The sequence below is a fragment of the Pseudomonas sp. Soil_N_39 genome, assembly GCF_057655955.1.
Genome location: NZ_JBDGLI010000018.1, coordinates 1 through 56066, shown reverse-complemented (window position 1 = coordinate 56066; position 56066 = coordinate 1). Strand labels below are relative to the sequence as shown.

57 protein-coding genes are annotated in these 56066 nt (G+C 61.9%); 9 read left to right on the top strand and 48 right to left on the bottom strand.

Going from position 1 to position 56066, the window contains the following annotated elements; translation table 11 throughout:
* The first annotated feature begins 116 nt into the window (after positions 1-116).
* On the top strand, positions 117-1169 hold the full coding sequence (locus AC3A5O_RS23035) for an NAD(P)-dependent alcohol dehydrogenase (protein WP_122566321.1): 1053 nt from the start codon (positions 117-119) through the stop codon (positions 1167-1169).
* Between the two features lie 6 nt (positions 1170-1175).
* Here the strand turns inward: AC3A5O_RS23035 and AC3A5O_RS23030 are convergent, their stop codons facing one another.
* The 5 genes from AC3A5O_RS23030 to AC3A5O_RS23010 form a co-directional block, all read right to left on the bottom strand.
* On the bottom strand, positions 1176-1979 hold the full coding sequence (locus tag AC3A5O_RS23030) for an IclR family transcriptional regulator (RefSeq protein ID WP_058544290.1): 804 nt from the start codon (positions 1977-1979) through the stop codon (positions 1176-1178).
* A gap of 59 nt (positions 1980-2038) precedes the next feature.
* On the bottom strand, positions 2039-3349 hold the full coding sequence (locus AC3A5O_RS23025; RefSeq protein ID WP_487753770.1) for an MFS transporter: 1311 nt from the start codon (positions 3347-3349) through the stop codon (positions 2039-2041).
* Positions 3350-3585: 236 nt separating this feature from the next.
* A complete protein-coding gene (dgoD, locus tag AC3A5O_RS23020; RefSeq protein ID WP_003179439.1) occupies positions 3586-4734 on the bottom strand; it encodes a galactonate dehydratase in 1149 nt (382 codons plus the stop codon).
* A gap of 49 nt (positions 4735-4783) precedes the next feature.
* On the bottom strand, positions 4784-5404 hold the full coding sequence (locus AC3A5O_RS23015) for a 2-dehydro-3-deoxy-6-phosphogalactonate aldolase (RefSeq protein WP_122566323.1): 621 nt from the start codon (positions 5402-5404) through the stop codon (positions 4784-4786).
* A gap of 19 nt (positions 5405-5423) precedes the next feature.
* Complete coding sequence (locus AC3A5O_RS23010; protein ID WP_305467862.1) at positions 5424-6404, bottom strand: 2-dehydro-3-deoxygalactonokinase; 981 nt, start codon at positions 6402-6404, stop codon at positions 5424-5426.
* Positions 6405-6592: 188 nt separating this feature from the next.
* Between AC3A5O_RS23010 and AC3A5O_RS23005 the strand changes: the two genes are divergently transcribed.
* A complete protein-coding gene (locus AC3A5O_RS23005) occupies positions 6593-7225 on the top strand; it encodes a glutathione S-transferase family protein (protein WP_487753769.1) in 633 nt (210 codons plus the stop codon).
* A 3-nt stretch (positions 7226-7228) separates the two neighbouring features.
* Here AC3A5O_RS23005 and AC3A5O_RS23000 read toward each other — a convergent pair whose 3' ends face one another.
* Positions 7229-7711 (bottom strand): GNAT family N-acetyltransferase, encoded by a 483-nt coding sequence (locus AC3A5O_RS23000; protein ID WP_014339485.1) that lies wholly within the window; start codon positions 7709-7711, stop codon positions 7229-7231.
* Between the two features lie 189 nt (positions 7712-7900).
* Here AC3A5O_RS23000 and AC3A5O_RS22995 point away from each other — a divergent pair, with 189 nt between their 5' ends.
* Positions 7901-8251, top strand: coding sequence for a hypothetical protein (locus AC3A5O_RS22995; protein ID WP_122566326.1), 351 nt, complete (start codon positions 7901-7903; stop codon positions 8249-8251).
* Positions 8252-8283: 32 nt separating this feature from the next.
* The gene (locus tag AC3A5O_RS22990; protein WP_487753768.1) at positions 8284-8664 is read left to right on the top strand and encodes a Rho termination factor N-terminal domain-containing protein; all 381 of its coding nucleotides are present in this window, start codon (positions 8284-8286) and stop codon (positions 8662-8664) included.
* A gap of 417 nt (positions 8665-9081) precedes the next feature.
* Here the strand turns inward: AC3A5O_RS22990 and araH are convergent, their stop codons facing one another.
* The 23 genes from araH to AC3A5O_RS22875 all read right to left on the bottom strand — a co-directional run bounded on the left by araH (position 9082) and on the right by AC3A5O_RS22875 (position 29457).
* Positions 9082-10050 (bottom strand): L-arabinose ABC transporter permease AraH, encoded by a 969-nt coding sequence (araH, locus tag AC3A5O_RS22985; RefSeq protein ID WP_025214842.1) that lies wholly within the window; start codon positions 10048-10050, stop codon positions 9082-9084.
* 10 nt (positions 10051-10060) lie between these two features.
* Complete coding sequence (gene araG, locus AC3A5O_RS22980; protein ID WP_122565876.1) at positions 10061-11605, bottom strand: L-arabinose ABC transporter ATP-binding protein AraG; 1545 nt, start codon at positions 11603-11605, stop codon at positions 10061-10063.
* 75 nt (positions 11606-11680) lie between these two features.
* Positions 11681-12685, bottom strand: coding sequence for a substrate-binding domain-containing protein (locus AC3A5O_RS22975; RefSeq protein WP_122565877.1), 1005 nt, complete (start codon positions 12683-12685; stop codon positions 11681-11683).
* 174 nt (positions 12686-12859) lie between these two features.
* The gene (locus AC3A5O_RS22970) at positions 12860-13678 is read right to left on the bottom strand and encodes an SDR family oxidoreductase (protein WP_053186253.1); all 819 of its coding nucleotides are present in this window, start codon (positions 13676-13678) and stop codon (positions 12860-12862) included.
* 236 nt (positions 13679-13914) lie between these two features.
* Entirely contained in the window at positions 13915-14790 is an 876-nt protein-coding gene (locus AC3A5O_RS22965; protein ID WP_305467868.1) for an SMP-30/gluconolactonase/LRE family protein, read from the bottom strand.
* Positions 14787-15533, bottom strand: coding sequence for a FadR/GntR family transcriptional regulator (locus AC3A5O_RS22960; RefSeq protein ID WP_003204233.1), 747 nt, complete (start codon positions 15531-15533; stop codon positions 14787-14789). The genes AC3A5O_RS22965 and AC3A5O_RS22960 overlap by 4 nt, the downstream gene beginning before the upstream one ends.
* Before the next feature lie 288 nt (positions 15534-15821).
* Positions 15822-16382, bottom strand: coding sequence for a DUF1285 domain-containing protein (locus tag AC3A5O_RS22955; protein ID WP_122565879.1), 561 nt, complete (start codon positions 16380-16382; stop codon positions 15822-15824).
* A 15-nt stretch (positions 16383-16397) separates the two neighbouring features.
* Entirely contained in the window at positions 16398-17003 is a 606-nt protein-coding gene (locus tag AC3A5O_RS22950; protein WP_122565880.1) for a DUF4823 domain-containing protein, read from the bottom strand.
* Positions 17004-17190: 187 nt separating this feature from the next.
* On the bottom strand, positions 17191-18159 hold the full coding sequence (locus AC3A5O_RS22945; RefSeq protein ID WP_122565881.1) for a GTP 3',8-cyclase MoaA: 969 nt from the start codon (positions 18157-18159) through the stop codon (positions 17191-17193).
* A gap of 157 nt (positions 18160-18316) precedes the next feature.
* Positions 18317-18955: a TetR/AcrR family transcriptional regulator gene (locus tag AC3A5O_RS22940; protein ID WP_122565882.1), complete on the bottom strand. Its 639-nt coding sequence runs from the start codon at positions 18953-18955 to the stop codon at positions 18317-18319.
* A 384-nt stretch (positions 18956-19339) separates the two neighbouring features.
* Complete coding sequence (locus AC3A5O_RS22935) at positions 19340-20134, bottom strand: TatD family hydrolase (protein ID WP_305467871.1); 795 nt, start codon at positions 20132-20134, stop codon at positions 19340-19342.
* A gap of 11 nt (positions 20135-20145) precedes the next feature.
* Complete coding sequence (locus AC3A5O_RS22930; RefSeq protein WP_122565884.1) at positions 20146-20502, bottom strand: PilZ domain-containing protein; 357 nt, start codon at positions 20500-20502, stop codon at positions 20146-20148.
* Positions 20503-20544: 42 nt separating this feature from the next.
* Positions 20545-21531, bottom strand: coding sequence for a DNA polymerase III subunit delta' (locus tag AC3A5O_RS22925; RefSeq protein ID WP_487753767.1), 987 nt, complete (start codon positions 21529-21531; stop codon positions 20545-20547).
* The gene (tmk, locus tag AC3A5O_RS22920) at positions 21524-22156 is read right to left on the bottom strand and encodes a dTMP kinase (RefSeq protein WP_060743157.1); all 633 of its coding nucleotides are present in this window, start codon (positions 22154-22156) and stop codon (positions 21524-21526) included. The genes AC3A5O_RS22925 and tmk overlap by 8 nt, the downstream gene beginning before the upstream one ends.
* Positions 22157-22176: 20 nt before the next feature.
* Complete coding sequence (mltG, locus tag AC3A5O_RS22915) at positions 22177-23298, bottom strand: endolytic transglycosylase MltG (protein ID WP_487753766.1); 1122 nt, start codon at positions 23296-23298, stop codon at positions 22177-22179.
* Positions 23299-23301: 3 nt separating this feature from the next.
* The gene (gene pabC / locus AC3A5O_RS22910; RefSeq protein ID WP_487753765.1) at positions 23302-24117 is read right to left on the bottom strand and encodes an aminodeoxychorismate lyase; all 816 of its coding nucleotides are present in this window, start codon (positions 24115-24117) and stop codon (positions 23302-23304) included.
* Positions 24117-25361, bottom strand: coding sequence for a beta-ketoacyl-ACP synthase II (fabF, locus tag AC3A5O_RS22905; protein ID WP_122565888.1), 1245 nt, complete (start codon positions 25359-25361; stop codon positions 24117-24119). The genes pabC and fabF overlap by 1 nt, the downstream gene beginning before the upstream one ends.
* Positions 25362-25469: 108 nt before the next feature.
* A complete protein-coding gene (gene acpP, locus AC3A5O_RS22900; protein WP_003175607.1) occupies positions 25470-25706 on the bottom strand; it encodes an acyl carrier protein in 237 nt (78 codons plus the stop codon).
* Positions 25707-25897: 191 nt separating this feature from the next.
* Positions 25898-26641 (bottom strand): 3-oxoacyl-ACP reductase FabG, encoded by a 744-nt coding sequence (gene fabG / locus AC3A5O_RS22895; RefSeq protein ID WP_092168510.1) that lies wholly within the window; start codon positions 26639-26641, stop codon positions 25898-25900.
* Positions 26642-26656: 15 nt separating this feature from the next.
* On the bottom strand, positions 26657-27595 hold the full coding sequence (gene fabD / locus AC3A5O_RS22890) for an ACP S-malonyltransferase (RefSeq protein ID WP_487753764.1): 939 nt from the start codon (positions 27593-27595) through the stop codon (positions 26657-26659).
* A gap of 123 nt (positions 27596-27718) precedes the next feature.
* The gene (gene plsX, locus AC3A5O_RS22885; RefSeq protein ID WP_122565890.1) at positions 27719-28729 is read right to left on the bottom strand and encodes a phosphate acyltransferase PlsX; all 1011 of its coding nucleotides are present in this window, start codon (positions 28727-28729) and stop codon (positions 27719-27721) included.
* A 4-nt stretch (positions 28730-28733) separates the two neighbouring features.
* The gene (gene rpmF / locus AC3A5O_RS22880) at positions 28734-28916 is read right to left on the bottom strand and encodes a 50S ribosomal protein L32 (RefSeq protein WP_003179396.1); all 183 of its coding nucleotides are present in this window, start codon (positions 28914-28916) and stop codon (positions 28734-28736) included.
* A 13-nt stretch (positions 28917-28929) separates the two neighbouring features.
* The gene (locus tag AC3A5O_RS22875; protein WP_003204262.1) at positions 28930-29457 is read right to left on the bottom strand and encodes a YceD family protein; all 528 of its coding nucleotides are present in this window, start codon (positions 29455-29457) and stop codon (positions 28930-28932) included.
* Between the two features lie 105 nt (positions 29458-29562).
* Between AC3A5O_RS22875 and AC3A5O_RS22870 the strand changes: the two genes are divergently transcribed.
* The gene (locus AC3A5O_RS22870; RefSeq protein ID WP_305482351.1) at positions 29563-30141 is read left to right on the top strand and encodes a Maf family protein; all 579 of its coding nucleotides are present in this window, start codon (positions 29563-29565) and stop codon (positions 30139-30141) included.
* Between the two features lie 161 nt (positions 30142-30302).
* Here the strand turns inward: AC3A5O_RS22870 and AC3A5O_RS22865 are convergent, their stop codons facing one another.
* Genes AC3A5O_RS22865 through rluC form a run of 3 tightly spaced genes read right to left on the bottom strand, consistent with a single transcriptional unit; the run spans position 30303 to position 32921 of the window.
* Positions 30303-31292: a S49 family peptidase gene (locus tag AC3A5O_RS22865; protein WP_305482350.1), complete on the bottom strand. Its 990-nt coding sequence runs from the start codon at positions 31290-31292 to the stop codon at positions 30303-30305.
* Positions 31293-31312: 20 nt separating this feature from the next.
* Positions 31313-31975, bottom strand: a complete 663-nt coding sequence (locus tag AC3A5O_RS22860; RefSeq protein WP_305482349.1) for an HAD-IIIA family hydrolase — start codon at positions 31973-31975, stop codon at positions 31313-31315.
* The gene (gene rluC, locus AC3A5O_RS22855) at positions 31965-32921 is read right to left on the bottom strand and encodes a 23S rRNA pseudouridine(955/2504/2580) synthase RluC (protein ID WP_060743156.1); all 957 of its coding nucleotides are present in this window, start codon (positions 32919-32921) and stop codon (positions 31965-31967) included. Before rluC ends, AC3A5O_RS22860 begins: the two co-directional genes overlap by 11 nt.
* 699 nt (positions 32922-33620) lie before the next feature.
* Here rluC and rne point away from each other — a divergent pair.
* Complete coding sequence (gene rne, locus AC3A5O_RS22850; protein ID WP_436278776.1) at positions 33621-36815, top strand: ribonuclease E; 3195 nt, start codon at positions 33621-33623, stop codon at positions 36813-36815.
* 226 nt (positions 36816-37041) lie between these two features.
* Here rne and AC3A5O_RS22845 read toward each other — a convergent pair whose 3' ends face one another.
* The 12 genes from AC3A5O_RS22845 to AC3A5O_RS22790 all read right to left on the bottom strand — a co-directional run bounded on the left by AC3A5O_RS22845 (position 37042) and on the right by AC3A5O_RS22790 (position 48534).
* On the bottom strand, positions 37042-37632 hold the full coding sequence (locus AC3A5O_RS22845; protein ID WP_487753763.1) for a nucleotidyltransferase family protein: 591 nt from the start codon (positions 37630-37632) through the stop codon (positions 37042-37044).
* A 20-nt stretch (positions 37633-37652) separates the two neighbouring features.
* Positions 37653-38624 carry an XdhC family protein gene (locus AC3A5O_RS22840; RefSeq protein WP_487753762.1) on the bottom strand — a complete coding sequence of 324 codons (972 nt, stop codon included), beginning with the start codon at positions 38622-38624 and terminating at the stop codon, positions 37653-37655.
* Positions 38624-40939, bottom strand: a complete 2316-nt coding sequence (locus AC3A5O_RS22835) for a xanthine dehydrogenase family protein molybdopterin-binding subunit (protein WP_487753761.1) — start codon at positions 40937-40939, stop codon at positions 38624-38626. The genes AC3A5O_RS22840 and AC3A5O_RS22835 overlap by 1 nt, the downstream gene beginning before the upstream one ends.
* Complete coding sequence (locus AC3A5O_RS22830; protein ID WP_122565898.1) at positions 40936-41406, bottom strand: (2Fe-2S)-binding protein; 471 nt, start codon at positions 41404-41406, stop codon at positions 40936-40938. The genes AC3A5O_RS22835 and AC3A5O_RS22830 overlap by 4 nt, the downstream gene beginning before the upstream one ends.
* A gap of 265 nt (positions 41407-41671) precedes the next feature.
* The gene (gene murB, locus AC3A5O_RS22825; protein WP_122565899.1) at positions 41672-42691 is read right to left on the bottom strand and encodes a UDP-N-acetylmuramate dehydrogenase; all 1020 of its coding nucleotides are present in this window, start codon (positions 42689-42691) and stop codon (positions 41672-41674) included.
* On the bottom strand, positions 42688-43152 hold the full coding sequence (locus AC3A5O_RS22820) for a low molecular weight protein-tyrosine-phosphatase (protein ID WP_122565900.1): 465 nt from the start codon (positions 43150-43152) through the stop codon (positions 42688-42690). The genes murB and AC3A5O_RS22820 overlap by 4 nt, the downstream gene beginning before the upstream one ends.
* On the bottom strand, positions 43152-43916 hold the full coding sequence (kdsB, locus tag AC3A5O_RS22815; RefSeq protein WP_122565901.1) for a 3-deoxy-manno-octulosonate cytidylyltransferase: 765 nt from the start codon (positions 43914-43916) through the stop codon (positions 43152-43154). Before kdsB ends, AC3A5O_RS22820 begins: the two co-directional genes overlap by 1 nt.
* Positions 43913-44098: a Trm112 family protein gene (locus AC3A5O_RS22810; protein ID WP_003179363.1), complete on the bottom strand. Its 186-nt coding sequence runs from the start codon at positions 44096-44098 to the stop codon at positions 43913-43915. The genes kdsB and AC3A5O_RS22810 overlap by 4 nt, the downstream gene beginning before the upstream one ends.
* A 23-nt stretch (positions 44099-44121) precedes the next feature.
* Positions 44122-45132, bottom strand: coding sequence for a tetraacyldisaccharide 4'-kinase (lpxK, locus tag AC3A5O_RS22805; protein WP_487753760.1), 1011 nt, complete (start codon positions 45130-45132; stop codon positions 44122-44124).
* Entirely contained in the window at positions 45132-45560 is a 429-nt protein-coding gene (locus AC3A5O_RS22800; RefSeq protein ID WP_053123850.1) for an ExbD/TolR family protein, read from the bottom strand. The genes lpxK and AC3A5O_RS22800 overlap by 1 nt, the downstream gene beginning before the upstream one ends.
* Entirely contained in the window at positions 45557-46192 is a 636-nt protein-coding gene (locus tag AC3A5O_RS22795) for a MotA/TolQ/ExbB proton channel family protein (RefSeq protein WP_025214875.1), read from the bottom strand. The genes AC3A5O_RS22800 and AC3A5O_RS22795 overlap by 4 nt, the downstream gene beginning before the upstream one ends.
* Positions 46193-46287: 95 nt before the next feature.
* The gene (locus tag AC3A5O_RS22790; protein ID WP_460082518.1) at positions 46288-48534 is read right to left on the bottom strand and encodes a DNA internalization-related competence protein ComEC/Rec2; all 2247 of its coding nucleotides are present in this window, start codon (positions 48532-48534) and stop codon (positions 46288-46290) included.
* Positions 48535-48678: 144 nt separating this feature from the next.
* Between AC3A5O_RS22790 and AC3A5O_RS22785 the strand changes: the two genes are divergently transcribed.
* Positions 48679-49194: a DUF2062 domain-containing protein gene (locus tag AC3A5O_RS22785; protein WP_122565904.1), complete on the top strand. Its 516-nt coding sequence runs from the start codon at positions 48679-48681 to the stop codon at positions 49192-49194.
* Between the two features lie 178 nt (positions 49195-49372).
* On the opposite strand, the gene AC3A5O_RS22780 is transcribed toward AC3A5O_RS22785, so the two are convergent.
* The 4 genes from AC3A5O_RS22780 to AC3A5O_RS22765 all read right to left on the bottom strand — a co-directional run bounded on the left by AC3A5O_RS22780 (position 49373) and on the right by AC3A5O_RS22765 (position 52550).
* A complete protein-coding gene (locus AC3A5O_RS22780) occupies positions 49373-50152 on the bottom strand; it encodes an ABC transporter permease (RefSeq protein ID WP_041476072.1) in 780 nt (259 codons plus the stop codon).
* Positions 50153-50154: 2 nt separating this feature from the next.
* Complete coding sequence (locus AC3A5O_RS22775; RefSeq protein ID WP_122565905.1) at positions 50155-51087, bottom strand: ABC transporter ATP-binding protein; 933 nt, start codon at positions 51085-51087, stop codon at positions 50155-50157.
* A 135-nt stretch (positions 51088-51222) separates the two neighbouring features.
* Positions 51223-51846 carry a glutathione S-transferase family protein gene (locus tag AC3A5O_RS22770; RefSeq protein ID WP_487753759.1) on the bottom strand — a complete coding sequence of 208 codons (624 nt, stop codon included), beginning with the start codon at positions 51844-51846 and terminating at the stop codon, positions 51223-51225.
* A gap of 44 nt (positions 51847-51890) precedes the next feature.
* Positions 51891-52550, bottom strand: a complete 660-nt coding sequence (locus AC3A5O_RS22765) for a transglutaminase-like domain-containing protein (protein ID WP_487753758.1) — start codon at positions 52548-52550, stop codon at positions 51891-51893.
* A gap of 436 nt (positions 52551-52986) precedes the next feature.
* Between AC3A5O_RS22765 and AC3A5O_RS22760 the strand changes: the two genes are divergently transcribed.
* Complete coding sequence (locus AC3A5O_RS22760; protein ID WP_487753757.1) at positions 52987-55434, top strand: acyl-CoA dehydrogenase; 2448 nt, start codon at positions 52987-52989, stop codon at positions 55432-55434.
* Positions 55435-55523: 89 nt separating this feature from the next.
* The gene (locus tag AC3A5O_RS22755) at positions 55524-55931 is read left to right on the top strand and encodes a PA2817 family protein (RefSeq protein ID WP_003179340.1); all 408 of its coding nucleotides are present in this window, start codon (positions 55524-55526) and stop codon (positions 55929-55931) included.
* Positions 55932-56066 lie beyond the last annotated feature (135 nt).

Here is a 56066-nt window from a genome sequence, read left to right as displayed (position 1 = left end):
AAATCCTGGCCAAGACCGGAGGATTAGGCATGACAGGCGGAGGAATCGCCATCGCCGCCTGTCGCCAGGACTCCCAGAATGGACGCCTCACCGTTCATTGTTTAGCGAGGTCCATCATGTACACAGCCATCGGATATGCCGCCCAGTCGGCCACCACTCCCCTCGCCCCCATGAAATTCGAGCGTCGCAGCCCGCGAGCCGACGATGTGGCGATCGATATTCTCTACTGCGGTGTCTGTCACTCCGACATCCATCAGGCCCGCAATGAATGGGGCATCGCCGTTTATCCGCTGATGCCCGGCCATGAGATCATCGGCAAAGTCACCGCCGTCGGCGCGGACGTCACCCGCTACAAGGTTGGCGACCTGGTGGGCGTAGGCTGCATGGTCGACTCCTGCCGCGAGTGCGAAGCGTGTCACGCTGACTTGGAGCAATACTGTTTCGAAGGCATGACCCAGACCTACGCCAGCCCGGACCGCGTGAGCGGCGGCCACACCATGGGCGGTTACTCCAACAGCATCGTGGTTAACGAGCACTTTGTGCTGCGCATCCCGGCCGCACTCGACCCGGCCAGCGCCGCGCCGCTTCTCTGCGCCGGCATCACCACCTACTCACCCCTCAAGCACTATGGCGTGAAGGCCGGTGACAAGGTCGGCGTGCTAGGCATGGGCGGTCTCGGCCACATGGGCATCAAGTTCGCCAAGGCCATGGGCGCAGAAGTGACGCTCTTCACCCGCTCAGCCAGCAAAGCTGACGAGGCTCGTCGCCAAGGCGCGGACCACGTGATCGTGTCCACCGACGCCGAACAGATGGCTGCCGCAGCCGGACGTTTCAACTTCCTGTTGGACACCATTCCGGTGCAGCACGACCTCAACCCCTACCTCGACACGCTGCGTTTCAACGGCGTGCACATCATCGTGGGCCTGGTCGAGCCGATCGATCCGCCGGTACACGCGGCAAAACTGATCATGGGTCGCCGTGTCCTGGCCGGCTCGTTGATCGGCGGTATCGCAGAAACCCAGGAAGTGCTGGATTTCTGCGCCGAACACAACATCAGCTGCGACATTGAAATGCTCGACATTCGCCAGATCAACGAAGCCTACAGCCGCATGATCGCAGGCGACGTGAAGTACCGCTTCGTCATCGACATGGCGACGCTCAAGGCCTGACGTTCGTCAGACCTTGGCACCCAGTTCCGCCGACAGCCGGGCTGTGACCCCTTTGACCAGGGGAATCAGCTCGGCCATCTTTTCCAGCGGCATGTATGGCACGGTGCTGGCGATACTGATGCCGGCGACGATACGCTTGCCGGCGTCACGGATCGGCGCCGCCACACAGCGAATCGACGGTTCGTTGTCTTCCAGGTCGAAGGCATAGCCCCCCGCCACGTACTCCACCATCCGTTGCTGGAACTGTTCCCAGGATTGCTCCTGATGCTGGGGCCAGAACTGATTCTTCCCACCCGCCGGGAGGCTGATTTCATACAGCCGCTTCCATTGTTCCTGAGTGTCATCGAGCATCAGCGCCTTGCCGATCCCGGTGCGCGCCAACGGCATGCGATGGCCTACGCGCGAGCGCATTTCCGGGCCGTTACGCCCCGGATTCTTCAGCAGGTACAAGACTTCGTCGCCCTCGCGAATCGCCAGGTGAACGGTGTCTCCGGTCAGCGCCGACAGCTCGTCCAGGTACGGCCCCGCCAGGCTCACCAGCGGCAACTCTTCCCGGGCCTGGAAGCCCAGCTCGATCAACTTTGGCCCCAACAGGTAACCCACTTGCGGCACCACGCGCAGGTAACGTTCGTCCACCAGGCAACTGGCCAGGCGATGGGTGGTGCTGCGGGTGGTGCCGATCAGCCGGGCGATTTCCTTCAAGTCACGAGCACCGCTGGCGACCGCCTGGACCACGCCCAGGCCACGCAGCAATGTTTGCGTGCCTGTGGGCGCGGCGTCCTTGGTGATTTTTGGATCGTCTTGCTGCATAGCCGGCCTTCAACAGTGAGCGGGAAACGGGCGGCATTATGGTCGCCCGCCCCGTAGGACTACAACTCGATGCGCTCGACCTTCCCGACCAGCAGGATGTAGGACAGCGCGCCAGCCAATGCCAGGACAGAGATATAGGTAATGGCCGGGGCGAATGAATCGCCGCTGGCGAGGAAGCCAATCACGATCGGCGTGGCGATGGCCGCCAGGTTGCCGATGAAGTTGAACACCCCGCCGGTCAGCCCGAGCAGTCGGGCCGGCGCCAAGGTCGAGACCAGCGACCAGGTGATCGACGCCAGGCCATTGCCGAAGAACGCCAGGGCCAGGAAAGCGATCACCAGCGGCGTCGACTCGACAAAGTTGGCGCCGATGATCGAGGTCGAGATCAGCAACCCGCCGATGATCGGCAGCTTGCGCGCGAACCCCACGGTGGCGCCGCGGCGAATCAACCAGTCGGAGAAAAACCCGGAGCACAGCACGCCGACAAACGCTGCGAGGAACGGCAACGACGCCAGCAGGCCAGACTTGATGAAGTCCATGCCGCGATATTTCACCAGGTAGGTCGGGAACCACGTCAGGAAAAACCACAACGTAGAGTTGAGACAGAACTGACCGAGGTAAATGCCCCACAGTTTGCGCTGGGTCAGGACGATCCCCAGGTCCGCCCAGCTGAATTTCGCCTTGGCCTTGGCGGTATCGGCCTGGATATCCACCAGCCCGCCGCCTTCGCGGATCAATTCGATTTCGGCAGCGTTGGCACCTTTGAAATCCCGGGGCTCGCGATACACCGCGTACCAGATCAGCGCCCAGAGAATGCCCACCGCGCCCGTGGCGACAAACACCATGTGCCAACCGAAGGCGTGTTGCAGCCAGGCTAATACCGGCGTCAGGAAGGCCAGGCCGACAAACTGTCCGGAGGTGTAGAAACCGATGGCCGTGGCCCGCTCGCGCTCGGGAAACCAGGTGGTCACCACGCGGCTGTTGATCGGATAAGCCGGCGCTTCCAGGGCACCCACCGCCATGCGCAGCACGAACAGCGCGATGAAACTGGCGGCGAACCCCAGCATCACCGTGGCCACCGACCACAACAGCAATGCCACGCTGTAGAGAATACGCGGTGGCACCCGGTCCACCAGCCAGCCACCGGGGATCTGCATGGCGGCGTAGGTCCAGCCGAACGCCGAGAAAATCAGCCCGACGTGGATCGGATCGATGCCCAGGTCGCTGGTCAGCGCAGGGGCGGCAATCGAGAGGTTGCTGCGGTCCAGGTAATTGATCACCACGGTGATGAACAGCAGGGCCATGATGAAAAAACGCTTGCGGCTGGGCGTCACCAACGACGCTTGCGCGCTCAGGGTGTGCGCTTGCATGTGAGGTGCCTCTTTTTATGTTTATTGAGGAAACGGGCGCATCGAAGAAGATCTCCCTGCTTGCGAAGATCAAACTGTGGGAGCGAGCTTGCTCGCGATGACGGTGTGTCAGTTGGTGCATGTGTGACTGATACATTGCCATCGCGAGCAAGCTCGCTCCCACAGGGGACCTGGGGTGCGCATGAGCTTTGCATTCACCACAGGACCACAGGGACTTTGGGTGGATCAGGCGTGACTCACCACTCGGCAAAACTACCATCGGCATGGCGCCAGATCGGGTTGCGCCAGCGGTGGCCGATGGCGGCGCGTTCGATGACGTATTCCTCGTTGATCTCGATACCCAGGCCCGGACCATTGGGGATCTTCACGAAACCCTTGTCGTAGTCGAACACCTGCGGGTCCTTGATGTAATCCAGCAGGTCGTTGCTCTCGTTGTAGTGGATGCCCAGGCTTTGCTCCTGGATAAACGCGTTGTAGCAGACCGCATCCAGTTGCAGGCACGCCGCCAGGGCGATCGGGCCCAGCGGGCAGTGCAGCGCCAGCGCTACATCGTAGGCTTCGGCCATGTTGGCGATCTTGCGGGTTTCGGTGATGCCGCCGGCGTGGGACGCATCCGGTTGGATGATGTCCACGTAGCCTTCGCTGAGCACCCGTTTGAAGTCCCAGCGCGAGAACAACCGCTCGCCCAGGGCAATCGGGGTGCTGGTCAGCGGCGCCAACTCCTTGAGGGCTTCGTAGTTTTCGCTGAGCACCGGCTCTTCGATGAACATCAGTTTGTACGGGTCGAGCTCCTTCATCAGCACCTTGGCCATCGGTTTGTGCACACGACCGTGGAAGTCCACGCCAATGCCGACGTTCGGCCCGACGGCATCGCGCACCGCCGCCACGTTGGCCAGGGCCAGGTCGACTTTTTCAAAGGTGTCGAGAAACTGCAGCTCTTCGGTGCCGTTCATCTTCACCGCCGTGAAGCCCCGCGCCACCGCCTCTTTCGCCGCCCGGGCGGTATCTGCCGGCCGGTCGCCGCCAATCCACGAATACACACGGATCTTGTCCCGCACCTGGCCACCCAGCAGGTCACTGACCGACACGCCCAGGGCCTTGCCCTTGATATCCCACAGCGCCTGGTCGATGCCGGCCAGGGCGCTCATGTGAATAGCACCACCGCGGTAGAAGCCGCCGCGATAGAGCACGGTCCAGATGTCTTCGATGTTGCGTGGGTCTTTGCCGATCAGGTAGTCGGACAATTCCTCAACGGCAGCCGCCACCGTGTGGGCACGGCCTTCGACCACGGGCTCGCCCCAACCGGTCACGCCCTCGTCGGTTTCGACCTTGAGGAAGCACCAGCGCGGCGGAACGATAAACGTGGTCAGCTTGGTGATTTTCATCTTGTTGTCTCTCTTGTCAGATGCAGCGCACGGAGCGCTGGAAAAGTCTTCAGTTCAAGGCATTCCATGCGGCCACGTAGGCCTTGGCGCGTACCGCCACTTCATCCGCTGTCAGGCCCGGCTTGAACAGCCCGGAGCCGAGGCCGAAACCCTTGACGCCAGCCTCGACGAACACCGCCATGTTGTCCGGTGTGATCCCGCCCACCGGCACCAGCACGGTCCCGGCCGGCAGCACCGCGAGCCAGGCCTTGACCACCGCCGGGCCCATTTGCTCGGCGGGAAACATCTTCAGCACATGGGCGCCTTCGGCCAATGCGGCAAAGGCTTCGGTGGGCGTGGCGACGCCTGGCGACAGGTACAAGCCCGCCGCTTTCGCCGCGCGCAGCACCTTCGGATCGCTGTGGGGCATGACGATCACTTGACCACCGGCGGCTCTCACCTGCTCGACCTGTTCCGGCGTGAGCACGGTGCCGGCACCGATCAGGCAATCAGCGGGCAAGGTATTGCGCAGGATGCGGATACTTTCGTACGGCTCGGGGGAATTGAGCGGTACTTCGATGACGCGAAATCCTGCGCTGTACAGGACTTCGCCGATGGCCGCCGCCTCTTCGGGACGCAGACCCCGCAGGATCGCGATCAGCCCGTTGTGCGCCAGTGCTTGTGTGAGCATGTCAGACCTCCAGTCAGGTTCAGGGGACGGTGGAATCGAGCAACCCGGCCGCCACGGCCAGTTGCCACAAACCGCGTTCGGTGGCCTGTTCGGCCAGGACCACCCGGGCGAAGCCGCAGGCGTCGAGGGCCCGTTGATAACGGACACAGAGTTGGGAGTTGCCGATCAGCACCACCGTCGGCAGGTGCAGGCTGTCGCGGCGCCGGCGCTGTACCTCGGCCAACGCCGTCAGTTCATGGCCGATCAACAGGCCCGAGAGGTAGTCCGCCTGGGCGCTGGCCGCCAGCTCGCCGGTCAAGCCCAGGCTGCGGGCGCTGAACACGGTGGACAACGGACCGATCTGGCCGTCTACCGATAACGCTACCTGCACGCCGCGATCAAAGGCCGCGCCATCGAACGTCACATTCCGTTGCTGGGTACGGCCGAGAATGCTGTGGTCGCTGAGCACGGCGAAGATCTCGCCGGTCATGAAGGTATCGAAATGCACGATGCAGCCATCGGCCACTTCTACCCATTTCGAATGACTGCCGGGCAGGCCGATCAGCACCGCTTCGTCCGGCAGGCTGTGCAAGGCACCGAGCACTTGGGTTTCTTCGCCGCGCATGACATTGGGCAAGCGTGAGCGCTGAATCACCCCCGGTACGATGTGCACATCGACACCGCGAAGGCTGCGAACGGTTTGTAGGGAATGTCCGAGATTGGCGACGTTGGCGGGTGTGTCGCAGTACGGCGCTTCACGCCAGCCCTGGGCACTGCCGACCATGCCGCAGGCAATCACAGGCAAGCCCGGCTGTGCGTCGAGCCAGTCGCCGCAGGCCTCGTCGAAGGCCAGTTCGAAACCGTCGATGCACACCCGACCGGCCACGCTTCGCGGCCCGGAGGGCAACTGCATGATCCCCGATGACAGCGAACGCTGCTCGAGCACCTCGCCACCGGCTGCGAGTTTGTAAGCCCGTAATGAGGTGGTCCCCCAATCGAGCGCGATCAATTGCGCCTGCATCCGCTTCACCTGTTCTGTTTTTTGGCAGTGAGTGAAACGGACTATAAACCCGGGCGCGACATAATCTCAATATATAAATATCACTCCCATATATTGGGATAAAATACGCGAACGACAAAGCCAATCGCCATCCGCCCAAGACCCTGCTACGTTTTCTGACCGGACGCCAAACAACTAGGGAAAAAGTGATGGGACAACTGCTGAAAATCCTCGGGCGCACTTCCTCGATCAACGTCAGAAAAGTGTTGTGGACCTGCCAGGAATTGGACATCGCCTACGAGCGCGAAGACTGGGGCATCGGCTTTGCCTCGACCCATGACCCGGCATTCCTGGCCTTGAATCCCAATGCCCAGGTGCCAGTGATCATTGATGAGAATGGCGTGCTCTGGGAGTCGAACACCATTTGCCGCTATTTGGTGGGCAAGCATGGGCGCAGCGATCTGCTGCCCGTCGAACCTGCCGCCCGCGCGCGTGTCGAGCAGTGGATGGACTGGCAAGCCACAGAACTCAACCCGTCATGGGGTGATGCATTCTACGGACTTGTGCGCAAACACCCGGATTTCCAGGACCCACAACTCATCGCTGCCGGCGTCAAAGGCTGGAACGAGAAGATGGGTTTGCTGGAGCAGCAGTTGAACCGCACCGGCGCCTACGTGGCCGGTACGGCATTTTCCCTCGCAGACGTGCTCATTGGCCTGTCCGCCCATCGCTGGCGCCAGACCCCCATGGAACGCCCGGTCTATCCAGCGGTGACCGCTTATTGCAAGCGGCTCGAACAGCGCCCCGGATTTGCCGAGTACGCATCCAACGCCTACTCGTGAATCTCAATTGCCGTTCGCGAAATCCCGTAGCACCTTGCCGTCCATTCGGTAGCGCACCCACTCTTCCTGTGGTTGCGCGCCGAGGGATTTGTAGAACTCGATGGCCGGCGTGTTCCAGTCCAACACGCTCCATTCGAAGCGACCGCAATCGTTGTCACAGGCGATCTTCGCCAGATGCCGCAACAGCGTCTTCCCTGCCCCGCCGCCGCGCTGTTCGGGTGTGATGTACAGGTCTTCCAGGTACAGGCAGTTACTGCCCAGCCAGGTGGAATAGCTGAAGAAGAACACCGCGAAACCGATCGGCACGCCATCACGCAGGCAGATCAGCCCGTGGGCAGTCGCGCCTTCACTGAACAGGCTGCGCTCGATGTCGGCCACACTGGCGATGACTTCGTGGCGGGCCTTTTCGTAATCGGCCAACTCGGTGATGAAGGCAAGGATTTGAGGCGCATCGCTGGGTTGCGCGGGACGGATCTCGATCGACATGAACAGGCCTTGTAGCCAATTGAAAGCGCCATACTAAGCCGCCAGGTGCCGCTCGTCACATCCCGATCCAACTATTTGATCGCAGACGCCAGCCTCTTTCCAAAATGCCATTCGTCGCGCCCCAGGCACCAACCCCAAACCGCCACGGCCCAAGACCAGGTAAGCATTCTAAAAAATGGAGGCGACACCATGATCACTTCAAGGCTGACTGCATTCACCTTCGCCGCGCTGCTGTCCTCGGTGGCTTTCGCGGCTTCTACCTCGGGCACCGGGCCGACCGACCCCGTGGAGCAGTCCAACTCCCCCGCCACGCAAGGCCTGCCCAAGTTGAACACCGACGGCAACGGCGGCGGAGGCCTGAACAATGGCCAGCCACCGGCCAGCACCGGCACCGATCCGCGCGTGCAGGGGAATGACACGGGGCGCCAGGGTGGCATGAATACGCCGGACTCGACCGCGCCTGATAACGCCGAGACCGGGGTGGGCTCGAAAACCACGACCGGTGGTTCGGGCTCTGAAGGTGGCGCCGCCAGCCAGTAGCCTCTGCCCGGACAGTTGAGGAGGAACATCCCATGCCTCGTGGAAGCAAAGACAAATACACCGCTGAGCAAAAGCGCAAGGCCGAACACATTGAAAAGAGTTACGAGAAAAAAGGTGTGTCCGAGAACGAAGCCGAGGCACGGGCCTGGGCGACGGTAAACAAGCAGTCCGGTGGCGGCGAACGTTCCGGTGGCTCAGGCCAGGAAAAGCCGGCGGCGGCCAAGAAAACCGACCGCAAGGAATCAGCCCGCCGCGCCGCCAAGACCCGCGAAGGTCACCCCCGCACCAGCAAAGCCTCCCATGGAACCCAGACCGTGGACAGCCTGATGAAGGAGGCCCGGGCGAAAAATATTCCCGGGCGTTCGAAGATGCGCAAACAGGAGTTGGTCGAAGCGTTGCGCAAGGCGGGGTGATGGTTGGCATCAGGGAGGACGCTATCGCGAGCAAGCTCGCTCCCACAGGGGGCTGTGCTGTGCCGAGGTTCAAAGCCCTGACACAAAAACCCTGTGGGAGCGGGCTTGCTCGCGATGGCGGTGGGTCAGGTTAGAAGATGTTGGATGTGCCGACGCCTTCGCGAGCAAGCTCGCTCCCACACTGGTTCTGCACTGTGCCGAGGTTCAGAGCCCTGACACAAAAACCCTGTGGGAGCGAGCTTGCTCGCGATGGCGGTGGGTCAGGTTAGAAGATGTTGGATGTGCCGACGCCTTCGCGAGCAGGCTCGCTCCCACACTGGTTCTGCACTGTGCCGAGGTTCTGAGCTCTGACACAAATACCTGTGGGAGCGAGCTTGCTCGCGATAGCAGTAGATCAGTCGCCAGCGATTTCTGGCTTCAGCGTTGCTTCAAGCGGTCAATCACCACCGCCAGCAACAGGATCGAGCCGCGGATGACGTATTGGTAGAAGGTGTCGATGTTCTTCAGGTTCATCGCGTTTTCGATGATCGCCAAAATCAGCACGCCGGCGATGACGTGACGAATCATGCCGATGCCGCCGCTCAACGACACCCCGCCCAGTACGCAGGCCGAGATCACGGTCAGCTCGAAGCCCTGGCCGATCATCGGTTGGCCTGAGGTCATGCGCGACGCCAGGATCACCCCGGCCAAGGCGCCGATCAAGCCATGCACGGCGAAGATGATGATCTTGGTACGATCGACGTTCACCCCTGCCAACAACGCCGCTTCCTGATTGCCACCGATGGCCATGGTGTTGCGCCCGTAGGTGGTGTAGTTCAGCAGCCAACCGAAAAACAGGAAGCAGACGATGGTGATCAGGATCGGCACCGGCACACCGAATAATTGGCCGTTGCCGAACACGAAGAACGATTCCTGCGACACACCCACCGCCTTGCCGTTGGCAAAGATGTAGGCCAGGCCCCGGACAATCTGCATCGTCGCCAGGGTGGTGATCAAGGCGTTGACCCGCAGCTTGGCGATGACGATGCCGTTGATCAGGCCGACGATCAGCCCCATCGCCAGCGCCGCGCTGACACCCAGGAATACGCTGTTGGTGTCGCGCATCACCACCGCCGCGACCACGCCCGCACAGGCGATCACCGAACCGACCGACAAGTCGAAGTGCCCGGACGCCAGGCAATACAACATGGTGCACGCGGCGATGCCGGTGGTGGAAATCGCCAGGCCCAGGCCGCGCATGTTCAGCGGCGACAGGAAGTTGTCGATCATCAAGGTGCAGAGCACGAAAATACCGATGGCCGCCAGCAGCATGACCCAGTCATCCAGGAAACGGCGCAGGTCCAGGGGTTTGCGTGCCGTTGGCAGTGCATTGTTTTGAATGGTCATGATTTACCTCTCAGTTCGCCGCGTCGGCAACGCGTTGGCGCGGCAGCGCCAGTTGCAGCAGGTTGGATTCATTGGCCTGGTCACGCGGCAGCTCGCCGCGCATGGCCCCTTCGCAGAGCACCAGGATTCGGTCGGAAATGCCCATCACTTCCATCAGGTCGCTGGACACCACAATCACCGCGATGCCATCGGCCGCCAGGTCGTGGATAATCTGGTAGATCTCCGCCTTGGCGCCGATGTCGATGCCACGGGTCGGTTCATCCAGCAGCAGGACTTTCATCGGCATCGACAGCCAGCGACCGAGAATCGCCTTCTGCTGATTGCCGCCGGACAGGTACATGATTTTCTGGCTGGCCGCCGGGGTCTTCACCTTCAGCGACTTGATCTGCTTGTCGGCATTGCCCCGCTCCCAATCACCGCGCAGCAGGCAGCCAAGGGTGGAATGAGCCGGGCGCGCACTGATGTTGATGTTCTCGCCCACGCTGCCCAACGGGATGATGCCTTCCTTCTTGCGATCTTCCGGGCAGAGCAGCACGCCAGCGGCGATGGCATCCCGGGGCGAACGCAATTTCAATTCCTTGCCGTGCAGCACGAGGCTTCCCTCGCTCTGGCGCTCCAGGCCACTGAGCAAGCGAAACAGCTCGGTACGACCGGCACCGACCAGCCCGAACAAGCCGAGGATCTCGCCCTTGTGCACCTGGAAGCTCACTGGTTCGCGCAAGCCCGGCCCCAGCAGGCCCTTCACCTGCAGCGCCACATCACCGCGCTCCCGAGGGCGGTAATCATAGATGTCCTGGATGTCGCGACCGACCATGCACGTGACCAACTGATCGTGGGTCAGCTCGCTCATGTCCTCGAAGGTCCGGACATAACGACCGTCCTTGAACACCGTCACCGCATTACAGATGCGGAACACTTCTTCCATGCGGTGGCTGACGTACAGCACCACTTTGCCCTCGTCTCGCAAGCGGGCGATGATCGCCATCAAACGGTCGATTTCCCGGGCCGACAGGCTACTGGTGGGTTCGTCGAAGGCAATGACGTGGGCGCCACGGGACAAGGCCTTGGCGATTTCCACCAATTGGCGCTGGCCGAGGGACAGGCGACCGACTTTTTCCTGCGGATCGATCTCGTCGGCCAGGCCTTTGAGCAGCGTCAACGCCTGCTGGCGCAGCACGCCACGATTGACCAAGCCGAAACGCGCCGGCAAATGGCCGAGAAACAGGTTTTCAGCAACGGTCATTTCCGGCACCAGGTGCAGTTCCTGGTGAATCACCGCCACCCCGCTGGCGATGCTGTCGGCGGTGCCTTTGAAGGCCATCGTCTGTTCGCCGATCTGCAGGTCACCGCTGCTCGGGATGTAGGCACCACCGAGGATCTTCAGCAACGTGGACTTGCCCGCGCCGTTCTCGCCCATCAAGGCATGCACCTGCCCCGGATGTGCGACGAAACTGATATTGGCCAGCGCCTGCACGCCGGGAAAGGATTTGCCGATCCCGTTGAACCGCAAGCTGCCGCCGATGTTGTGTTGCCGTGTCGCTGTTTGCGCTTGCATAACCACCTCGAACTTACAGAGATCAAGCGACCCCGCCACTCATGTGACCAGGGCCGCTTTTGAATCAACCGGCCGTCAGTTCCACAGGCCGATCTTTTCCAGCTCCTGCTTGAAGTTCTCCCGGGTGATCAGCGTCACCTCGTCCATGGCGGTGTACTTCGGCGGCTCCTTGCCGGTGGTGATCCACTCGTACATCATTTCGGCGGTCTTGTAGCCTTCGATGTGCGGGCTTGGCAGCATCGAACCGAAGAAGCCGCTGTTAGGCTTTTTCAATTCACCGATGGCATCGGTGCCATTGATACCGATACCGATCACATTGGCCGCCTTGAACCCGGCCGCTTCGGTGGCGCGTACGCCGCCCAGCACGGTGTTGTCGTTCATGCCGCCGATGATCAGGTTGGTCGCGCCGCTTGGCAGCTTCACCAACGCCGAGTTGACGGAGTCCATGCTGCCGGGTACGTCGAGGGTCTTGAGCGGCGAATAAAGGATGTGGTCTTCCGGCATCCCGGCCTTCTTCAGGGCATCGACCGAACCGTCGGTGCGCTTCTTGCCGGTGTCCAGCTCGTTGAAGGTGCTGATCACGGCGTAGGTGTTTTTCCAGTCCCAGTTGCGCTTTTTCGCTTCAGCGGCCATGGCCTGACCTTGCTTCTGACCCACTTCGAACGCGGCCATGCCCAGGTACGGCACGTCTTCCATGAACTTGCCGCTGGCGTCGACAAAGCGGTCGTCCACGGCAATCACCTTGAGATCGTTGAGCTTGGCCTTGGCCATGATGGCCGGGCCGAGGGATACGTCCGGCGGGCAGATCACAAAGCCCTTGGCCCCGTTGGCGGCCAAGCTGTCGATGGCCGAGAGGGTCTTCTCGCCATCAGGCACGGCGATCTTGATCAACTCAAAGCCTTTGTCCTTGCTCGCCTTCTCGGCGAACGCCCATTCGGTCTGGAACCAAGGCTCTTCAGCCTGTTTGACCAGGAAACCGATTTTTACGGGATCGGCCGCCAGCAAGCTGCTGCTGAGGCTGACTGCGGTAACCGCCAGGGCGGCGCGACACAGGGAACGGATCCCACGACGATGTTTCATAGTTGACTCCTTGTTTTTTTTATTGAAAGCCAAACGTCCAGGGTCTGCTCCACCGACGGTGGAAATGCGCAGGCTGGGCGGTTACATCAAGTTGCTACACAGCATAGGCCTAAATAGTCATATCGTATGATGATTGGATTACAGGCGAAGTTTCCCACTGCAACCCAGGAATATTCAGTCGTGGTACATGACCGAACGTCCTCCATCAATGGTGATGCATGAGGCATTGATAAACGGTGCTTCGTCACTGGCCAGGAACACGGCCGTCATTGCCACTTCGATCGGTTGCCCGACACGCCGTGGCGGGTGCAGATCCAGCGCACGCTGGCGTTCGGCATGGGGATCGGCAAAGCCGTTCCAGTAGTCGACGTTCAGTTGGGTTTCGATGTAACCCGGGGCGATGGCGTTGACGCGTACCCCTTTGGGTGCGTATTCGATGCCCAGGGCGCGGGTCAGGCCGAGCAGGCCGTGCTTGGCCACCGGGTAAGGGAAACAGCCGGGAATGATGTGGGACGAATGCACGGAGGCAATGTTGATGATGCTGCCCACGCCCTGCTCGATCATCTGTGGCAGCACCGCCTTGCAGCCGTACCAGGCGCCATCCAGGTCGATGGCGAAACAGCGACGCCAGTCCTCTTCGGTCATTTCCAGCGGGTCACGGAAGACATTGACGCCGGCGCAGTTGACCAACACATCGATGCGACCGTGCAGCTCGACGGCGCGACGGGCCATGGCCTGCAAGTCCTGCTGCTTCGACACATCGGCCTGCAATGCTTGCACATCAGCGCCGCGTTCACGCCAATGGGCGGCTACCGCCTCGACTTTCTGCGCCTGGATATCACTGATCACCAGCCGGGCTTGTTGCGAAGCGAACGCCGCGACGATGGCTTCGCCAATGCCTTGGGCGGCACCGGTCAACAGCACGACCTTGTCCTTCAGGCGTTCGCCCTTGGGTGGCTCCGGCACGGGTGGCAAGACCAAGGGCTCAGCCATGGCTCAAGGCTCCTGCGTGCGGGCACGACAAAAACCGGGCATCCACGGATGACCGGCGCGAAGGCGCTTGAAAGAACAGTGGCCGGCGTACGCCACCGGGGCGTACGGGGAAAGATCGTTGCATCACTTCACCTGTTTTGTTTTTTTAGTGTGAGTGCGTATTGCCGATGGAGCCGACTATAAACCCGGCCGCCAAACAATCTCAATATATATATTTACATCCCATATTTTGGGATTCATCCAGCAAACCTCGTACACGCCACGCCCGGCACGTCAACACGCATCGACAGCACGGCACCGTCCAGCGGATGACCCACCGGGCTCGCCGCGCTGGTGATGTACAACGTCTTGAGGTCTTCACCGCCGAACACACAACTGGTCGGGCGGCTGACGGGCAGTTCGATCACCCGATCGACCTGGCCATTCGGGGTCAGCCGCAGCAGGCAACTGCCGTCCCAGCGGGCGTTCCAGATATAGCCTCGGGCATCCATCGCCGAGCCATCCGGACCGCCACGCGGATGCGGGCCGAACCAGACCTCGGCAGGCGCCAGGTTGCCTTCCGGGTAAATAAAGTGCCGATACAACGTGCCATCCAGGCTGTCGCCGAAATACACCGTGGTGCCATCAGGGCTCCAGAGCAAGGTGTTCGGAATGCCCAGCCCGCGCAACAGAGGCTGGACCCGGCCATCACTCCCGATGCGAAACAGGCCGCCGGAGCGGTGCTCGATCGGCAAGTCCTCGCCTTCGGCACCAATGTTGTTCTGCATGGTGCCAAGCCAGAGTTGACCCAGGGGGTCGCAACGGGCCTCGTTGGCGCGATTGCCGGGCTGGGGGTCAGCCATGCGCAGCAGCGTCAGGCGCGGTTCCAGGCCCGGCGAATCAAGATCGAGGCGGTAGACACCGCTACTCAGGGTCACCAAGGCGTCGCCATTCTGGGTCGGTATGAAGGCGGAGACATGCTCGGGCATCTGCCAGATCTCCACATTGGCGCCGATCAGCCGCAGGGCCTGCTTGCCGGCAATATCGACCCAATACAACGCTTGGGTCGGCGCATCCCAGAAGGGTCCTTCGCCCAACCTCGCCCGGTGTTCCGTCACAGCCGTCCACTTCATTGAAACCTCCCGTTCCCGGCTTGCCCGGCGGCGTCTGTTCGACCGGCCATGACATTGGGGTAAAAGCGTTTGATCGCCAGGTCAGCGTTATCGATCAGGGTCATGCAGGCCCAGACGCCACGCGCCGCGTCACGGGCGGCGATGGCGTCGGCGATGTCCTTGTGGATGGGCAAGGTGCGGCGCAGTTCATCGGGGTCGGCCGCCGACACCTCGAACGACACCGCCAGCAGCGCCCCCAGGGCCGGGACCATTTGTTCGATGAATTGATTATGGCTGGCGGCCAGGATGCACTCATGGAAAAACTGGTCGGCGCGGTTGTAATCGGCGCCGCTGTCCACCGCCCGCTCCAGCGCATGGTAGGCCAGGCGGATCGCCTGCACCTGATCGGCGGTGGCCCGCTCGCAGGCCCAGCGCACCGCCATGGGCTCGATGGTACGGCGCAGGTCCAGCAAGTCATCGACGAAGTTTTCCGGCAGGCCGCTGCGTGACAGCCAGCCCACCACTTGGGGATCGAACAGGTTCCAACGGCGCACCGGCAACACCCGCGTGCCGACTTTCGGCCCGACTTCCAGCATGCCTTTGGCGACCAGGGTCTTGATCGCCTCGCGAATCACCGTGCGACTGACGCCCAGTTGCTCGCCCAAGTCCGCCTCGACCTTGATGGTTTGCCCAGGCTTGACCTGGCCGGCGGCTATCCAGCCCCCCAGCCAATCGACGGTCGACGCATGAAAACTGCTGGACATGAAAACCCCGCGGGCCACTCTTATTGGAGGCCCACGCTAATCATCATACGATTGGGTGTCAATTTTAATTTTTACGCAGCCCACCTGGGGGAGCGAGCCGATAGCGGTGGGTCAGCTCAGGAGATGTTGATAATGCTGCCGTCATCGCGAGCAAGCTCGCTCCCACAGGGTTTGGTGGCGCCCACAGATATTGCAGGCACCCCAAATTCACTGTGGGAGCGAGCTTGCTCGCGATAGCGATCATCCAGCCAACACAGGTGTTGGATCAACCACCGCTCCTACAGAGGATCAGGGCTCCAGGCCGATGGGGAAAAACTCGCCGCCGCTCCACACGCCCAACCAACGCTGCCCGTCGATCTCGCGGCTGACCGCCAGCTCCACCAGTTGGTAGAACACATTGCGATGGACCAGCGCTTCGAGATTGCTGCGCACATGCACGTAGGGCGCCGGTTCCTGGGTCTGGGGATCGATCACCACCCGCAACGGGTGCTCGGCGCCGGCCTCAGTGATTTCCTCGACATTGGTGGTGAAACGCAACAACTGCCCTTCCCCCTGCCCTTCGACCTCAAGGGTCACGGCCACAAACGGCGCGTCGTCGACCTTGATGCCAACTTTTTCCACAGGGGTAATCAGGAAGTAATCATCGCCGTCGCGGCGGATGATGGTGGAGAACAGCTTGACCATCGGCTTTCGCCCGATGGGCGTGCCCAGGTAATACCAAGTACCGTCCCGGGCGATGCGCATGTCGATGTCACCGCAGAAGTCAGGGTTCCACAAGTGGACCGGCGGCAGGCCTTTGGTCTTGGGGATCTGCCCCAGCAAGTCATTGGCTTTTTGCGGTCCGCTCATGGTGACTCCTTGTAATTACTCGTCACTCATCCCCAACAGGCTACGGGCATATTCACGCAACGGCGGGGCGATGAGGTCTTGGGGCTGTTTGTCGTGCAACGTCAGTAAACCGCCACGACTCTTGATTCGTGCAGTATCAATCAAATACTGGGTGCTGGTCTCGATCAACATGATTTGAATCACGCTGGTATCGACACCCAGGCGATCCACGGCTTCTTCATCCTGCCATTCGTCAGTGTTGCCGATGCGGTTGTCAGCCTTGGCGAAGCGGGTGTACAGCAGGTAATGGGCACCGGCGGCACGGGCTTCGCCCATGGCTTGGTCGAGGCCTTCGGGAACACGGGCGCGACGGACCATGGGGAAATATTCGATGAAGCCATTGAAGGCTTCTTCGGCCACGACGTTGGGACGCGGATAGGCACTGCCCGGCGGAGCGAAGGCGCCCTGGGCGATGTAGATGAACGAGTCGGGCTGGATACGCAGGTTGTTCACCCGACGGCTGTCGCTATGGTCCAGCAGGCCGGCGTCGCTCATGTGATAACGAACGCCCTCTCCCATGTCGCTGACATTCATGCAACCGCCAAGCGCCAAAACGGCCAGCAGTAAAACCAGGCTACGCATCCTACCCTCCAAAAACCGGTGTCGGAAAACCGGCGAATGGTCGTGGGATGCAGCTTTTGCGCCAGCTCATCAAGATGGGGGGCAGACGAACCCAAGTGAATGGGAAATTGCTATCGCGGGCAAGCCTTGCTCCCACATGGTAAGCGTCGTACTTGTGGGAGCAAGGCTTGCCCGCGATAGCAATAGATCAGCCGCCGATGATCTTCATGATGGTCGCGCCACCGGAGAACGCCACTTCCTGCTTGTCCCCCAAGGCCTTGACCAGCAAGCGCTGAAGCGCCGGCAGGGCCTGGTGGCGAGGCTTGTCCAGGAGGTCGCCGACGAAGTGACGGTTACTCGACGACAGGCAGCCGTGCAGCCAGCCCGTGGAAGACAACCGCAGTCGCGAACAGGTACGGCAAAAAGGCACGCTTTCGTTGGCGATCACGCCAAAGTGCCCCAGCCCCGGTATCTCATAGCGCACCGCCGTGGCATCCACCGGCGCGTTGGCTTGCAGGTATTCGTATTGATCGCCGATCAGGCTGAGCAATTGCTGGAGGCTGACGAACTGCTGCAGGAAGGCATTGGAGTCGCTGGCCAGGTGGCCCATGCGCATCAACTCGATGAAACGCAACTCATAGCCACGTTCCAGGCAGTATTCGAGCAAAGGCATCACCTGGTCCAGGTTCTGCCCGCGCAACGGCACCATGTTGACCTTGATCTTCAGCCCGGCGGCCCGGGCCTGTTCCATGCCGTCGAGCACGGTCGCCAGGTCACCGCCACGGGCGATACTGCGAAACGCAGCGGGGTCCAGGGTGTCGAGGGAAACATTGATGCGACGGATACCGGCGTCTACCAGCAAAGGCAGTTTTTTCGCCAGCAACTGGCCGTTGGTGGTCAGGCTGATGTCTTCCAGGCCCATCTGCCCCACCGCCGTCATGAAACGCTCGAGCTTGGGGCTGACCAGCGGCTCGCCGCCCGTGATGCGCAGCCGCTCGATACCGGCCGCCTCGATCAAATAGGCCACGCCGCGCGCCATGGCGTCGGCCGACAGTTCATCCTGCGCAGCCACCAACCGCTTGCCATCAGGCACGCAGTAGGTACAGGCATAATTGCAGGCTGAGGTCAGGCTGATCCGTAGATTACGGAAACGCCTGCCTTGACGGTCAACGATCATGGATCACTCCGGCATGAGAAAAAACGGACTCACGAAAATTGACCTAGAAATCAAGATTTCGCAAGACCCAAGCCTGAGTATATTACTGGGGCACTGCGCCATGTAAGCGGACATGGCGCAATAAGGCAGCTGAATGTCTTGTTGCCTGTGCGGCCAGTCAACTGCTCGGGTGGTCGGTATCGCGCTTGCGCTTGTTACCCATACGCACGCCAATGTCCATCAGGAACTGGAAGAAACCTTCCTGGTCTTCCAGCACGTTGCTCCAGAACGGCGAGTGATACAGCGCCACCGCGCCGTGCACCAACGCCCAGGCAGCGCAGTAGTGGAAATAAGGCGGAACGTCCTCGAGCTTGCCTTCACTGATCCTGCCCTTGATCAGCAGGGTCAGGCGTTCGAAGTTGGAGGCGCGGATCTTGTGCAGCTCCTCGACCATCTCCGGCACCTGGTTGCCCTTGACCACCTTCTCTTCCAAACGGTCGAACAAGCGGTAGCGCTGCGGGTCGCGCATGCGGAACTCGAAGTACGCCCGGGACAGGGCCTCCTTGTCCTTGTCCACATCGGCCGAATGCAGCAGCTCGTTCAAATCGCGCTCGTAGTCGAGCATCAGGCGCAGGTAGATCTCCGCCTTGGATTTGAAATGTTTATAAATCGTGCCTTTGCCGATACCCACGGCATCCGCAATCATCTCGACGGTGACACTGTCTTCACCCTGGTCGAGGAACAACTTGAGCGCGGTGTCGAGAATTTCCTGCTCGCGGCGGCGAAACTCACGGACCTTACGGGGTTCTTTGTGCATAAGAAAAAGGTCTGAAGGGTCAAAATTCGAAGCCGGGTATTATGCCTAACTTACGCAAAAATGCACGGATCATCCGTTCTCGGCCACTGTTCTTCACAAAACCGTACACCCCCGGCTCGCCTTTTCCCGCGCCAATGCGCCGCGCTGGCGAGCTTTGGCGACAGTGAGAACTTATCCGAAGCGAGCGTATTCCAAATTTGTTTAAAAACCACCCCGGCCAGACTGGACGGGTTGGCATACTGATCAATACTTGAACTGTCGGCGCGACATCTCCCCCAAGTGACGCGCTGATAAAGGTACCAACGGACCGCGTGCCTTTGTTTTACTCCTAATGGTCTTAACCCGGATTCACCCCCCAGAACCCGGGTTTTTTTTGCATGAAATTCAGGCATTCACCGGACGGACGTGAGCCAGCGGAAACAATTGCTTAAAGTTTTCCGTCGTCTGCTCGGCAAACCGCTCGTAGGACTCACCGCGCAACATCGCCAGAAATTCTGCCACTTCGCGTACGTATTGCGGAAGGTTCGGCTTGCCGCGATACGGGATCGGCGCCAGGTAAGGCGAGTCGGTCTCCACCAGCAACCGATCAGCCGGTACTTTGCTGGCAACGTCCCGCAGGGCATCGGCATTGCGGAACGTGACAATCCCGGACAAGGAAATGTAATAGCCCATGTCCAGGGCGGCCTTGGCCATGTTCCAGTCTTCGGTGAAGCAATGCAGCACTCCGGCCTGGGGCAACGCGGCATCACGCAGCAAGGCCAAGGTGTCGGCACGGGCGCCGCGGGTGTGGATGATCACCGGCTTGCCGGTCTGCCGGGCGGCCTCCAAGTGCAGCCGGAACGAGGCTTGCTGCACGTCGGCAGCTTCCGGCTCGTAGTGATAGTCCAGGCCGGTTTCGCCAATGGCGACCACCCGTGGATGATCGAGCTCACGCAACAGCCAATCGAGCGCCGGCGCGGCGTCGGGCTGGACGTCCAGCGGGTGGACGCCGACCGAACAATCGACATCGGCATAACGTTCGGCCAAGGCCTTGACGTCGGCGGCGTTGTCGGCGCTGACGCCGATGCACAGGAAGTGCCCCACACCCCTCTCACGGGCCGCGTCCAGCGCAGCATCCAGGGAACCGCCATGGGCAGCGAGGTCGAGACGGTCAAGGTGACAATGGGAATCTACAAGCATAAAAGGCCAGGCTACATCGTATGGGTGGGACGGTCGGACTTCAGGGAGCCGGCCAAGTGGGTTTCGATCTGATTGCGGGCCGAATTGTCGCCGTCGTTGAACTGCACGCCCACGCCGGCGGCCCGATTGCCCTGGGCGCCCTTGGGGGTCAGCCAGATCACCTTGCCGGCGACCGGGATTTTCTCCGACTCATCCATCAGGCTCAACAGCATGAACACTTCGTCGCCCAAGCGATAATTCTTGTTGGTCGGAATGAACAGGCCGCCGTTCTTGATGAAGGGCATGTAGGCGGCGTAAAGCACCGACTTGTCCTTGATGGTCAGGGACAGGATGCCGTTGCGTGGTCCGGGGCTGACAGGTTCGTTCATGCTGATCTCCGCTACGGTTGAGCTCAGTCTAGGCCGTGTCTGTCAGTTTCGACCAGGCAAACTCGCCCACTGCACCAACAGCGCCTCGAGCAACAGCACCCGATTGAGGTTCGCCTTGCTCAGCACCTTCTGACGTTGGGCAAGAATCCAGTCCTGGATGTTCAAGATTTTATCCTGGCTGCTTTTTTGCGCCAGGTACTGGATCACCTTGCGCATGTCCGCCAACCCAAGGCCGGCCTCATCCTCAGTCAACTGGTAACGCAGGATCAGGCTCGACCAGTCGCAGAACCAGTCAAACAGCAGGAGTAGCGGGATGGCGTTCCAGCCCTCGGCCAACTGCGTGGGGGATTGTTGCTGCTTGAGCAGTTTCTTCACCCCATCCACCACCAAGGCCCGCTGTTCGCGCACACCTTGGGCCTGAAGGCTGACAGCCGCCAGGGGCGAACCGGCCGCGAGGGTCAACAGCTCGACACGCTCTTCATCGGTGTTGTCAGGCAAGGCCCGGGCCAGCCACTGCAAGCTCATCGCCTCGCTCGGCAGCGGACAGGCCTGTTGCACGCAGCGGCTCTTGATGGTCGGCAGCAAGCGACTCGGTTGGTGGCTGACCAGCAGCAGCACGGTATCGCCGGAAGGTTCTTCGAGGCTCTTGAGCAAGGCGTTGGCGGCGTTGATGTTCATCGACTCGACCGGCTCGATCAGCACCACTTTGCGCCCGCCCATCTGCGCGGTCTGGACCACGAAGCTGACCAGGTCCCGGACCTGGTCGACCTTGATCGCCTTGTCCGCCTCTTCCGGCTCCAGCACGTAATTGTCGGGATGGCTGCCGGCCTTGAGCAGCAGGCAGGACTTGCATTCACCACAGGCGTTCGAGACACCCGGGCGCTGGCACAGCAGGCTGGCCATCAGGCGTTCGGCCAGTGCCCGCTTGCCGATGCCGACCGGGCCGTGCAGCAGGTAAGCGTGGGCATGCTGGGCACGACCGGCCAGTTGCTGCCAGAGACCGTCTTGCCAGGGATAGGCTTCAGCCACGGACACGCTCCAACAAACGCGGCAGCAAGCCATCCAGAGACTGCTGGACCTGGGTCAGCGGCTGCGCGGCATCGATCAGCAGGTAACGCGCCGGATCGGCCTTGGCGCGCCCCAGGAAGGCATTGCGCACGGCGTTGAAGAAATCCTGGCCCTCCAGCTCGAAACGATCCAGCCGGCCACGGGCGCTGGCGCGGGCCAGGCCGATTTCCACCGGCAGGTCGAACACCAGGGTCAGGTCTGGTCGCAGGTCACCCTGGACGAAGGTTTCCAGCGCGGCGATGCGCTCCACGGACAAGCCCCGGCCGCCGCCCTGGTAGGCGTAGGTCGAATCGGTAAAACGATCGCAGAGCACCACGGCGCCACGGGCCAGCGCCGGGCGAATCACCTCGGCCAGGTGCTGCGCCCGGGCAGCGAACACCAGCAGCAGCTCAGTGTCAGGGTTCATGACTTCTTCGAGGGGTGCCAGCAGTACCTCGCGAATGCGCTCGGCCAGCGGCGTACCGCCCGGCTCGCGGGTCAATACCACCTCGATGCCGGCGGCCCGCAGGCGTTCGGCCAGGTATTCGCGGTTGGTGCTCTTGCCGGCGCCTTCCGGGCCTTCCAGCGTTATAAACAAGCCAGTCACGGGGCGATCCTTAATCAAAGTCATTGCGGGCTCAGTGGCTCGCTGGCGTCCGGTTCAGGGGCCGTGTCGGGTGATGCCGCCGGGATCGGCATCTGCTCGTCCGGCGTTGCCGGGGCCGGGCTGGAGCGATAGTCGGCACGGCGCTTGAGCTGGAACTCGCGCACGGCGCTGTTGTGCGATTCCAGGTCATCGGAAAACACATGGCTGCCATCGCCACGCGCGACAAAGTAAAGGCTGTTGCCCGGCGCCGGGTTCAACGCAGCATGAATTGCTTCACGCCCCACCATCGCAATCGGCGTCGGCGGCAAGCCCGGGATCAGGTAGGTGTTATAGGGGTTTTCTTCTTTCAAATGGGCGCGGGTGAGCTTGCCGGTGTAGCGCTCGCCCAGGCCGTAGATCACCGTGGGGTCGGTCTGCAACAGCATGCCCAGGCGCATGCGCCGCACGAAAACGCCGGCAATTTGCCCGCGCTCCTGGGGCACGCCGGTTTCCTTCTCCACCAGGGATGCCATGATCAGCGCCTGGTACGGCAAGGTATAAGGCACATCGGCGGAACGCTGTGCCCACTCCTTGGCGAGCACCTCCTCCAAGCGGTCGTAGGCTTTCTTCAGCAGGTCGACATCCGAGGTACCGCGCACGAAGCGATAGGTGTCCGGGAAGAACCGGCCTTCGGGAAATACCCCCGAATGCCCCAGACGCTCCATGACCTGGCTGTCGCTCAGGTCGGTGAGGGTCTGCTGGAGTTTTTCATCCTTGGCCAGTGCGGCGCGCACCTGGCGGAAATTCCAGCCTTCCACCAGCGTCACGCTGTACTGAACCACTTCGCCGCGTTTCCAGACAGCGATAAGGCCTTCCATGGTCATGCCCGGTACCATCCGGTATTCCCCGGAATGCAACGGCTGGCCAGCGAGATTGAACCGCCAATAGATCCGCAGCCAGAAGGCGTCCTTGATCAGGCCATCGGCTTCGAGGCGCTTGAGGGTTCCGGTCGGGGTGGTCCCGTTGGGCACGTCCAGCAATTCTTCCTGGGTGATGTTCAGCGGCTGTTGCAGCGCCGAATGAATCTTCCAGGCCGAAGCACCCAACAACAGCCCTGCCAGGACCAGTCCGGTCTCCAGCAGCAGCAAGAATTTACGTCTCACGAATCAAACATCCAATAGCGCACGGGCAAGGGTCTGCAGTTTACGGGTGAGCGGGCCAACCGACCAGCGCGCCGAACCGCATCCGCGTACCGGCCACACGCCATAAACGCTGTTGCAGACGAAGACTTCATCGGCCTGGTGCAGTTGTTCGAGGCGGATGTCGGTGATTTGGGTGGCGATGCCTTGGGACTTGGCTTGAAACAATAATTCGGCGCGCATCACGCCGGCCACACCGCAACGGCTCAGGTCCGCCGTGAACAAGACGCCATCGCGCACTAGGAACAGGTTGCTGAATACACCTTCGATCACCCGCCCGGACGCGTCCAGCATCAGACCTTCGGCGTACTGCGCATCGCGCCATTCGGCCCGGGCCAGCACTTGTTCCAGGCGATTGAGGTGCTTGAGCCCGGCGAGCAAAGGCTGCTCGGCCAAACGCACGGTGCAGGGAAACAGGTAGACGCCTTGTTCGGCATGGCCGGCGGGATAAGCGGCCGGTGGACTGCCTTGCAGGATGCGCCTGGCCGGAGCCGATGGATCAGCGGCATAACCGCGCAGGCCGTCGCCACGGGTCACGATCAGCTTCAGCACACCGTCGCCCAGGCAGCGGGCGTAGGCGTCCAACTCGGCGCTCAACGCGCTCATGTCGACGTTGAGCGCCAGCCGCTGGCAACCTGCATCCAGGCGCTGCAGGTGACGCTCCAGCAACAGCAGGTTGCCATCGTGCACGGCAATGGTTTCGAACAACCCATCGCCGTAAGCCAGGCCGCGATCTTTCAGCGACAGGACGTCGGCCGGCTGACCGTCGACCCAGCTTTCCATCAACCGGCGAACCGGCGGAACACCAGCGAACCATTGGTCCCGCCAAAGCCGAAGGAGTTGGACAGCACCACATCGATCGCCATGTTGCGGGCGGTGTGCGGCACGAAGTCCAGGTCGCAGCCGTCGTCCGGCTCATCGAGGTTGATGGTCGGCGGCGCCGTCTGGCTGTTGATCGCCAGTACGCTGAAGATCGCTTCCACCGCCCCAGCCGCACCCAGCAGGTGACCGGTCATGGACTTGGTCGAGCTGACCGCCAGCTTGTAGGCGTGCTCGCCAAACACGGTCTTGATCGCCTGGGCTTCGGCCAGGTCGCCGGCCGGGGTCGAAGTGCCGTGGGCGTTGATGTACTGCACCTGCTCGCCATTGATTTTCGCGTCACGCAAGGCATTGACGATGCAACGGGCCGCACCGGCGCCATCAGCCGGTGGCGAGGTCATGTGGAACGCATCGCCACTGGTGCCAAAACCGATCAGCTCGGCATAGATGGTCGCCCCACGCGCCTTGGCGTGTTCCAGTTCCTCGAGCACCAGCGCACCGGCACCGTCGGACAGTACGAAGCCATCGCGGCCCCTGTCCCATGGACGGCTCGCACGGGCGGGCTCATCATTACGGGTCGACAGCGCACGGGACGCGCCGAAACCGCCCATGCCGAGACCGCAAGCGGCCATCTCAGCGCCACCGGCAATCATCACGTCGGCTTCGTCGTACATGATGTTGCGCGCGGCCATGCCGATGCAGTGGGTACCGGTGGTACACGCCGTGGCGATGGCGTAGTTGGGTCCCTGCGCCCCCAGATGGATGGACAGGAAACCGGAAATCATGTTGATGATCGAGCCCGGCACGAAGAACGGAGAAATCCGTCGCGGCCCCGAATCGTGCAGCGTGCGGCTGGTTTCTTCGATATTGGTCAAGCCGCCAATACCCGAGCCCATGGCCACGCCGATGCGTTCACGGTTGGCGTCGGTGACTTCCAGGCCGGCGTTACGCACTGCCTGGAAACCGGCTGCCAAGCCGTATTGAATGAACAGGTCGAGCTTGCGGGCTTCCTTGACCGACAGGTATTCCTCGACATTGAAGCCCTTTACCGAGCCGCCAAAACGGGTGGAATAGGCAGAAAGGTCAGTGTGTTCGATCAGACCAATGCCACTGCGGCCAGCCAGAATGCCCTGCCAACTGCTCGGCACATCCGTGCCCAGTGGCGACAACATACCCATACCGGTGACTACGACGCGTCTACGCGACACAGCACTCTCCTTTTTCTAATGACGACTTTGCATCAGGCCTAAAGAAAAAACCGCACGCCGTGACGGCAGTGCGGTTTTTCCATGACAGCTAGCGACGACTAAAAACGATTACGCCTGGTGGCTGGTAACGTAGTCGATAGCAGCTTGTACAGTAGTGATCTTCTCAGCTTCTTCGTCAGGAATCTCAGTCTCGAATTCCTCTTCCAGAGCCATCACCAGCTCAACGGTGTCAAGGGAGTCGGCACCCAGGTCTTCTACGAAGGAAGCGGTGTTCACAACTTCTTCTTCTTTAACGCCCAGTTGCTCGGCAACGATTTTCTTGACGCGCTCTTCGATGGTGCTCATACCTTGTTTTCACTCCTAATGGACAAATTCAGGCAGCTGGCCGGTGGGTAAGTGTATAGAAGAACTTTTCGGTTTTTCAACCGAAAGCTTCACTCCTCAAACCCAGCGGCCCGCCGTCTATAAATTGATTGCAGCTTTATAACGGATTTTAGACAGCTCGTATGACATTTTTTTGAAGCAATCCGTCACATTTAACTCATGTACATCCCGCCGTTCACCGGGATTGTAGCCCCGGTCACGTATGCCGCACCGTCCGACGCAAGAAAAGCGACCACGGACGCGATTTCTTGAGCTTGCCCCAGACGACCCAGCGGAATCTGTGTCAACAAGGCTTCGCGCTGTGCTTCCGGCAGTTCACGGGTCATGTCGGTGTCGATGAACCCCGGTGCAACCGAGTTTACCGTAATCGAGCGCGAACCCACTTCACGCGCCAGCGCACGGCTGAAACCTTCCAGACCGGCCTTCGCCGCAGCATAGTTTACTTGGCCTGCGTTGCCCATGGCACCCACAACCGAGCCGATACTGATAATTCGACCCCAACGAGCCTTGGTCATGCCACGCAGAACGCCCTTGGACAGCCGGTACAGACTGTTCAGGTTGGTGTCGATGACGTCGAACCATTCGTCATCTTTCATGCGCATCATCAGGTTATCACGGGTGATACCGGCATTATTGACCAGGATCGCCGGCGCGCCGAACTGCTCCTGAATGCTTGCCAACACCGCCGCAACGGATTCGTCGCTGGTGACGTTCAGCTCAAGGCCGGTGCCCTGAATGTCGTTTTCCTTCAGGGTCGCGGCGATACGCTCGGCGCCCGAAGCGGAAGTCGCGGTGCCGATAACGATGGCGCCTTGACGACCCAGTTCCAGGGCAATGGCCTGGCCGATGCCACGGCTTGCACCGGTCACCAGTGCAACTTTACCTTGCAGACTCATGCAAGCTTCTCCTGTTCAGGCCTGCGCTGCACGGGCGGCAGCGAAAGCGTCTGGGGTATTGAGGTTGGAAGTCGACACGCCTTCGGCGCAGCGTTTGTTCAGGCCTGCCAGCACTTTGCCAGGACCGCATTCGACCAGTTCGGTCGCGCCCTTGGCTGCCAGGGTCTGTACCGATTCGACCCAGCGAACCGGCTTGTAGAGTTGCTCCAGCAGATCGCGCTCGAGGGTCTCGAGATCCGGCGCCACGCTGGCACTGACATTCTGCACCACGGGAATCTGCGGAGCCTGCCAATCGATGGCAGCGATGGATTCGGCAAAGCGTTCGGCGGCCGGACGCATCAGTTCACAGTGCGACGGTACGCTGACCGGCAGTGGCATGGCGCGCTTGGCACCACGGGCCTTGCAGCCCTCGATGGCGCGCTCGACCGCCGCCTTGGCACCGGCGATGACCACCTGGCCCGGGGAGTTGAAGTTCACTGCGCTGACCACTTCGCCTTGCGCCGCTTCGGCACAGGCGGCCAGTACATCGGCGTCTTCCAGGCCGAGGATCGCGGCCATGCCGCCCTGCCCGGCCGGAACGGCTTCTTGCATCAACTGGCCACGACGCTCCACCAGTTTCACCGCGGCACCCAGGCTCAGGCTGCCGGCGGCCACCAGGGCGCTGTATTCGCCCAGGCTGTGACCGGCAACGAACGCCGGGCGCGCGCCGCCTTCAGCCAGCCACAGGCGCCACAAGGCGATCGAGGCGGTGAGAATGGCCGGTTGGGTTTTATCGGTTTGATTGAGCTGCTCTTCCGGCCCTTGTTGGGTCAGTGCCCACAAGTCATAGCCGAGCGCATCGGAAGCTTCTTTGAATGTTTCGAGGACCAGCGGGTATTGCGCGCCCAGCTCGGCCAGCATGCCGAGGGACTGCGAGCCCTGCCCTGGAAAGACGAATGCGAGGGAAGCAGACATGAAAACAAAGCCCCTAATGATCTTGTCGTCAAAAATTGACGCCCCTGGGGGCGCTAGCAAACTGCAAGTTGGATGGCGGGTTGAACCGACCGGTCACATTTAAGCATTGTCGGACGAAAATGCCTAAGTTAACAAATCCTCGAGGCGACCGTGCAAGCGCTCCGGCAGGTTCTCCTGGATCTCGATCACCGCTCGGTTGATCGCACTTTGAAAACCCTGCACGCCCGCCGACCCGTGACTCTTGATCACGATCCCTTGCAGCCCGAGAAAACTCGCACCGTTGTGTCGTGCCGGCGCCAGGTCCGCCTGCAACCGGCGCATCAACGGCAGCGCCAGGGCGCCGACCACCCGCGAGGCGAGGCTTTGCTTGAACAAGGTCTCGATGCGCTGGCCGATCATGGTGGCCAGCCCCTCGCTGGACTTGAGCAGGATATTGCCCACGAAGCCATCACAGACCACCACATCGGCCTCGCCACGGTACAAGCCATCACCTTCGACGAAACCGATGTAGTTGATACCCCGCGCAGCCTGCAACAACGTGGCCGCCAGCTTGACCTGCTGGTTGCCCTTGATGTCTTCAGTGCCGATGTTCAGCAACGCCACGCGAGGACGCACGATGCCCAGGGTTTCAGCCGCGACCGAGCCCATCACCGCAAATTGCAGCAAATGTTCGGCACTGCAATCGACGTTGGCCCCCAGGTCGAGCAACTGACAGAAACCACGCTGGGTCGGGATCGCCGCCACCATCGCGGGCCGGTCGATCCCCGGCAAGGTCTTGAGTACGTAGCGCGACAGCGCCATCAGCGCACCGGTATTGCCGGCGCTGACGCAGGCTTGGACCTTACCATCGCGCAGCAGCTCAAGGGCCACCCGCATCGAGGCGTCAGGCTTGCCGCGCAGGGCCTGGGCCGGCTTTTCGTCCATGGTGATGATTTCGGACGCCGGGACAATCGTCAGGCGCGCGCGATCCACAGCCGATTGGCCGCTGAGCATGTCTTCCAGGAGGGGGGATTGACCGACGAGGGTCAGGTGCAGCGAGGGTGTAGCATTCAGACAAGCAAGGCTGGCCTGAACAATGCTGCGGGGACCGAAGTCCCCGCCCATTGCGTCAATCGCGATGACTTGAGCGGACAAGTGATTACTCGTCGGCGCCCTTGTCGATCACTTTACGACCACGGTATACGCCTTCTGGCGATACGTGGTGACGCAGGTGAACTTCACCGGTGGTCTTTTCTACGGACAGGGTGCTAGCCTCGAGAGCGTCGTGCGAACGGCGCATGTCACGGGCAGAGCGGGATTTTTTGTTCTGCTGAACAGCCATAATTGATTAACTCCTAAACGTTTGGGTCACGCTTTAACTGCGCCAATACACTGAACGGGTTGGACCGCGTTACCTCGTCCTCGCTCGGTTCGGGCTCATCTGCTCCCGCCGGCTGCTGGCATTCTTCCGGATGATGAGCAGGCACAATGGGCAAGGCGAGCAGAAGCTCCTCCTCGATCAGTGACTGCAGATCCAATGGATCTTCGCCCAGTTCCAGCACGTCATAACCTTTCGGCAACGACTGGGTATTCGCACCCTCCTTCACCACGGCGTAACTGCATTCGCTGTGGATCGGCAGGGTGACCAGCTCAAGACAACGCTGGCAAACCATTTTGACTTCAGTGTCGATAAAGCTGTGGATAACCACAGATTTACGTTCATCTCGTTCAAAAACGAATTTGGCCTGGACCGTACCGACATCGTCGGAAAGCGGGTCGCAGAGTCTCTTCAAATCGGCCAGCAGCAGCTCACCTTGAAGGGTGGTGCCACGGTCAGCCAATTTGCGCGGGTCAACGTGAGGTGGAATCGGGTCATTCAACATAGGCGCAGCATTATAGGGATGCCCCCGGCCATGTCAAAGGAAATTCAGCCCTGTCCGTCACTTGCATGCCTCGCTAGAATTCGTGCCTGCCTTCTGGAGATGTCCATGCTGCCTTTATTACTTGCCTCAAGCTCGGTCTATCGTCGGGAATTGCTCGCCCGCCTGGGACTGCCGTTCGTCTGCAGCTCACCTGATATCGACGAAAGCCAGCACCCCGGCGAGCACGCCCTCGAACTGGTCAAACGCCTGGCCCGGGAAAAAGCCCTGGCACTGGCCGGCAGCCATCCGGGGCATCTGATCATCGGCTCAGATCAGGTCGCCGTGCTTGGCGAGCGCATCCTGGGCAAGCCCCACACCTTCGAGAATGCACGCGAACAACTGCTGGCCGCCAGCGGCGCCAGGGTCACGTTCCTGACCGGCCTGGCGCTACTCAACAGCCAGACCGGCGCCTGCCAGGTCGATTGCGTTCCGTTTACCGTCAATATGCGCACCCTGGACCCAGAGCGCGTCGAACGCTACCTGCGCGCCGAGCAACCCTACGACTGCGCCGGCAGCTTCAAAGCCGAGGGGCTGGGCGTAAGCCTGTTCCAGAGCACCGAAGGGCCGGACGCCACCAGCCTGATCGGGCTGCCGCTGATTCGTCTTGTGGATATGTTGCAGGCCGAGGGTGTGCAGGTTCCCTGACCCAACATACACGCATGGCGAAGAGATTCATTTGTGGGAGCAAGGCTTGCCCGCGATGCAGGCGCCGTGACGATACAGGCCAGCCGAGTTATCGCTCATCGCGAGCAAGCTTTGCTCCCACAGCAATCTCCTCGCCACAGAAGATCGCGCGAAATGAGAAGCTAGCGCAACGCCGGCCCCTGGAACCCCATCCACATCGCCAGATGCTCGGCGATGCTCGCTCCCAGCTTTTTCGAGAAGCGATCGAACGGTGACTCTTCGATCGTGAAGTCCACCAGGTCCTTCTGACCGATCACATCCCGCGCCACCGAACTGGCACTGCCCAAGCCGTCGATCAGGCCAAGCGGCAATGCCTGCTCCCCCGACCAGACCAACCCAGAGAACAGTTCCGGATGCTCCTTATCCTTCAGGCGCTCACCTCGACCCTTCTTGACGCTGGCAATGAATTGTTTGTGAGTCGTGTCGAGCACGCCCTGCCAAAAAGCGGTTTCTTCAGGCTTCTGTGGCTGAAACGGATCCAGGAAGGATTTATGCTCGCCGGAGGTATACACCCGACGCTCCACACCCAGCTTCTCCATGGTCCCGACAAAGCCATAGCCGGCTGCCGTCACGCCAATGGAGCCCACTAGGCTGGCCTTGTCGGCATAGATCTGGTCCGCCGCACTGGCAATGTAATAGGCACCGGAAGCACCGAGATCGGCAATGACCGCATACACCTTGGTATCCGGATGCAATGCGCGCAACCGAACGATCTCGTCGTAAACATACCCCGACTGCACCGGACTACCGCCCGGGCTGTTGATACGCAGCACCACGCCCTTGACCTTCGGATCCTCGAAGGCCGCCCTCAGGCTACCGACAATGTTGTCCGCACTGGCAGGCTCCTTGTCGGCGATCATGCCTTCGATATTGATCAAGGCGGTGTACGCCGAACCGCCGACGGCGCTTTTCTCCATGTCCATCAGCGGCGTGAACAGCGCCAGCGCAGCAAAGAGATAAGTAAAGGTCAGCAACTTGAAGAAGATGCCCCAGCGACGGGAGCGACGCTGCTCCTGCACGCTGGCGAGCAAGGTTTTTTCCAACAGCTTCCAGCTTTTGTCATCACCGCTCTCGGCGCTCGCCTTGACAGGTGCTTTCCATTCATCGGTCATGCGTGAATCCCCAGCAAAACTTAAAGGGCCCGCTGGCTCAGCCAGGCGTGCAACTCAGGAAAATGATCAATGGCCAGTCGCGGCTCGAACGCCCGTAGCGCCTCGATCGTCTGAGCCCCATAGCTGACAGCCACCGAGCCCATGCCGGCATTGCGCGCCATCTGCAGGTCGAACGACGAATCCCCCACCATCAGCGCCTGCTCCGGCCGCACGTTGCAGTGCGCCAGGATCTGCTCGAGCATCAGCGGATGCGGCTTGCTGGCGGTTTCATCCGCGGCACGGGTGATGTCGAAATAATCCTCCCAGCCGTGGGACTTCAATACCCGATCCAAGCCCCGACGAGCTTTCCCGGTAGCAACCGCCAAGTGGTAACCCTCGGCCCGCAAGGCCCGGAGCGTCTCCACCACACCCTCGAACAACGGCGAAGGCTCGGCCTCAAGCGCAATGTAGTGATCGGCATAGTGCTGGCGAAAAACCACCAGCTCATCGCCGTCGATCTCCGGGTACAAACTGCGAATCGCTTCCGGCAATCCCAAGCCGATGATGCCCTTCACCGCAAAATCGTCGCACCGGGCAAACCCCGAGCGATCCGACGCGACATGCATCGATTCCACGATCCGACCAATGGAATTGGCAAGAGTGCCGTCCCAATCGAAGATCAGCAATTTGTAGTCAGGATGCACTCAACCGCTCCACGGTCTTGGCCCACATGTCATCCACCGGGGCCTGCAATTTCAGCTCGCCACCATCAGGCAACGGCACGGTAAGCATATAGGCATGGAGAAACAGGCGCTTGCCGCCCAGATCGCGGATTTCCTTGGTGAAATCGTCATCGCCGTATTTGCTGTCACCGGCAATGCAGTGGCCGGCGTGCAGGGTATGGACGCGGATCTGGTGCGTGCGCCCGGTCACCGGCTTGGCCTCGACCAAGGTGGCGAAGTCATCGAAACGGCGCAAGACCTTGAACACCGTCAGCGCCTCCTTGCCCTCCTCGTTGACTTCGACCATGCGCTCGCCGGAACGCAGGTTGCTCTTGAGCAGCGGCGCACGAACCTGCTTGATGGAGGTTTCCCAGCGGCCACGCACCAGCGCCATGTAGCGCTTGTCGACGCCGTCGCCGCGCAATTGCTCGTGCAGATGGCGCAACATGCTGCGTTTCTTGGCGATCATCAGCAGGCCGGAGGTATCGCGGTCGAGGCGATGGACCAGCTCCAGCTCCTTGGCGTCCGGACGCAACTGACGAAAGGCTTCGATCACACCGAAATTCAGGCCGCTGCCGCCGTGAACCGCAATGCCCGCGGGCTTGTTGATCACGATCAGGGCCTTGTCTTCGTAGACGATCGAGGCTTCAAGGCGTTGCAACAAGCCCTGGGCCAAGGGCACCGGCTCATCGCGCTCGGGCACGCGAACCGGCGGCACGCGCACGATATCACCGGCCTGGAGCTTGTATTCAGGCTTGATCCGACCTTTGTTCACCCGCACTTCGCCTTTGCGCAAAATGCGGTAGATCAGGGTCTTGGGCACGCCTTTGAGCCGGGCCAGCAGGAAATTATCGATTCGTTGGCCGGCATATTCCGGCGAGACCTCGAGCAGTTGAACGCCAGGGGTCGAAGGGGCAGTAGTTGTCATGGCGGCGATCATAACAATTTTTTATGGAATTGAAGCACTTAATCATTGCTGCTATAGTCGCGAACGCCGCCAAAAGTGGCTGGACAGTGGACCAGCGGTCAAAAACCGGCCCTGACCAACGCAATTCACGAGGACGAGAGGCCGTCCTACGGGGCTTTCGCTACGTAACGGTAGAGTTTTCAGGTGTAACGAGCGCAGGTGACATGAGGCCTGAAATACGCCGCAAAGCAGAGTTTTGACTCGCCTTGCGCGCCACATTCACGGCCAGTTCACAAAGTGCAGTCAGCTGCGAACGACCCCGAGCGAGAGCTTCGGAAACAACGCCTAAATTAGCCATGATGCGTGACCTCCCCTTCCGGAGCTCACGGTAAATGCCAACCCGCTGCGGATTCTGCGCGCGGCAGCACCCGAATTATCAGGGATACGTGTAGGGTGGAGACGTACAACCGTCGGACTGTGTAGCACTAGGCTTATATTTAGACGCTTCATCTCGTCCACAGACGCCGGTTGATTCCTCCTCCTGACTGAGTGCTTGAGTACCAGCAAGCAGGACGCGTCCGTCGCGACTTCGCCATCATTGGGTCGAACTCGCTGGACACTGGAATGGCCTCGCCATCTCCAGGACGCACCTGACACCGACCGTGAGAAGTCGTGTGTGCCGAACGCCGTTTCCGGCAGCCCGGAAACCGACGGTACTACATGAAAAGAATGCTGATTAACGCAACTCAACCCGAAGAGTTGCGTGTTGCACTGGTAGACGGCCAGCGCCTCTACGACCTGGATATCGAATCCGGTGCACGCGAGCAGAAGAAGGCCAACATCTATAAAGGCCGGATTACTCGCATCGAACCAAGCCTTGAGGCTGCCTTTGTCGATTTCGGCTCTGAGCGCCACGGCTTCCTGCCCCTCAAAGAAATCTCCCGCGAATACTTCAAGAAGGCTCCTGAAGGCCGCGTCAACATCAAGGACGTCCTGAGCGAAGGCCAGGAAGTCATCGTCCAAGTCGAAAAAGAAGAACGTGGCAACAAGGGCGCCGCCCTGACCACCTTCATCAGCCTGGCCGGCCGTTACCTGGTCCTGATGCCGAACAACCCGCGTGCCGGCGGCATCTCCCGCCGTATCGAAGGCGAAGAGCGCAACGAACTGCGTGAAGCCCTGAACGGCCTGGTTGCCCCGGCTGACATGGGCCTGATCGTGCGCACTGCCGGCCTGGGCCGCAGCAGCGAAGAAATGCAGTGGGACCTCGACTACCTGCTGCAACTGTGGACCGCCATCAAAGAAGCCTCGCTGGATCGTTCCGCGCCGTTCCTGATCTACCAGGAAAGCAACGTGATCATCCGCGCCATCCGCGATTACCTGCGCCAGGACATCGGTGAAGTGCTGATCGACAGCGTTGAAGCCCAGGACGAAGCCCTGACCTTCATTCGCCAGGTGATGCCGCAGTACGCCAGCAAGATCAAGCTCTACGAAGACAGCGTTCCGCTGTTCAACCGTTTCCAGATCGAAAGCCAGATCGAGACCGCTTTCCAGCGCGTCGTCGAACTGCCGTCCGGCGGCTCCATCGTCATCGATCCGACCGAAGCCCTGGTGTCCATCGACATCAACTCGGCGCGCGCCACCAAAGGCAGCGACATCGAAGAAACCGCCCTGCAGACCAACCTTGAAGCCGCCGAAGAGATCGCCCGTCAGTTGCGCCTGCGCGACATCGGCGGCCTGATCGTCATCGACTTCATCGACATGACCCCGGCCAAGAACCAACGCGCCGTGGAAGAAAAAGTCCGCGAATGCCTGGAAGCTGACCGCGCTCGCGTACAGGTCGGCCGCATCTCGCGCTTCGGCCTGCTGGAAATGTCCCGTCAGCGCCTGCGTCCATCCCTGGGCGAAAGCAGCGGCATCGTTTGCCCGCGTTGCAACGGCACCGGCATCATCCGTGACGTCGAGTCGCTGTCCCTGGCAATCCTGCGCCTGATCGAAGAAGAAGCCCTGAAAGACCGCACCGCCGAAGTTCGCGCCCAAGTGCCGATCCCGGTGGCCGCGTTCCTGCTCAACGAAAAACGCAACTCGATCACCAAGATCGAACTGCGCACCCGCGCTCGTATCGTCATCCTGCCGAACGATCACCTCGAGACGCCGCACTTCGAAGTGCAGCGCCTGCGCGATGACAGCCCGGAAGCCCACACCAACCAGTCCAGCTACGAAATCGCTGCTGCCGCTGCCGAAGTGGAAGAAGTCCAGCCGGCCGCCGCCACTCGCACCCTGGTTCGCCAGGAAGCCGCGGTCAAGACTGCTCCGGCCCGCGCCAACGCTCCGGTTCCGACCGAAGTGGCCGCTCCGGTTGCCGCCCCGGCCGCAGCAGCCCCGGAACCGAGCCTGTTCAAAGGCCTGGTGAAATCGCTGGTCAGCCTGTTCGCCACCAAGGAAGAACCCGCTGCCCCGGCCGTCGTCGCCAAGCCTGCCGCTACCGAGCGCCCTGCCCGCAACGAAGAACGCCGCAACGGTCGCCAGCAGACCCGCAACCGCAACGGTCGTCGCGACGAAGAGCGCAAGCCTCGCGAAGAACGTGCACCGCGTGAAGAACGCGCGCCACGTGAGCCGCGTGAAGAGCGCCAGCCGCGCGAAGCCCGTGAGGAAGCGCCAGCCGTAGCCCGCGAAGAACGCGCACCGCGTCCGCCGCGTGAAGAGCGTCAACCACGCGCACCGCGTGAAGATCGCAAGCCACGTGGCGAGCGTGAAGAACGCGTTCGCGAACTGCGCGAGCCCCTGGATGCCGCCCCGGCCGTTGCGGCTGCCACCGCTGAAGAGCGTCCGGCCCGCCAGCCTCGTGAAGAACGCGCACCGCGTCCTCCACGTGAAGAACGCCAGCCACGCGCCGAGCAGGCGGCCGCCGTAGCCAGCGAAGAAGAAGTGCTGAACGCCGAAGAGCAACTGCAGGAAGATGGCCAGGACACCGCCGAAGGCGATCGTCCACGCCGCCGCTCCCGTGGCCAGCGTCGTCGCAGCAACCGTCGTGAGCGTCAACGCGACGCCAACGGCAACGTGATCGAAGGTTCGGAAGAGTCCGAATCCACCGAGAACGCCGAAGCGCCAAGCGCTGCGGACCTGGCCGCCGGCCTGGCCGTAACTGCGGCCGTTGCCAGCAGCGCGATCAGCGCCCCGGCCGAAGCCCAGGCTCACGAACAAGCCGAACGCGCCACCGCTGCAGTGGAAAGCGCGCCGGTTGAAGCGCCAGTGGTCGAAGCCACTACCCCGGTAGAAGCCACCGCCTCGCCAGAAGTGGAACTCGCACCGGCCCCTGAAGCCCAGCCTGAAACTGAAGTCGCCGCCGAGCCTGCACCGGTCGTCGAGGCTCCAGTGGTCGCTGCCGAACCGGTCGTCGAAGCACCGGCCGAGGAAAAGGCACCCGAGCCTGTCCGCGAAGAGCAGACTGCGTTCAACTGGACCGCCGAGCCAGCCGCACCGGCCCCCGTTGCCGAGCCAGAACCGGCACCAGAGCCCGTGAAAGCGGTCGAGCCAGAAGTGGTTGAGCCTGCTCCAGTGGTCGAAGCGCCGGTGGTTGCCGAAGCCACCGCAGTGGTGGAAGAGCCTGCACCTGCCAGCGCCCTGACCGCGAATGGCCGCGCGCCGAACGATCCGCGTGAAGTGCGTCGTCGCAAGCGTGAAGCCGAGCGTCTGCAGAAGGAAGCCGAACAAGCTGCCGCTGCCGCCGCTCAAGCGCCTGCTGCCGAGCCTGCGCCAGTCGTGGAAGAAGTCGCCGAGGCAGCCCCTGCCCCGGTCGCTGAAACCCCGGTTGAATCGGCTCCGACGTTCGACGAACCTCAGCACACCGCTGAAGAAATCGCGCCGCGTCACACTGAAGCCTTGGAAAAAGAGCACGAGCCTAAACCTCACGCCTGATTCCACCGCCCAGTAAAAAGCCCCGCCTGGTCATGCCAGGCGGGGCTTTTTTATGCCTTCAGACTTATCCACAGAAGGGGGTGGGTTGGGCACAAGACTTACATCCACTGAAAATCCAATGTGGGAGCGGGCTTGCTCGCGAAGGCGGCGGGCCAGCTTGCCTCAATGGTGAATGTCAGACCGCTTTCGCGAGCAAGCCCGCTCCTACAGGGTTTTGCGTCGTCTGTTATTTGAAGGTCAGTGCTTCTGGCACATCGACATCCCAAACAACGCCAGGATCGTCCACCGGCACTTCGACCACCTGCGCCCCGGCAAACAATACCTTTGCGCCGCGATCCCCGGTCAGCGCCATCAATTTCGGCCCAAATCCACGACCAAATCCTACCGGATGCCCATACTCACCTGCGAGGACCGGCACGCTGATGCCATCCGCGCGAATCCCCGCCGCCACCTGCTCAATGCTCGACGGCAAGATGAACGGCATGTCGCCCAGCAAAATCAGCCAGCCATCAAGGTCCGGGCAGGCCTGGACACCGGCGGCAATGCTGTCGCCCAGGCCGGGGGAGTCCAATTCCACGAAACTACATCCATAGGCCTGGGCCATGCGAATGGCTTGCGGCCGATTCTTGCTCGTCACCAACACGCGCTTTTCCAAGGAGGCTGGCAGATTCACCAGCACCTGTTCGACCACCGAGCGCACGGCACCGTCGCGCCCGGTGCAATCGGCGAGCAATTTATCCTTGTCGGGGCCTGCAATCTGGCGAAAACGGCTGCCCGCTCCGGCCGCCAGGATGATCACGCCAATCGACTCGCTCATACGCCCTCCTTGCCCACGGCTTACAGCGTTTTTTTCTGCCGCGGTGCCACGCCATTTTTGATCGCCACGATTTCGGCCAGCAGCGACAAGGCGATTTCCGCCGGGGTGTGGCTGCCGATGTGCAAGCCGATCGGTCCATACAAGCGGCCAATCGCCTCTGCAGACAAGCCTAGCTGAGCCAGGTTGTCCCGACGTTTCTGGCTGTTGACCCGCGAACCCAGGGCACCGACATAAAAAGCCTTGGAGTCCAGGGCCGTGAGCAGCGCCATGTCGTCCAGGCGTGGATCATGGGTCAAGGCCACAATGGCCGTGCGCTCGTCGGTCTGGATGCTCAACACGGCTTCGTCGGGCATCCCCGAGACGAAGCGCCCATGCTGCTCTTCCCAACCATAGACAAACTCCTTGCGCGGATCGCAAATCAGCACTTCGAAGTCCAGCAGTCGGGCCATTTCCGCCACGTAGCGCGACAATTGTCCGGCGCCGATCAGCAATAGCCGCCAACGTGGGCCGTAAATGGCCCGCAGCACCTGCCCATCGAACACCAGGGCGTCGGTCTTGCTGGCCGAGACCAGGACCACACTGCCGGTGGTGATCGTCAGCTCACGGGCGACGATCTCATGGGCCTCGCAGCGCTCCAGCAGCTCTGCGACCCAGTGCGGATCGCCCACCCGCTCTTCGGTCAGGCGCAACGTACCGCCGCACGGCAGGCCGAAGCGCGCCGCTTCTTCGCGGGTGACGCCATAGGTGATCAGTTGCACCGGCGGACCGTCCGCAGGAATGCGGCCGTCGTGCAACCGGGCGATCAGGTCATCTTCGACACAACCGCCCGACACCGAACCGATCACCACGCCATCTTCGCGCAGGGCCAGCATCGCCCCCGGCGGCCTGGGCGCGGTGCCCCAGGTCTGGACCACGGTGAACAACACCACCCGCTGCCCGGCGCGGCGCCACTCCAGCACGCTGCGCAGGACGTTCAGATCGACGCTGTCCATCAGGCCTTGGCCTGTTGCCAGCCTTGCAGCTGATAGCGCACAGGCAGATTACGGATACGCTGACCGGTGGCGGCGAAAATGGCGTTGCACAGGGCCGGCGCAATCGGCGGCACGCCCGGCTCGCCGACACCGCCCAACGGCACCTCCCCCGGCGGCGTGACCAGGTGCACGGCCACTTCCTTGGGCGCCAGGGACATGCGCGCCACCTCGTACATGTGGAAGTTGTCCTGCTGCACCTTGCCGTCCTTGAAGCTGATTTCACCCACCATCGCATTGCCCAGGCCCATGACGCAGGCGCCCTCGAACTGGGAGCGGATGCGCTCGGGGTTGATCTGCGGGCCGCAGTCTACGGCAATGTCCGCCTTGTGCACGATCACCGTACCATCGTCCTTGACCTCCACCTCGAGCACCGCCGCCACGTAAGTGACAAAGCTGTAGTGCACCGCCAGCCCCAGGCCACGGCCCTTGGGCAGCTCCCGCCCCCAACCGGCGGCCTTCGCGGCGGTTTCCAGCACCGTGCGAATCCGCGCCGTATCAATCGGGTAACGCTCAGGGGATTCGCCGTAGTTCCATTCTTCGCTCAAGGTGCGCGGATCGATCTTACGATCCGGCCCGAGCAATTTGACCTGGTACTTCAGCGGATCCTGGCCGGCCTTGTGGGCCAGTTCGTCGATGAAACTCTGGATCGCAAAACCATGGGGAATGTTCGACACCGAGCGGTACCAGCCCACCCGGGCATGGGCCACCGCTTCGGGGTTTTCCAGGCGCAGGTTGGGGACGGCGTAGGCCATGTTGGTCACGCCCATACCTATTTCGAACGGCGCCTCGTGAGTCATGCCCGGTGCAAACAGTGCGGTGATGCTCGGGGCTACGGTGCGGTGCAGCCAACCGGACGGCATGCCGTCCTTGTTCAGGCCAGCCTTGAGGTATTCGGCCGATACGGTATGGAAATACGAGTGGTGAATATCGTCCTCGCGGGTCCATTGCACCCGTATTGGCTGGCCTGGAAATTCCTTGGCCAGCACCGCCGCTTCGACGACAAAGTCAGGTTTGGACTTGCGTCCGAAACCGCCGCCCAGCAACGTGATGTTCACCGTGACTTTCTCGAAAGGAATGCCCAGGCGTTCGGCGACACGCTCACGGGTCACCTGCGGCGCCTGGCTCGGTGCCCAGGCCTCGCATTGGCCGTCCTTGAACCGGGCAACAGCAACCATCGGCTCCATGGGGGACTGTGACAAATGCGGCAAGTAATACGACGCTTCCAACGTCGAATCAGCCGTGGCCAACGCGTCGTCGAGATCACCGCTGCTGCGCACGACTTTTCCGGGTTTGAGGGCCGCCGCTTCCAGCTCCTTGCGATAGGCAATGGAGTCATAACCGGCATTCGGGCCGTCGTCCCACTGGATTTTCAGCGCCTCGCGGCCCTTGATCGCCGCCCCGGTGTTCTTCGCCACCACCGCCACGCCGCCCAACGGCTGGAACTCCGAAGGCAGCGGGCGCCCTTCGATCTGCACCACCTTGACCACGCCCGGTACCTTCAGCGCCGCGCTGCTGTCCACGCTCTTGACCTTGCCGCCATAGACCGGCGGGCGCGCGATGACCGCATAGAGCATGCCGTCGAAATGCACATCGGCACCAAACACGGCACGACCGTTGACGATGTCCGCGCCATCGATGGCCCGGCTCGCTTCCTTGCCGATGTAGCGGAACTCGGACGGCTGCTTGAGACGCAAGCTGTCACGGGCCGGCACTGGCAAGGCACTGGCGGCGGCGGCCAATTCGCCGTAACCCAGTTCACGCCCCGAAGGCTGGTGCAGCACTTTGTGCAGTTGCGCACGGCATTCACTCACCGGCACCTTCCACTGCGCAGCGGCGGCCAGTTCCAGCATGGTCCGGGCGGCGGCCCCGCAACGGCGCATCGGTTCGTACCAGTGACGCATGCTGCGCGAACCGTCGGTGTCCTGGTTGCCGAAACGCGCCTCATCGGCCGGCGCTTGCTTGACCTTGACAAGCGCCCAGTCAGCATCCAGTTCGTCGGCGACCACCATACTCAGGCTGGTGCGCACGCCCTGGCCCATTTCCGAACGGTTGCAGATCACGGTCACGCTGCCATCGGTGGCAATGCTGACGTAAACCTTCGGGTCGTCGACCGCACCATGGGGCATGCCCTCGGCGCCGAATTTCTTTTCCTCGGCAAAGGCATCCGGCAGGCCCCACGTGGCCGCCAGCACCAGCACGCCGGTGGCGCTCGCGCCCTTGAGGAAACCACGGCGGCTGAGATTGCTCAGCACGAAATCATCGGGCAAGCGGCTCATGCCTTGGCCTCCTTCAGGTGAGTGGAAGCCTGGCGGATCGCGGTCTTGATCCGGTTGTAGGTGCCGCAGCGGCAGAGGTTGCCGACCATGGCTTCTTCGATTTGCTCATCGCTCGGGTTGGGGTTGGTCTTGAGCAAGGCGGTAGCAGACATGATCTGTCCGCCCTGGCAGTAACCGCACTGAGCCACCGCAGTGTCGAGCCAGGCCTTCTGGACGACTTGCCCGACCGGGTCGGCGTGAAGCCCGTCGATGGTGCTGACGTCCTGCCCTTTCACCGAGCCGATTGGCGTGATGCAACTGCGCGCCGGGGCGCCGTCGATGTGGATGGTGCAGGCGCCACACAGGCCCATGCCGCAGCCGAATTTGGTGCCGTTGTAACCGGCCACATCCCGGATAGCCCACAGCAGCGGCATGTCCTCGGTCACATCCAGTTGATGGTCTTTTCCATTGAGTTTCAGGGTAATCATGGGCACGCCCGCATAGTTATCGAGTTATGGGGTCGAGCAATCTGCCGCTTAGGTAACGGTTCGGTTGTCGCAGACTGGCTCAGGCTGATCGGGCTCTCTTATGCAAACGCACGCAGGCGTCTGCATCGGGCCTTTGGGATGCGATGGTCGCATCGTTAGCGAACTAAATTAACCCAGGATCAAGCAAAACGCCCTGCACAATCCTGCACAAATACTCGTGTGCAGGGTGTACAGGGCGCTTTTTCAGGTGCTGCGTGGAGACGGCTCAGTACCGATTGGGTTCCATTTCCAACTCGACCTGGAAACGTTCGGCAATGTCTTTCTGGATGCGCAGGGCCAGGTCCAACAGTTGCGGGCCCGTGGCGTTGCCGTAGTTGACCAGCACCAACGCCTGCAACTTATGCACACCGGCATCACCCTCACGAAAGCCCTTCCAGCCGGCCCGTTCGATCAGCCAGCCGGCGGCGATTTTCATCTGCCCCCCAGGCTGTGGATAAGCCACCAGATCGGGGTACTGCTGCTTGAGGTGTGCCACGTGCGTGGCCGGCACCAGCGGATTCTTGAAGAAGCTGCCGGCATTGCCCAGCACGGCCGGGTCGGGGAGTTTTTCGCTGCGGATGCTGCAGATGGCCCGGCTCACATCCGTGGGCGTCGGCTGATCGATGCCTTGTTCGGTCAATCGCTGGCGGACTGGGCCGTACTCCAGGTGCAAGTGCGCGGCGCGACTGAGGGCGAAACGCACCCGCAGGATCAACCAGCGTCCCGCCTGCTGCTTGAACACGCTGTCGCGGTAGGCAAAACAGCACTCTTCCAAGGTGAACTCACGCAGTTCACCGGTCAGGCGATCCAGCGCGGTGAGGCCAGCGAAGACATCCTTGATCTCCACGCCATAGGCGCCAATGTTTTGCATCGGTGCCGCACCGACTGTACCGGGAATCAGGCTGAGGTTTTCCAGGCCCGACCAGCCTTGCGCCAGCGTGTGCTGGACGAAGGGATGCCAGGGTTCCCCGGCTTCGGCCTCGACCACCACCTGCTCACCGTTATCGCTGAGCAGGCGGATCCCCTGGCTGGCCATGCGCACCACCAAGGCGTCGATGTCGCCGGTCAGCAACAGGTTGCTGCCACCGCCGATCACCAGCAACGGCACGGCATGCTCGCTGGCATAGGCCAAGGCCTGGCGAACATCGCCATCGTCGTGGGCTTCGGCGAATAACCGGGCGCTGACGTCCACGCCAAAGCTGTTGAAGGGCTTGAGGCTGACGCCCGCCCGTACCTGCAAGGTCATAACCGCCCCTTCAATTCGATCACCAGGCGATCCGTGGCGCGCTCGATCAGGTCCAGCACCTGCTCGAAGCCCTGCTCGCCGTCGTAGTACGGGTCCGGCACATCGTCGATTTCGGCTTCGTAGCGCCGCAGGAACAGATCCAACTCGGCCTTGCCATTGGCCGGTTGCAGGGCCTGGAGATTGCGCAGGTTGCTGCTGTCCATCGCCAGGATCAGGTCATAGGCGGCGAAGTCGGCGCGCGTCACCTGTTGCGCGCGCTGGGCCGACAAGTCGTAGCCACGCCTCAGGGCGGCGGCCTGGCTGCGCTTGTCCGGCGCCTTACCGACATGCCAGTCACCGGTACCGGCGGAAGCGACTTCCACCTGCCCGGCCAGCCCGGCCTCGCGCAACTTGTGGCGCAAGATGCCTTCGGCGGTAGGCGAGCGGCAAATATTGCCGAGGCAGACGAACAGGACCCGCATCAGGCCTCCAGCAGGCGACGAACGCGCTCGAGGTCTTCGGCCGTGTCGACACCGGTCGGCGGGGCGATCAGCGCATCGGCGACATGGATCCGCACGCCATGCCACAGGGCTCGCAACTGTTCCAGGGCTTCAGTGTTTTCCAGCCAGCACGGGCCCCAGGCGACGAAGTCCTGGAGAAAGCCGGCGCGGTAGGCGTAGATGCCGATATGACGGCGGTACGGCACGCCCTCCGGCAGCACGTCGCGGTCTTGGGCGAATGCGTCCCGCGCCCAGGGCAACGTCGAACGGCTGAAGGACAACGCCAGGCCATTGAGGTCGCTGACCACCTTGACCACGTTAGGGTTGAACAGGGTTTGCACATCCTCGATCGGCTCGGCCAGGGTGGCCATGCGCGCTTCGGTGTGGGCCGCAAGGTTGGCGGCGACCTGATCGATCACGCTCGGCGGGATCAACGGCTCGTCACCTTGCACATTGACGATGATCGCGTCGGCGGCAAGACCGAGCTTCGCCGCGACCTCCGCCAGGCGATCAGTGCCGGAATTATGGTCTTCGCGAGTCAGCACGACCTCGGCGCCAAAGCCTTTGCAGGCCTCGACGATCCGCGCATCGTCAGTCGCCACCACCACGCGCTGGGCGCTGCTTTTACAGGCCTGTTCCCAGACGTGCTGGATCATCGGCTTGCCGGCGATCGACAGCAACGGTTTGCCGGGCAGGCGCGTCGAGGCAAAGCGCGACGGAATGACAACGGTAAAGGCGGTGGTCATTTATCCAGGCGCTCGTCGGTGGTCAGGGTGCGGGCTTCGCTTTCGAGCATCACCGGGATGCCGTCGCGAATCGGGTAGGCCAGGCCGGCGCCCTTGCTGATCAGTTCGGTCTTGTCAGCGCTGAGCTTGAGCGGGCCTTTGCAGACCGGGCAGGCCAGAATATCGAGCAGTTTGGTGTCCATGGAATTCCCCTTGGTAAAAGGTGTTAAGGCACGAGCCGATCCGGTAACAGGCGCATCAATTGCGCATCGAACCAGGCCACAAAGGCCGGCGACGGCGCGGCGTCCACCGCCAGGTACCACCAGTCAGGCGCGGCGAAAGCACGGCATTTGACCGCGTCTTTTTCCGTCATGACCACCGGCAGGGATGGCGTGAAGTTCAAGGCTTGGGCGCTGTATTCGGCATGGTCGGCAAACCCGTGCGGTATTGGCCGCCAGTGTAGCGTTTCGAGGGTCTTGAAGAAACGCTGGGGGTTGCCGATGCCGGCCACGGCGTGCAGGGCCTGGCCGGGTGGAAAATGGTCGAGAGGACGGCGCTCGCCACTGGCCAGGTTCACCAGTTCGGTGGGAAGCAATTGGAAGGCGAAGCCGTCTTCGCGGTCGGTACTGGAGCCGTTGTACAGCACGGCGTCGACCGATTGCAGGCGCTCGACCGGTTCGCGCAGCGGCCCGGCGGGCAGGCAACGGCGGTTGCCCAGGCCGCGAGCGCTGTCGATCAGCACCAGTTCAAGGTCCCGGGCCAGCCGATAATGCTGCATGCCGTCGTCGGACAGGATCAGGTCCAGCGGTTCGCTCTCCACCAGCGCCTGGACCGCGCGGCTGCGATCGGGATCGATCATCAACGGCACGCCCGTGCGCTGGACGATCAGCAGCGGCTCGTCCCCCGCGACGTCGGCACCCTGCTCGGCCCTGACCCGCCACGGCAGTTGCGGCGGCTTGGCACCATAGCCCCGGCTGACCACCCCGACCCGCAAGCCACTGCGCTGGCAGTGCTGGATCATCCACAGGATCAACGGCGTCTTGCCAGTGCCACCCACCGTGATGTTGCCCACCACCACCAACGGCACGGGGGGCTGGTAGATCTGGCCTTCACCCGCCAGGAAACGCTCGCGCTTGCCCACCACCACCCGCCGGTACAACCACTCCAGCGGCCGCAGCAGGGTCAGGGCCGGGTGGCCTTCATACCACGCGGCAAGCAATCGATCGGACATGGCCATCAGGGTGCGGGCGCCGCCTCGACCGTGGTCATGCGCAGATGGCTGAAACCGAGCTTGCCGGCCGCGTCCATGGCGGTGATCACCGATTGATGAGGGGTCTTGCCGTCGGCGCTGATGGACAGCGGCAGGTTGGTATCGCCGCCGGACTCTTTCTGCAGGGCCTCGATCAGGCTCGCCAGGTCGCTCTTGGGCAGCAACTGGTTATTCACCGAGAACGCCCCTTCGGCGCTGATGGTGACTTCGAGGTTCTTCAGTTGCTGGTCTTCGGCCGGCGAGCCGCTGACGGCTTGCGGCAATTCAACCTTGAGCTGGGTTTCCCGGGTGAACGTGGTGGTCACGACGAAAAACAGCAACAGGATGAACACCACGTCGATCAGCGACGCGAGGTTGATCTCGATGTTTTCCCGTGGCTTGCGGCGGAATTTCACTGCTTGCCCCCAGCCAGGTCCACGTCACGATCACCCTGCACCACCTCGACCAGCTTGATGGCTTCCTGCTCCATGCCGACCACCAGCTCGTCGACGCGGCGTTGCAGGAACCGATGGAAGAACACGGCAGGGATACCGACCATCAGGCCGGCGGCGGTGGTGATCAGGGCCTTGGAAATCCCGCCCGCCAGTACCGCGGCATTCGTGGTCATGCCGGAGCCGGTAAACGCGCTGAAGATGTCGATCATGCCCAGCACCGTTCCCAGCAGGCCCAGCAGCGGGGACATGGCGGCGATGGTGCCCAGGGTACTGATGTAGCGTTCCAGTTCATGGATGACCCGGGCGGCGGCTTCCTCTATGCACTCCTTCATGATCTCGCGACCATGCTTGGAGTTCGCCAGGCCAGCGGCGAGGACCTCCCCGAGCGGCGAGCTGGCCCGCAGCTCCTTGAGCTTGTCCTTGTTCAGCTGCTTGTCCTTGATCCAGACCCAGACCTGCCCGAGCAGATGCTCCGGGGTCACGCGGCTGGCACGCAGGGTCCACAGGCGTTCGGCAACGATACCCAGTGCCGCGATGGAACTCAGAATGATCGGCAACATCATCCAGCCGCCGGATTTGACCAATTCCCACACAGTGACTGCCCCCTCGAAAAAGTGCGCCACTTTATCACACAGACTCGCCTTGCAGACCCGCCCCGCCGATAAGCGCATCAGCCAACTGCGCTGGATCAATGTTGCCTCGGTGTCCCGACAGCGGGCGGATCGCGCCAGTAGCGTCGGTGCCCAGCCTCGGTGCGTGGTAATTCGAACGCGCCCAGTTGCAGACGAATGGCGCCCTGCTCGGCGCTGTCGTAGGTCGCCAGGCCCAAGCGACGGTAGCGGGCCATCACCTGGGGATGGGGATGGCCGAACGCATTGCCCTGCCCGCGGGAGATCAACACCGAATGCGGCTTGAGGCGCGACAACAATGCCATCGATGACGAACTGCGGCTGCCGTGATGAGGTGCGGCCAGCCACTGGATCGGTAGCGCCAGGGCCTCGTCAAGCAAGGCGCGCTCGGCAGGGGTGTCGATGTCGCCGGTCAACAGCAGGCGTTCTCCGCCAGCCTCCACCAGCAGGACGCAGGACTTCTGGTTGCTTTCAACGGCAGAGGCCCAGCGCCACAACTCGAATCCGACCCCATCCCATTCCCATCGCCTGCCGCTGTCGCAAGGCCCGGCCTGCAATTCGTCGGGCAGCGCGTCGGGATCGCCGCTGATGACTTCCATCGTCGGCAGTCCCTTGCGCACGGCCAGGGCACCGCCGGCATGATCGGCGTCGGCATGGCTGAGGAGCATCAGGTCCAAGCCGCGCACACCCAGTTTGCGCAAGGTCGGCAGTACGACGCGCTCGCCCACATCGGCCTCGCCAAAGCGCGGCCCGGCGTCGTAAAGCAGGCTGTGATGCCGGGTGCGTACCAGCACCGCCAAGCCTTGGCCCACGTCCAGTTGCCAGACCTCGGCGTGCCCTTGCGGCAGGTGTTCTCGCGGTGGAAACACCATCAGCAACATCATCGGCCACCCCAGCACACGCAGCGGCACGCCTTTGGGCAACAGCAGCAAGAAAGCCCCCAGCGCGGCGATGCCCAGGGCCCAGGGCGGGACCGCAACAGGGACCCAGGCGGGCATTCGTCCGGCCATCAGCCCCAGCCCTTTGAACAACAGATCGAGCAACCCGCCGGCGATCCACAGCAGGCCTTCACCGATGAGCGGCACCGGTAACAACGCCGTGCCGAGCAGCGCTGGCGGCAAGACCAGCAGGCTGATCCAGGGCACCGCGAGCAAGTTCACCAGTGGCCCGCTGAGGCTGACCGGCAAGCCCACGATCAACAGCAACGGACACAGGCCGACCGCAACCAGCCACTGGGCACGGGTCCAGGTTTGCCACCAGCGCCAGGGCCCAAGGCGAGCGCCAAAGGTGAACATCAATATGGCGACGGCCGCAAACGACAACCAGAACCCCGGCCGCAGGCTGGCGAGCGGGTCGAACACCAGCACCCCGACGAAGGCCAGCAGCCATGCCCACCACGGATCCGGCTGTTTGAAGCGCAAGCGCCACAGCAACACCAGGCCGATCATCGCGCAGGCCCGTCGCACCGGCACCTCGAAACCGGCGAGCAGGCCGTAGCCCAGGGCGGCGCAAAAGGCCAGCGCACACGCCCAAGGCAACCACGCCAGCCCCGTCGGCCACAGGCCATAACGCGCCGCACCGGCCACCAACAGGTACACCAGGCCGGCGAGCAGGCCGATGTGTTGCCCGGAGATCACCAGCAAATGGACCGTGCCGGTGTCTTGCAAAACCTGCCAGTCCTCGCGGCTCAGCCCACCCCCGTCGCCCAGGACCAATGCCGCCAGCGCACCGGAGCGGCCGTGGGTGTCGACCTGTGCCAGCGCCTGGCGCACCTCGTCACGCCAGGCGCCCCGGGCTGCTTGCAGCAGACGCCCCTCCTTGACGGTACCGGTCGCGCCAATGCCACGGCTCAACAACCAGGCGGCATAGTCGAAGCCGTGCGGGTTCAGCAGCCCGGCAGGCCGCTTGAGCTTCACTGCCAATCGCCAGCGTTCGCCGCTGTTGACGGGCGGGCCACCGAACCAGGCGAGGCGCATCGTTGTCGGTAATCGGGTACGACGTGAATGGGCATCGGCCAGTTCGAAGCGCACCACGCCGTCGCCCTGTTGCGGCAAACCGACGACGCGCCCTTCAACCCAACGGGTTTCTCCGTCCAGGGCGGCGGGTAATCGATTGTCCAGCGCCCACTGCGCCGACAGGCAGGCCCAGGCCAGCCCGAACAGGAAAAAACCCGTCGCGTAGGTTCGAAATGGCAACGCCATCAATGCCAGCACCGGCATGGCTGCAATCAGCCACAACGGCGGCAGTGCCGGTAAAAAAATCGGGGCCACCAGCCCCAGTGCAAGCGCGACTAACCCTGTGCGCATAACCCGTCCTTGAGAGTGCCCTCTTCAGGCATAGACGGTTCGCGGCACCGCTGGCGTTATCAATTGTCACAAAGTCTGAATCTGCCAGCCGTAGAATCCAGACATACTTGCGGCTTTACTGCGTTGAACCGACCGAGAAGCCTTATGCCCCGGCGCCTATTCAAACGTTACATGCCAGACCCAGAGAGCATTCGGGAACATAAATCCTTACGTTTTCTCGGCACCCTGCTGCACGATCCCAACCTTTGGCACCTCAATCGACACTCCGTGGCCCGGGCGATGGCGGTTGGCCTGTTTGCCGCGTTCTTGCCGATCCCATTGCAGATGTTGCTGGCCGCCGCGTTGGCCGTCACGGTGCGCGGCAATATGCCGATTGCGGTGAGCCTGGTGTGGCTGACCAATCCGATCACCATGCCGGCGGTGTTTTTCTGCACCTACCAGACCGGTGCCTGGCTGATGGACGTGCCTGCCCGGACACTGCCCGAAGAGCTGACCTGGGAATGGATCAGCGGCCAGTTGTCCACCTTGTGGCAGCCGTTCCTGCTCGGCTCGGTGGTGACCGGCCTGGTGCTCGGCGCCCTGGCCTACTTCGTCACCATGAGTTACTGGCGCTGGTGGGTGACCCGACAGTGGAAGCGGCGCAAGAAAAGCCGGATGTGAGATGCAAAAAAGGCCTCCTGGGATGGAGGCCTTTTTTGTGGCCACAAATCTGCGACCTCATGAAGATCAATGTAGGAGCGAGCTTGCTCGCGATAGCGGTATGTCAGTCAATAGGTTATTGAATGATCTGACGCCATCGCGAGCAAGCTCGCTCCCACAAGGGGTCAGGGGTTAAAGCTTAGGTACGCATCCCCCGCCCGCTGACCAGCAACCGCGCGCAACCGAGGTAAAGCACCACGGTTGCCACCAGCATGAAGGTGATGGCGATGCTGATCTTGATGTCCGATACCCCGAGGATGCCGTAGCGGAACGCGTTGACCATGTGCAGCACCGGGTTGGCCAGGGACACGGTCTGCCAGAACGGCGGCAACAGGGAGATGGAGTAGAACACCCCGCCCAGGTAGGTCAGCGGCGTGAGCACGAACGTCGGGATGATGGAGATGTCATCGAAGTTGCGTGCAAACACGGCATTGATGAAACCCAGCAGCGAAAAGATCGTGGCCGTGAGCACCACCACCAAGACCGTCACCCCCAGGTGATGCACCTGCAAATCGGTGAAGAACAACGACAGCAGGGTCACGATAAGGCCCACCGCCAGGCCGCGCAGCACGCCGCCCAAGGTGTAGCCGATGAGGATCGTATGGGGCGACACCGGCGAGACCATCAGCTCCTCGATCGAACGCTGGAACTTGCTGCCGAAAAAACTCGACACCACGTTGCCATAGGAGTTGGTGATCACCGACATCATGATCAGCCCCGGCACGATGTAGTCCATGTACGTGAAGCCACCCATGTCGCCGATCTGCCGCCCGATCAGGTTACCGAAGATCACGAAGTACAGGACCATGGTGATGGCCGGCGGCAGCAGGGTCTGCGGCCAGATCCGCATGAAACGCCGGACTTCACGGTAAACGATGGTATTGAGGGCGATGAGGTTGGGGCGCAGTTCGGAACTCATGCTCATACCGCCACCTTCGCCAGATTTTTCTCCACCAGGGACACGAACAACTCCTCGAGGCGATTGGTTTTGTTGCGCAGGCTCAGCACTTCAATGTTTTGCAGGGCCAGTTGGGTGAACAGCCCGGTGATGCCCACGGCTTTGTCCACCTGCACTTCCAGGGTATGGCTGTCCACCAGGCGAGCCGGATAACCGATGAGCTGGGGCGCGGTCTTCAGGTCGTGTTTCAGGTCCAGCAGGAAAGTTTCCACATGCAGTTGGCTGAGCAACTGGCGCATGCTGGTGTTCTCGACAATGGTGCCGTGGTCGATGATGCCGATGTTGCGGCACAACTGCTCAGCCTCTTCCAGGTAATGGGTGGTGAGGATGATGGTGATGCCTTTCTGGTTCAGCTCGGTCAGGAAGCTCCACATCGAGCGACGCAGCTCGATGTCCACGCCGGCGGTCGGTTCGTCGAGGATCAGCAGGCGCGGTTCATGCACCAGCGCGCGGGCGATCATCAGGCGTCGCTTCATGCCGCCGGACAGTGAACGGGACGGCACGTCACGCTTGTCCCACAGGCCCAATTGGGTCAGGTACTGCTCGGCGCGCTCGTTGGCGACCTTCGGCGGGATGCCGTAGTAACCGGCCTGGGTCACAACGATGTCGAAGGTCTTTTCGAACTGGTTGAAGTTGAATTCCTGGGGCACCACGCCGATGCAGCGCTTGAGGGCGGCGGGCTCGCGGTCCAGGTCATGACCAAAGACGTTCACCGTGCCGCTGGTCTTGTTCACCAGCGTGGAAAGAATGCCAATGGTGGTGGATTTGCCGGCACCGTTAGGGCCGAGCAAGGCGAAGAAATCACCTTCGGCGACGTCCAGATCGATACCACTCAAGGCCTGGAAACCGTTGCCGTAGGTTTTGGTTAGCTGCCGGATGGACAGAGCGGAACTCATATCGGATTACGCACCAAGAAGGGAAGGAAGAAAAGAATAGATAAGGGCGGGCGGCGAGCAATGCAACACAGCGCACGAAGGCCATGGTGCTTGGCGTCGCCGCACAAGTACAGTCAAGTGTGTCGATAGTAAGTATTAAGTCAACGCGGTCATGACGGCTTTGCGGTAGGCCGGGCGCTGCTGCAACCGCGCGTACCAGGCCTGTACGCCAGGCCGCTCGGCGCGCTGGATGGGCATCTCGAACCAGGCATAAATGAAACTGCCCAGGGGAATGTCGCCCATGCCGATTTCATCACCCGACAGGTAAGGTTGTTCACTCAAGGTCTGTTCGACCATAGCCAGTAAATCGTCGCACTCCTTGATCGCCGCATTGATGGCCGCCCAGTCCTGTTGTTCGGCCGGGGTACGCAAGACGCCCCAGAACACCGTGCGAAACGGTGCGGCGAAGCTGGACGTGGTCCAGTCCATCCATTTTTCAGCCTGGGCCCGAGCCTGTACGTCAGCGGGATACCAGGCCGAACCCGACGCATGGCGAGCTGCCAGGTAACGCACGATGGTGTTGGACTCCCACAACACAAAGCCGTCGTCCTCGATCATCGGCACGCGGCCATTGGGATTTTTCGCACGGTACTCGGGCGTGTCCACCACACCGAACGCCCCGCCCGCATCGATGGCCTCGTAGGCCAGCCCCAACTCTTCTGCGCACCACAACGCCTTGCGCACATTCGATGAATTTTTCCGGCCCCATATCTTCAGCATCACGGCGTCCTCGATGGATAAATGCCGCAGCAGCATACGCCGGATCAAGCGTGACTCAAATCGCCCTGCATGTCGCCGAGCAAGAGCGGTACCTGCTCGCCGAACAGGTGCGGATAGCACTTCTCCAGGTGTTCGAAGAAGAATGCCTCGGGCACATCGGCGAACTGGCCATGGTCGGTGATGTACTCCATCAGCTTCGCCCCTTGCCGATTGAACGGGTGGAAGACGCTGTCGTGGCGACCGTCGAATTCGAGCGGGGCCACGTCGAACAACGCGCACAAGCCCTGGTTGAAAGCCGGCGTGGCCTTGACCCAGCGGTCATTCAGGTACAGCTCGGTATAACCGTGCATGGCGAACACGTCGCTCCTGAGCAGCTCCAGCAGACGCGGGGTGGACAGGTGATTGCGCACATCCGCCAGGCCGATACGCGCCGGGATGCCGCAATGCCGGGCGCAGCCGGCCAGCAAGGTGGCCTTGGGCACGCAATAGCTTTCACTTGCAGCCAGCGCGTAACTGCCGCGCAGGGTCCCCGGGTCGCGACTGAAGGTATAGGGGTTGTAGCGCACCGCCTCGCGCACGGCGTAATACAGGCTGACCGCCTGGGCCAGCGGGTCGTGGTCGGCGCCGCGGTGAGTTTCGGCGAAGTCGATGACCGCGGGGTGATCGCTGTCGATGAAGCGGCTAGGGGTCAGGTATTGCTGCATAAAAGGAAGGCCTCTGGAGAAACATCCCCCTCAGGGTCGAACTCGGTCTTTGTGGCGAGGGGATTTATCCCCGCTGGACGCGAAGCGGCCCTAAACCTGACACCTCGGTGTGCCAGGCAGATTGAGTGGGCCTGCCTTGGGGCGGCTTCGCAGCCCAGCGGGGATAAATCCCCTCGCCACAAGTACTGTGTTCGACTGGGGCTGACTGTGTCCGAGTTTATCCCCAGCCCTCGGCCCAGCGATAATGGCATTCCGGCCAAACAATGGCGTTTTCTCACCTTGTTAACGAACGATTTCCCACGGCTGTTGCCAACCAGACTGGCGCAATACATCCAGGGTTTCCCACGAAATCAATCACATCGCGCTGACCGCCGGTTTTGCAGATGCCGTCTAAGCTCTGAAGGTCGGTTTTGCCTTGGTTCACGGAGGATTACATATGCTGTTGTTGTGGATACTGGTCCTGGTCGTCGGGATCGCCTGGCTGGCGCATCGGCGCACCGCCCCGCTACCCGCGCTGGGTATCGTCGCGGTCTACCTGTTGGCCATGGGCATTTTCAGCCATGCGCCCGGCTGGCTGTTGCTGATCCTCTGGATGGTGCTCGCGGCTGTCGCCGCCCCGCTGCTGCTACCGGACCTGCGCCGCAAATACTTCAGTGCACCCATGTTCGAGTGGTTCCAGAAAACCCTGCCGCCCATGTCCGAGACCGAGCGCGACGCCATCGATGCCGGCACGGTGTGGTGGGACGGCGAACTGTTCAGCGGCCGCCCGGACTGGGACTTGCTGCTGGCCTACCCCAAGGTGCAACTGACCGAGGAAGAGCAGGCGTTCCTCGACGGCCCTACCGAAGCCCTCTGCGCGATGGTCAGCGACTGGCAGATCGGCCAGGCCATGGACCTGCCACCTGAAGCCTGGGCCCATATCAAGGAGCACGGCTTCTTCGCGCTGATCATTCCCAAGGAATACGGCGGCAAGGGTTTTTCCGCCTATGCCCACTCCCAGGTGGCGATGAAACTGGCCACCCGCAGTGGCGACCTGGCCTCCACCGTGATGGTCCCCAACTCCCTCGGCCCGGCGGAACTGCTGCTGCACTACGGCACAGACGAGCAACGCGACCATTACCTGCCGCGACTGGCCCGAGGCGACGATATCCCCTGCTTCGCCCTGACCGGACCGCTAGCCGGCTCGGACGCCGGGGCGATGCCCGACACAGGCATCATCTGCAAGGGTGAATGGGAGGGCCAGGAAACCCTCGGCCTGCGCCTGAACTGGGAAAAGCGCTACATCACCCTCGGCCCGGTGGCCACCCTCCTGGGCCTGGCCTTCAAGGCGTATGACCCCGACCACCTGCTGGGTGACGAAGAAGACCTGGGCATCAGCCTCGCCCTGATTCCCACTGACACCCCTGGCGTGCAGATCGGCCGCCGTCACCTGCCCCTCGGCGCCGCGTTCATGAACGGCCCGAACTGGGGCAAGGACGTGTTCATTCCACTGGACTTCCTCATCGGCGGCCAGGCCATGCTCGGCAAGGGCTGGATGATGTTGATGAACTGCCTGTCGGTCGGGCGCTCGATTTCCCTGCCGGCGGTGGGCACCGGTGCGGCGAAGTTCACCAGCCTGGTGACGGGCCAGTACGCCCAGGTACGCGAGCAATTCAACGTACCGTTGTCGGCGTTCGAAGGCATCCAGGAAGCCATGGCGCGTATCGGTGGCAACGCCTGGATGATGGATGCGGCACGCATGCTGACCGCCAACGCGGTGGACCTGGGGGAAAAACCCTCGGTGCTGTCGGCCATCCTCAAGTACCACCTGACCGAACGCGGTCGCGAGTGCATCAGCCACGCCATGGATGTGCATGGCGGCAAAGGCATCATCATGGGCCCGAACAATTACCTGGGTCGCAGTTGGCAAGGTGCACCAATCTTCATCACGGTCGAAGGCGCGAACATTCTGTCGCGCAACCTGATGATCTTCGGCCAGGGCGCCATTCGCTGTCATCCGTTCGTCCTCAAGGAAATGGCCCTGGCCACCCGTGAAGACAAGGACCAGGCGCTGGTCGAGTTCGACGCCTTGTTGCTCAAGCACATCGGTTTCGCGATCAGCAATGCCGCCAGCACCCTGGTGCTGAACCTGGGCCTGGGGCATTTCGAGAGGGCCCCCGGCAATGCCTTGAGCCAGGGTTATTTCCGCGCCCTCAACCGGCAGGCGGCGGCATTCGCCCTGCTGGCGGACTTGAGCATGATGCTGCTGGGAGGGGAACTCAAACGTCGCGAACGCCTGTCGGCCCGCCTGGGCGACGTCTTGAGCAACCTGTACCTGGCGTCCGCCGCGCTCAAGCGTTATCACGACCTGGATTCGCCGGACCACATGACGCCGCTGTTCACCTGGGCCATGGAGGAAAGCCTCGGCCAGTCGGAACGTGCGCTGGATGAGTTGCTGAGCAACTTCCCGAACCGGGTACTGGGTTGCCTGTTGCGCCTGGTGGTGTTCCCCTTCGGCCGTCGTCACAAGGGTCCGAGCGACAGACTCGACGCCGAGGTGGCCGCAGTCATCGGCCGGCCCAAAGGTGACCCGACCCTCGAAGAGTTGTTGCAGGGCTGCTATCGCCCGCAATCGACCGATGATCCGGTGGGCGCCCTGCAACACGCCGCCGACCTGCTGGCGGCCGCCCATCCGCTGCACAAGAAACTGCACGGTGCACTCAAGCAGGGTCAGCTCAATCCGGCACCTGGCGAACCACTCATCGATGCGGCCCTGGAGGCCGGCGTGCTGCAAGCCGGTGAAGCGCAGACCTTGCGCGCGGCCGAGGCGGCGCGGCGCAAAGTCATCGACGTGGATGATTTCGATAAGGCCGAATTGACGCTGGCGCAGGACAAGGTCCGTTGATCCTGACGGCCAGCTACGCTCGTCAACTATAAAAGCGGGCGCAAGGGCTTTATACTCCTGCGCCCGTTTTGCTCTTGAGGACTTATCTCGTGTCCAACATCGTTGCCGATCACCTTGTCTTGCTTGACCACTTGCGCAGCATCCTGGTCGCCGTGGGTGAAGCCGAACAGGTGCCCGAAGAAAGCCACGCGTTATTCCTGGAGCGCTTTGACGAGTTGCGCGCACAATTGCCCGTCGACCCGATCGAAAGCCAATACCTGGGCCAGGACCTCCTGTGCCAAGTGATCGTCCGTTATCCACAAATCGCCCACCTGGTGCCTCGCGACCTGCTCTGGTACTTCGCCGGTGACTGCCTGCACTACATGCCTGACGAAGAAATCGCCCTGTACCAGGCCCTGGAAGAACGTCGTTTCGAAGCCGAGCAGAACGACGAGCCTTTCGACTGGAACCAGGAAAAGCAACTGCTGGCGATGTCGGACCAGGACAGCAAGCACTGATTGCGATCCGTCATGCAAAGGCCCGCACGGTTAACCCGGCGGGCCTTTTTTTGGTCTTTGTCTCGTCCTGAATAAGGTTTACACCTTCTGACCTATCCTCAGGAGGAACCAATGGATTCAGGAAGAAGGCGTAGT

Bases quoted from the DNA above. Each gene is read 5' to 3' on its own strand.
- rpmF (WP_003179396.1), bottom strand. From the start codon at position 28,916: ATGGCTGTTCAGCAGAACAAAAAATCCCGCTCTGCCCGTGACATGCGC.
- AC3A5O_RS22995 (WP_122566326.1), top strand. From the start codon at position 7,901: ATGATCACTTCAAGGCTGACTGCATTCACCTTCGCCGCGCTGCTGTCC.
- AC3A5O_RS22820 (WP_122565900.1), bottom strand. From the start codon at position 43,152: ATGCGGGTCCTGTTCGTCTGCCTCGGCAATATTTGCCGCTCGCCTACC.
- AC3A5O_RS22780 (WP_041476072.1), bottom strand. From the start codon at position 50,152: ATGAGTTCCGAACTGCGCCCCAACCTCATCGCCCTCAATACCATCGTT.
- AC3A5O_RS23000 (WP_014339485.1), bottom strand. From the start codon at position 7,711: ATGTCGATCGAGATCCGTCCCGCGCAACCCAGCGATGCGCCTCAAATC.
- araH (WP_025214842.1), bottom strand. From the start codon at position 10,050: ATGACCATTCAAAACAATGCACTGCCAACGGCACGCAAACCCCTGGAC.
- pabC (WP_487753765.1), bottom strand. From the start codon at position 24,117: ATGGAAAGCTGGGTCGACGGTCAGCCGGCCGACGTCCTGTCGCTGAAA.
- AC3A5O_RS22845 (WP_487753763.1), bottom strand. From the start codon at position 37,632: ATGAGCGAGTCGATTGGCGTGATCATCCTGGCGGCCGGAGCGGGCAGC.
- dgoD (WP_003179439.1), bottom strand. From the start codon at position 4,734: ATGAAAATCACCAAGCTGACCACGTTTATCGTTCCGCCGCGCTGGTGC.
- AC3A5O_RS23005 (WP_487753769.1), top strand. From the start codon at position 6,593: ATGGGACAACTGCTGAAAATCCTCGGGCGCACTTCCTCGATCAACGTC.
- AC3A5O_RS23030 (WP_058544290.1), bottom strand. From the start codon at position 1,979: ATGCAGCAAGACGATCCAAAAATCACCAAGGACGCCGCGCCCACAGGC.
- AC3A5O_RS23025 (WP_487753770.1), bottom strand. From the start codon at position 3,349: ATGCAAGCGCACACCCTGAGCGCGCAAGCGTCGTTGGTGACGCCCAGC.
- AC3A5O_RS22840 (WP_487753762.1), bottom strand. From the start codon at position 38,624: ATGGACAGCGTCGATCTGAACGTCCTGCGCAGCGTGCTGGAGTGGCGC.
- murB (WP_122565899.1), bottom strand. From the start codon at position 42,691: ATGACCTTGCAGGTACGGGCGGGCGTCAGCCTCAAGCCCTTCAACAGC.
- AC3A5O_RS22930 (WP_122565884.1), bottom strand. From the start codon at position 20,502: ATGAACGAACCTGTCAGCCCCGGACCACGCAACGGCATCCTGTCCCTG.
- AC3A5O_RS23035 (WP_122566321.1), top strand. From the start codon at position 117: ATGTACACAGCCATCGGATATGCCGCCCAGTCGGCCACCACTCCCCTC.
- AC3A5O_RS22950 (WP_122565880.1), bottom strand. From the start codon at position 17,003: ATGCGTAGCCTGGTTTTACTGCTGGCCGTTTTGGCGCTTGGCGGTTGC.
- AC3A5O_RS22875 (WP_003204262.1), bottom strand. From the start codon at position 29,457: ATGTTGAATGACCCGATTCCACCTCACGTTGACCCGCGCAAATTGGCT.
- rne (WP_436278776.1), top strand. From the start codon at position 33,621: ATGAAAAGAATGCTGATTAACGCAACTCAACCCGAAGAGTTGCGTGTT.
- lpxK (WP_487753760.1), bottom strand. From the start codon at position 45,132: ATGGCCATGTCCGATCGATTGCTTGCCGCGTGGTATGAAGGCCACCCG.
- AC3A5O_RS22775 (WP_122565905.1), bottom strand. From the start codon at position 51,087: ATGAGTTCCGCTCTGTCCATCCGGCAGCTAACCAAAACCTACGGCAAC.
- AC3A5O_RS22975 (WP_122565877.1), bottom strand. From the start codon at position 12,685: ATGAAACATCGTCGTGGGATCCGTTCCCTGTGTCGCGCCGCCCTGGCG.
- fabG (WP_092168510.1), bottom strand. From the start codon at position 26,641: ATGAGTCTGCAAGGTAAAGTTGCACTGGTGACCGGTGCAAGCCGTGGC.
- kdsB (WP_122565901.1), bottom strand. From the start codon at position 43,916: ATGACCACCGCCTTTACCGTTGTCATTCCGTCGCGCTTTGCCTCGACG.
- araG (WP_122565876.1), bottom strand. From the start codon at position 11,605: ATGCAAGCGCAAACAGCGACACGGCAACACAACATCGGCGGCAGCTTG.
- rluC (WP_060743156.1), bottom strand. From the start codon at position 32,921: ATGACAACTACTGCCCCTTCGACCCCTGGCGTTCAACTGCTCGAGGTC.
- AC3A5O_RS22765 (WP_487753758.1), bottom strand. From the start codon at position 52,550: ATGCAGCAATACCTGACCCCTAGCCGCTTCATCGACAGCGATCACCCC.
- fabD (WP_487753764.1), bottom strand. From the start codon at position 27,595: ATGTCTGCTTCCCTCGCATTCGTCTTTCCAGGGCAGGGCTCGCAGTCC.
- acpP (WP_003175607.1), bottom strand. From the start codon at position 25,706: ATGAGCACCATCGAAGAGCGCGTCAAGAAAATCGTTGCCGAGCAACTG.
- AC3A5O_RS22965 (WP_305467868.1), bottom strand. From the start codon at position 14,790: ATGAAGTGGACGGCTGTGACGGAACACCGGGCGAGGTTGGGCGAAGGA.
- AC3A5O_RS22870 (WP_305482351.1), top strand. From the start codon at position 29,563: ATGCTGCCTTTATTACTTGCCTCAAGCTCGGTCTATCGTCGGGAATTG.
- AC3A5O_RS22960 (WP_003204233.1), bottom strand. From the start codon at position 15,533: ATGTCCAGCAGTTTTCATGCGTCGACCGTCGATTGGCTGGGGGGCTGG.
- AC3A5O_RS22970 (WP_053186253.1), bottom strand. From the start codon at position 13,678: ATGGCTGAGCCCTTGGTCTTGCCACCCGTGCCGGAGCCACCCAAGGGC.
- AC3A5O_RS22830 (WP_122565898.1), bottom strand. From the start codon at position 41,406: ATGATTACCCTGAAACTCAATGGAAAAGACCATCAACTGGATGTGACC.
- AC3A5O_RS22940 (WP_122565882.1), bottom strand. From the start codon at position 18,955: ATGCACAAAGAACCCCGTAAGGTCCGTGAGTTTCGCCGCCGCGAGCAG.
- AC3A5O_RS22790 (WP_460082518.1), bottom strand. From the start codon at position 48,534: ATGCGCACAGGGTTAGTCGCGCTTGCACTGGGGCTGGTGGCCCCGATT.
- AC3A5O_RS22835 (WP_487753761.1), bottom strand. From the start codon at position 40,939: ATGAGCCGCTTGCCCGATGATTTCGTGCTGAGCAATCTCAGCCGCCGT.
- AC3A5O_RS23010 (WP_305467862.1), bottom strand. From the start codon at position 6,404: ATGCAGGCGCAATTGATCGCGCTCGATTGGGGGACCACCTCATTACGG.
- AC3A5O_RS22760 (WP_487753757.1), top strand. From the start codon at position 52,987: ATGCTGTTGTTGTGGATACTGGTCCTGGTCGTCGGGATCGCCTGGCTG.
- AC3A5O_RS22810 (WP_003179363.1), bottom strand. From the start codon at position 44,098: ATGGACACCAAACTGCTCGATATTCTGGCCTGCCCGGTCTGCAAAGGC.
- AC3A5O_RS22785 (WP_122565904.1), top strand. From the start codon at position 48,679: ATGCCCCGGCGCCTATTCAAACGTTACATGCCAGACCCAGAGAGCATT.
- AC3A5O_RS22770 (WP_487753759.1), bottom strand. From the start codon at position 51,846: ATGCTGAAGATATGGGGCCGGAAAAATTCATCGAATGTGCGCAAGGCG.
- AC3A5O_RS23015 (WP_122566323.1), bottom strand. From the start codon at position 5,404: ATGCTCACACAAGCACTGGCGCACAACGGGCTGATCGCGATCCTGCGG.
- AC3A5O_RS22935 (WP_305467871.1), bottom strand. From the start codon at position 20,134: ATGCTTGTAGATTCCCATTGTCACCTTGACCGTCTCGACCTCGCTGCC.
- AC3A5O_RS22955 (WP_122565879.1), bottom strand. From the start codon at position 16,382: ATGAGCGGACCGCAAAAAGCCAATGACTTGCTGGGGCAGATCCCCAAG.
- AC3A5O_RS22865 (WP_305482350.1), bottom strand. From the start codon at position 31,292: ATGACCGATGAATGGAAAGCACCTGTCAAGGCGAGCGCCGAGAGCGGT.
- AC3A5O_RS22990 (WP_487753768.1), top strand. From the start codon at position 8,284: ATGCCTCGTGGAAGCAAAGACAAATACACCGCTGAGCAAAAGCGCAAG.
- AC3A5O_RS22945 (WP_122565881.1), bottom strand. From the start codon at position 18,159: ATGATCGTTGACCGTCAAGGCAGGCGTTTCCGTAATCTACGGATCAGC.